Source organism: Streptomyces fulvoviolaceus (genome assembly GCF_000718165.1).
Lineage (GTDB): Bacteria > Actinomycetota > Actinomycetes > Streptomycetales > Streptomycetaceae > Streptomyces > Streptomyces fulvoviolaceus.
In genome coordinates, this window is sequence record NZ_JOEY01000004.1 from 57672 (window position 1) to 114676 (window position 57005).

Genomic DNA, 57005 nt, shown 5'->3' on the forward strand with positions numbered 1-57005 from the left:
CCGACATAATGTCGGTCGTGGCGACAGCAACGACAGTAGAAACCGGGCACGCGCACCCGTCGGTCAACCGGCCGAACCTCACCAGCGTCGGAACCATCATCTGGCTGAGTTCCGAGCTGATGTTCTTCGCGGCCCTCTTCGCGATGTACTTCACCCTGCGATCGGTGACAGGTCCCGACCACTGGAAGGAAATGGCCTCGAGCCTGAACTTCCCGTTCTCGGCGACGAACACCACGATCCTGGTGCTCTCCTCCCTCACCTGCCAGCTCGGCGTGTTCGCCGCCGAGCGCGGTGACGTGAAGAAGCTCCGGGGGTGGTTCATCATCACCTTCATCATGGGCGCGGTCTTCATCGGCGGTCAGATCTTCGAGTACACGGAGCTGGTGAAGAAGGACGGGCTCTCGCTCTCCTCCGACCCGTACGGCTCGGTGTTCTACCTGACCACCGGCTTCCACGGCATGCACGTGACGGGCGGCCTCATCGCCTTCCTGTTCGTCCTCGGCCGTACCTACGCGGCCAAGAGGTTCACGCATGAGCAGGCGACCGCGGCCATCGTCGTGTCCTACTACTGGCACTTCGTCGATGTCGTCTGGATCGGCCTCTTCGCCACGATCTACATGATCAAGTAGCCGGGCCCGCTCCCGACATTTCCAGCATCGACGCAGAAGATCCTGACACCGGGGTAATCCGTGAAAAAGCTCTCCGCACGACGACGCCACCCGCTGGCGGCGCTCGTCGTCCTACTCCTCGCGCTGGCATGCACAGGGGGGCTGTACGCCGCGTTCGCACCCGCGGGCAAGGCGCAGGCCGATGAAACCGCCCAGTCCCTTGCCATCGACGAGGGCAAGAAGCTCTACGCCGTAGGCTGCGCCAGCTGCCACGGCACCGGCGGTCAGGGCACCTCCGACGGTCCGAGCCTCGTGGGCGTGGGCGCTGCGGCGGTCGACTTCCAGGTCGGCACCGGCCGTATGCCGGCCCAGCAGCCGGGCGCGCAGGTCCCGAAGAAGAAGGTCATCTACACGCAGGCCGAGATCGACCAGCTGGCCGCGTACATCTCCTCGCTGGGCGCCGGTCCGACCGTCCCGACCGAGGCGGACTACGGCCCCGACGGCGCCGACATCGCCAAGGGCGGCGAGCTGTTCCGCACCAACTGCGCGCAGTGCCACAACTTCACCGGCAAGGGCGGCGCCCTGACGCACGGGAAGTTCGCACCCGACCTCGAGGGTGTCGACCCGAAGCACCTCTACGAGGCCATGCAGACCGGCCCGCAGAACATGCCGTCGTTCCCCGACACCACGCTGTCGGTGCAGAACAAGAAGGACATCATCGCGTACCTGAACGCGGTCAACGGTGACGACACCGAGAGCCCCGGCGGTCTTGAGCTGGGCGGTCTCGGCCCGGTCTCCGAGGGCCTGTTCGCCTGGATCTTCGGACTCGGCGCGCTGATCGCGGTCGCCGTCTGGGTCGCCGCTCGGACCGCAAAGGCCAAGAAGTCATGAGTAGCCAAGACATTCCAGAAGAGAACCTGCCCGCAGAGCAGGACGCGCACGGCGCGGTAGGCGTCGCGGACGAGAAGGACCCGTTCGCCGACCCCGGACTGCCGCCTCACGAGCACCGGGTGCAGGACATCGACGAGCGGGCCGCCAGGCGGTCCGAGCGCACGGTGGCCATGCTGTTCACGGTGTCGATGCTGGCCACCGTCGGCTTCATCGCCTCGTATGTGGCGGTGCCGCACGACAAGGCGATCTACGTCTTCCCGATCGGCCGCATCAACGCGCTCAACTTCGCGCTGGGTCTGACCCTCGGCGTGGCGCTCTTCGCGATCGGCGCGGGGGCGGTCCACTGGGCCCGCACCCTGATGTCCGACGAGGAGATCGCCGACGAGCGCCACCCGATCGAGGCGTCCCCCGAGGTCCGTGCGAAGGTCCACGCGGACTTCAAGCAGGGTGCCAAGGAGTCGGCGCTCGGCCGCCGCAAGCTGATCCGCAACACGATGTTCGGCGCGCTGGCCCTGTTCCCGCTCTCCGGCGTCATGCTGCTGCGTGACCTCGGCCCGCTGCCCGGCACCAAGCTCCGCCACACCCTGTGGTCCAAGGGCAAGCTGCTCGTCAACATGAACACCAACGAGCCGCTGCGTGCCTCCGACGTCGCGGTCGGCTCGCTGACCTTCGCCAAGCCCGAGGGCCTGGAGGAGCACGACGAGGAGTTCCAGACCGAGATCGCCAAGGCCGCCCTGATGATCGTCCGGATCCAGCCGGACAACATCAAGGACAAGCGCGAGCTCGAGTGGTCGCACGAGGGCATCGTCGCGTACTCGAAGATCTGCACCCACGTCGGTTGCCCGATCTCCCTGTACGAGCAGCAGACGCACCACGTGCTCTGCCCCTGCCACCAGTCCACCTTCGACCTCTCCGACGGTGCCCGGGTGATCTTCGGCCCCGCCGGTCACGCCCTGCCGCAGCTGCGCATCGGCGTGAACGACGAGGGCTATCTCGAGGCGCTCGGCGACTTCGAAGAGCCCGTCGGTCCTGCCTTCTGGGAGCGCGGATGAGCACTACGAACACTCCGGACTCGCGCTCCTCGCGCGAGAAGGCACCGGCCGGCGAGCGCGTCGCCGACTGGGCCGACGGCCGGCTCGGGATCTACTCCCTGGCCAAGGCCAACATGCGCAAGATCTTCCCCGACCACTGGTCGTTCATGCTGGGTGAGATCTGCCTGTACAGCTTCATCATCATCATCCTCACGGGTGTGTATCTGACGCTGTTCTTCCACCCGTCGATGAACGAGGTGGAGTACCACGGCAGCTACGTCCCGCTGCAGGGACAGCTGATGTCCGAGGCGTTCAACTCGACCATGCACATCTCCTTCGATGTGCGCGGTGGTCTGCTGATCCGGCAGATCCACCACTGGGCGGCGCTGATCTTCCTCGCCGGCATGTTCGTGCACATGATGCGCGTGTTCTTCACGGGTGCGTTCCGCAAGCCGCGTGAGGTCAACTGGCTGTTCGGCTTCCTGCTGTTCGTCCTGGGCATGTTCACCGGCTTCACCGGTTACTCGCTCCCGGACGACCTGCTCTCCGGCACCGGTGTCCGCTTCATGGAGGGCGCGGTCCTGTCCGTGCCGATCGTCGGCACGTACCTGTCGTTCTTCCTGTTCGGCGGAGAGTTCCCGGGCGGCGACTTCGTGGCCCGCTTCTACTCGATCCACGTACTGCTGCTGCCGGGCATCATGCTCGGCCTGGTGGTGGGCCACCTGATCCTGGTCTTCTACCACAAGCACACGCAGTTCGCGGGCCCCGGCAAGACGAACAACAACGTCGTCGGCATGCCGCTGCTGCCGGTCTACATGGCCAAGGCCGGAGGCTTCTTCTTCCTGGTCTTCGGTGTCATCGCGGTCGTCTCGGCGATCGCCTCGATCAACCCGATCTGGGCCATGGGCCCCTACCGGCCGGACCAGGTGTCCACGGGCGCCCAGCCCGACTGGTACATGGGCTTCTCCGAAGGCCTGATCCGTGTGATGCCGGGCTGGGAGATCAACTTCTGGGGTCACACGCTCGTCCTGGGCGTGTTCATCCCGCTGATCATCTTCCCGCTGGTCCTGGTCGCGATCGCGGTCTACCCGTTCATCGAGTCCTGGGTCACCGGCGACAAGCGCGAGCACCACATCCTGGACCGCCCGCGCAACGCGCCGACGCGTACGGCCTTCGGTGTCGCGTGGATCACCTGGTACATGGTGCTGCTGATCGGTGGTGGAAACGACCTCTGGGCCACCCACTTCCACCTGTCGATCAACACCATCACCTGGTTCGTCCGGGTCGCGTTCTTCGTCGCCCCGGTCCTCGCGTTCATCGCCACCAAGCGGATCTGCCTCGGCCTCCAGCGCCGGGACAAGGACAAGGTGCTGCACGGCCGCGAGTCCGGCATCATCAAGCGCCTGCCGCACGGTGAGTTCATCGAGGTCCACGAGCCGCTCAGCCAGGAGCAGCTGCACACGCTCACCTCGCACGAGCAGTACGAGCCGGCCGCGATCGGCGCGACGGTCGACGAGAACGGCGTCGAGCGCAAGGTGAAGGGCTCCGAGAAGCTGCGCGCCAAGCTCAGCGAGTCGTACTACGGCGAGGAGAGCCAGATCGCCAAGCCGACCATCGAGGAGTACAAGGAGATCACGAGCGGCCACGGCCACCACTGATCACCGCGTCGCCACACCACGGTAGAAGGGCCCCGTCCGTAGACCGGACGGGGCCCTTCTCCGTGCCTCCCGGCTGGATAGGGTGGGGCTCACACTTTGTTCTACGACGATCAGGAGCGGCTGATGAGCGCTGTGACCCCCGCTGGAGGCGACACCGCGGCGGGCCGTTCCTGGCCCGACATCCTGAGCGCCCTGCTCGGCGGCCGTGACCTGAGCGCCGGTGACACGGCGTGGGCCATGGACCGCATCATGAGCGGCGAGGCCGCGGACGCCCAGATCGCGGGCTTCCTCGTGGCGCTGCGGGCCAAGGGCGAGACGGTCGAGGAGATCACCGGCCTCGTGGAGACGATGTACGCCCACGCGAAGCCGCTGGACATCCCTGGGCCGGCCGTCGACATCGTCGGTACGGGCGGCGACCGGGCCAAGACGGTCAACATCTCGACGATGTCCGCCATCGTGATCGCGGGGACCGGGGCGAAGGTCGTCAAGCACGGCAACCGGGCGTCGTCCTCGGCGAGCGGGTCGTCCGACGTGCTGGAGAAGCTCGGCATCAACCTGGACCTCCCGACCGAGCAGGTGGCGCGGGTGGTGGACGAGGCCGGGATCACCTTCTGCTTCGCGGCCAAGTTCCACCCGTCGATGCGGTTCGTCGGCGCGGTCCGGCGGGACCTGGGGATTCCGACCTCGTTCAACCTCCTCGGCCCGCTGACCAACCCCGCCCGGGTCACCGCCTCGGCGGTCGGCTGCTTCGACACGCGGATGTCGGGGCTCATCGCCGGCGTACTGGCCGAGCGCGGCTCGTCCGCGCTGGTGTTCCGCGGCGACGACGGCCTCGACGAGCTGACCACCACGGCCACCTCCCGGGTCTGGATCGTCCGCGACGGCAAGGTCACCGAGGAGGCCTTCGACCCACGGGACGTGGGCCTCCAGCTGGTTCCGGTCGAGGCCCTGCGGGGCGCCGACCCCGAATACAACGCGGGCGTCGCCCGCCGTCTGCTGGACGGCGAGACGGGCCCGGTGCGGGACGCCGTACTCCTGAACTCGGCGGCCGCGCTGGTGGCCCTGGAGCCGGGGGACGGACCGCTGGCGGACCGGATCCGGGCCGGCATGGCGAAGGCCGCGGAGTCGATCGACTCGGGGGCGGCGAAGCGGACGCTGGAGCGCTGGGTGGCGGCCAGCAACGCGTAGTACGTCGTGGACGGTTGTCCCGCGATCCGGACACGGGTTGCGGGACGACGATCACTTCACGTACGTTCCTGTATCAGGTCATGAGTGACAGTCATGAGGCCCCGGCCGACTGTCCGGCAACCCTCCGTCCGTGGCGGGGTGCCCCGGGTGAGGACCAGGCCGTAGGCAGTGAGGTCTACGGCAAGCGCGGACCCCTCATGCTTCTCGAACAGGCGTAGCCCAGGGGTCCTGGTCGTCGAGGAGTCTCTCGTGAGCAAGCGAATGCGATAGGGCCGCAGAGCCCCACTTCCGCACACCCCTTTCTCTTTTCCCGCATGCCTCTGATCTCGCATGCCTCTCACGGGAGTTCGCCATGTCTGTCTCCACCGCTGCCCTCGCCCAGACCCTTTGTGCCCCGCTGCCCGTTCTGGGCCGAGATGTCACCGTCCCGCTCGTCACGGGCGGCGAAGTCACCTACGCCGCGCTCGACTACGCGGCCAGCGCCCCGGCGCTCCAGCGGGTGTGGGACGACGTGGCGGCGTACGCGCCCTACTACGGCAGCGTGCACCGCGGCGCCGGCTACCTCTCCCAGCTGTCGACCGACCTCTTCGAGAACGCTCGCAGGACGGTCGCGGAGTTCCTGGACTGCCGGGCCGACGACCAGCTGATCTTCACCCGGTCCACGACGGACTCGCTCAACCTCCTGGCTCAGGCCCTCCCCGCCGACTGCCAGGTCTTCGTCTTCGAGACCGAGCACCACGCCTCGCTGCTGCCGTGGAAGGACGCCCGGGTCACCTACCTCAACGCCCCGCGCACCCCGCGTCAGGCCGTCGAGACCCTGGAGCGGGCCCTCGCCGACCGCGACCCGTACGGCCCGGCGCTGGTCTGCGTCACCGGCGCCTCGAACGTCACCGGCGAGCTGTGGCCCGTACGGGAGTTGGCCGCCGCCGCTCACGCCCACGGTGCCCGGATCGTCCTGGACGCCGCCCAGCTGGCCCCCCACCACCCGGTGTCCGTGCAGGACCTCGATGTCGACTGGATCGCCTTCTCCGGGCACAAGCTGTACGCCCCCTTCGGCTCCGGCGTCCTGGCCGGGCGTGCCGACTGGCTCCAGGCCGCCGACCCGTACCTCGCGGGCGGCGGCGCCAGCCGCAAGGTCACGCGGCGCGAGGACGGCGGAGTGGACGTGGAGTGGCACGAGAGCGCCGCCCGCCACGAGGCCGGGTCGCCCAATGTCATCGGCGTCTACTCCATCGCCTCCGCCTGCAAGGCCCTGACCGAGGCCGGGTTCGACACGCTGGTCGCCCGCGAGCAGTGCCTGATCTCCAAGGTCCGCGAGGGTCTCGCCGAGGTCCCCGAGGTCCGGATCCTCTCCCTCTTCGGCGACGACGCCCCCCGCGTCGGCGTCATCTCCTTCGTCGTCGAGGGCTGGAACAGCTCCCACTTCGCCGCCGCGCTCTCCGCCGAGTACGGCATCGGGGTGCGCGACGGCCTCTTCTGCGCCCACCCGCTCGTCCGCACCCTGCTGGGCAGCGACCCGCAGACCCAGGGTGAGTGCGGTGCCCCCGAGGCCGCGCCCGGCGAGAAGTCCCTGAACGCGATCCGGGTCAGCTTCGGCGCGGGGACGCCGGACGAGCACGTCGAGCGGTTCGTCAGTGCCGTGAAGGAACTGGTCCACGACGGCGCGAAGTGGACGTACCGGACCGAGGACGGCCGTTGCGTCCCGGCCGTCTGAGGGTCTGACGTCTGTCGCGCGTATACGCTCGCTCTCGGCAGCCGTACGGGGAGCAGGGGGAACACGGGGTGCAGGAGCTGCGCGAGACGGATCCTCGGACCATCGGTCCCTACGAGGTCCTGGGCAGACTCGGGTCCGGCGGCATGGGCGAGGTGTATCTCGCCGAGGCGCGGGGCGGGCCCCGGCTGGCCGTGAAGGTGGTGCGGGCCGAGCACGCGGAGGACCGCACCTTCCGGGCACGGTTCCGGCACGAGGTGCGGGCCGCGCAGACCGTCGGCGGCGCGGGCACCTACACCGCGCGGGTCGTGGACGCGGACACCGAGGCCGGGCGGCCGTGGATGGCCACCGAGTTCGTGGCCGGGCCGAACCTGCGGGACGCGGTGCTCGACGGCGGGCCCATGACGTCAGGCGCGTTACGGCTGCTCGCGGCCGCGCTCGCCGAGGCGCTCGCCGCGATCCACGCCAAGGGGCTGGTGCACCGGGACCTCAAGCCCTCCAACATCCTGCTGGCGGCGGACGGCCCCCGGGTCATCGACTTCGGGATCGTACGGGCCCTGGAAGGAACGGCGCTGACCCGGACCGGCGTGGTCGTCGGGTCGGTCGGCTATGTCTCGCCCGAGCAGATCCGCAACGGTGCCCACGTGGGGCCGGCCAGTGACGTCTTCTCGCTGGGCGCGGTCCTCGCGTACGCGGCCGGCGGAAAGGAACCGTTCGGCGAGGGGCAGGATTCGGTCGTTCTGCTGCGGATCCTGACCGGGGACGTCGATCTGTCCGCCGTGCCGAAGGAGCATCTGCCGCTGGTGGAGTCGTGCCTGCGGGACGATCCCGGCGCCCGGCCGACGCCCGCGGACGTGGTCGCGGCCGCGGGGCACACCGTGCCCTCGCTGCGCGAAGGTCTGCGCGCGGGGTGGTACGCCCCCGGTGCCCCGGAAGGGCCCGAGTCCGCAGGCGGCGGTGAACGCTGGATGCCGGACCACGATTCGGGGGAGGGGCAGAGCGGGGTCGAGTACGTGGCGCCCATGACGGTCACCGACGTACCCGCGGTCACGCATGTCCCGCAGGCCCCCGCCCCGCCCTCCCGGCGACGGCTGCTGCGGGCCCTGGCGGGCGGTGCGGGCGTCGTGGCGGCCGGGGGTGTCGGCGGGTGGCTGTGGTTGCGGGACTCGTCGGAGGACCCGTCGACGCGAGAGGGACCGGCGGCGGGCGGGCAGGCCTCCACGGGCTCCCCGTCGGGCACGCCCGGTGTCGGCTGGCAGTACAAGGTCCAGGGGCTCGGCGGACGGCGCGGCCCCTGCGCCGCGCTCTCGCCCGACGGCACCCGGGTGTACGTCGGCGGCACGGACGGCTCGCTGCACGCCCTGGACCTGAACGGGCAGACCGTCTGGCGGACCGCGCTGGGTGCCGAGGCCATGTCCCCGCTCGCCACCGCCCACGGCGTGTACTGCCTGCTCGAGGACGACCAGGAGGGCGGCTCCAAGCTGTGCGCGCTCGGCCGGGGCGGCAAGGTCCGCTGGACCAGGACGTTCGCCGCGAACAGCCAGTTCCCGGTGGCCGCGGGCGAACTGATCCTGGTGTCCTACGGCGACGGCTCGGACGCGGGCGGCGTGCGGGCGTACGCCTCCGACGGCAGTGTGCGCTGGTCCACGCCGACCGGGGCGGCGCCCACCGGCGAGCCCACGGTGGCGGACGGCGTGGTGTACGTCGGCACCTTCGGGGACCAGGTGCAGGCGCTGGACGCCAAGAGCGGGAGGCGGCTCTGGGCGACGCCGGCCGGTCTCGACACCGGGCGGCCCGCGCTGGTCGGCGACACGCTGATGGTCGGATCGGGCGGCGAGGAGATGCTGCACGGCATCAGCCGTACGGGCAAGGCCCTGTGGGACTCGAACAACGAGCAGGTGTACGGCAGCCGCTACTTCACGTGCGTGCCCTTCGGCGGCCTGGGCGTCGCCGCGACCGACTACGAACTCGTCGCCCTGGACCCCGCCGACGGATCGACGGTGTGGACCTTCCAGTTCACCGACGAGGGGAGCCAGTACAGCGATCCGACGGTCTCGGGCGACACCGTCTACGTACGCCGGGGCTCGACGCTCTACGGCCTCAACCGGAAGGGCAAGCAGACCTGGCAGAAGCGGGTCGAGGGCGGGGCGTCCATCGGGACCCAGAGGCCGGTCGTCCGGGGCGGCCGCGTCTACGTCGCGACCGCCGACGGGATCACCGTCCTCGGGCTGAAGCCCTAGCTGTCGAGCCCGATCGCGAACGCGGCCTCCATGTCGTGCTGGGAGTACGTGCGGAAGGCGACGTGCGTGTCCGTCGCCTCGACGCCCGGGATCTTGCTGATGCTGCCGGGGATGACCTCGGCGAGGTCCTCGTGCTGCTTCACCCGGACCATGGCGATCAGGTCGTACGTCCCGGTGACGGAGAAGACCTCGGTGACGGATTCCAGCGCGGCGATCCGTTCCGCGATCTCGGGGATCCGGTCCACGCTGGTCTTGATGAGGACGATCGCGGTGATCACGGCTGTTTCTCTCCCTCGGGGGCCGGAGCTTGGGCGGCCTTCACTCTAGTCGCCCGCCCGTCTCCCACCACCGCCCTTCCAAGGCCGCCCTTCGGGCCCTTCCTGTCTCCGAAACGGACCCAGGCGAAGGCGAGGCCCAGCCCGAAGCCCACCAGGTGGGCCAGGTATGCCACCCCGGGCCCTTGGCCGGCCCGGCCGGCAGCCAGCCACTGCAGGGCCGCCCAGAAGGGGAGGACCACCCAGGCCGGGAAGCGCAGGGGGAGGAAGAAGAGGAAGGGGAGGAGACTGGTGACGCGGGCTCCGGGGAACAGGTACAGGAACGCGCCGAGGACCGCGGAGATCGCCCCGGAGGCGCCGACCAGGGACTGCTCGGAGTCAGCGTTGGCGGCCGCGTAGCCCAGCAGGGCGAGGTAGCCGCAGCCGACGTAGAAGAGGATGAACTGGACACGGCCCATCCGTTCCTCGGTCATCACGCCGAAGACATAGAGGAAGAGCATGTTGCCCAGCAGGTGCACCCAGCTCCCGTGGATGAACAGAGCCGTGGCCGGGGTGAGGGCGGCCCGGGGGGAGCCCTCGAAGAGCTCCGCGGGGACCACGCCCCAGCGGTGGAAGTAGGCCCGCTGGGCGGCGAGCAGCGCGTCGCCGGAGCCGTACGCCGGATTGAAGCCCGCGGCCGGGCCGATCACGAAGATCAGGCAGCACAGCGCGATCAGTCCGTATGTCACCGGCGCCGGCCCCCGCAGGGCCCTGCTCGCCCTGCGGACCGACACGCTCCAGTTGCTGATCATGGATACAGAGCATGACGTAACCGGACGCAACGGAACAGAGCGCCTCGCCGCCGCGGACGGCCGAGCGGCGAGTACCCGCCAGGCCGTAGGGTAACGAGCCACACGCACCGGGGAGGCGCCCGGCGCGTCGCGGACAATAGAAGGCCTAGAAGGAAAGAGCTCAGTCACGATGACGGTTCCCCTGCCGACCGCTGCGACGCGGTGGCGCTGCACCCTCTGCGGCAACCTCACGCGCTTCGACGTGACCCGCTCGTCGAAGGTCGTCGAGTACGTCCACCTCGACCTGGCCGGTGAGCCGAAGGTCGAGGAGCGCGAGGTGGTCAGTGAGACCATCGAGTCGGTGCGGTGCCGCTGGTGCAACGCCGTGGACCAGGTGGAACTCGTGGACAGGCCGGGCGCCGGCTCCTGAGGGGAGCGGCCCCCGTACAGGTAATGGGGTGTGACGGATGGTGGAGACCGCAGGCGGGGGGCCGGGCGACGGCGCCGCCGAGGTGCTCGACCGTCCGCTGCCCGACGGCGTGCGCCGCAGGGTCGTACAGATCGTCTCGGACGGCTTCGGCGGGCTGACCGTCGGCGAGCTGCCCGCACAGCTCAGACAGTACGCCCGTTTCGCGCCGAACAGGCGGGCCAAGTTCGCGGGAAATGCGATGGCGGCCGCCCTGGAGACCGATCCGCTGTTCCGGCAGCGCATCGCGGAGAAGTTCAGAGAGGCGCAGCCGGAGCTGTCCGGTGCTCTCGACTCGGCTTCGCCGCCCCCGGCCGCGGACCCGCTGGACGTGGCGGCCGCGGCCTATGTGCTGCGGCCCACCGGCTGGGTGAAGCTCGTGACCGCGGCCGGCGAGGAGGCCCAGCGGGCGGACGCCGAGCGGGCCGACGAGGAGAGCCGCGTCGAGCTGGAGCGGCTGCGCGAGGAGCTCACCCAGACCCGTGAGCAGACCCGGACCGACACCGAGCGGATGCGCACCGAGCTGGACGCGGCGAAGAAGGAAGCCGAATCGCTTCACCGCAAGCTCCGCGCGGCCACCAGCGACGTCAAGCGTGGCGAGGCCGCGCTGCGCAAGCTGCAGGCCGAGATGGAGACCGTACGCGCTGAGGGACATACGCACGTGTCCGCCGCCGAGAGCGAGAGCCGGCGGCTCAAGGCGCGCCTCGGGGAGGCGGAGGCCGCCCTGGAGGCCACGCGCAAGGCGGCACGTGAGGGGCGCAGCGTCGAGGACATGCGCGTCCGGCTGCTCCTGGACACCGTGCTGGACGCGGCCCAAGGGCTGCGCAGAGAGCTGGCGTTGCCGCCGGTCTCCGTACGGCCGGCCGAGACCGTCGATGCGGTCGAACCGGGACGAATGACCCCGAAGGACATCGCCGCGCGGGCGTTGTCCGAAAACGACCCCGCGATTCTCGACCAGCTCCTCGCCCTGCCGCAGGCCCATCTGGTCGTCGACGGCTACAACGTCACCAAGACCGGCTATCCCCAGATGCCCCTGGAGAAGCAGCGGTTGAGGCTCCTCGGTCAGCTCTCGCAGCTCGCCGCGCAGACCGGCGCCGAGGTGACCTGTGTCTTCGACGGGGCCGAGCTGGCCGCGCCGGTGCTGCTCGCGCCGCCGCGCGGGGTGCGGGTGCTGTTCTCCAAGCCGGGGGTCACGGCCGACGAGTTGATCCGTCAGCTGGTGCGCGCCGAGCCGCCCGGCCGTCCGGTCATCGTCGCCTCGACCGACCGGGAGGTCGCCGACGGGGTGGCCCGGGCGGGGGCGCGTCCGGTCGCTTCTGCGGTGCTTCTCAAGCGGCTGTCCTGAAAAGGTCAACGTAGAGGTTTAATGCCCGAATTGACGGAACCGTCACGCAACGTAGCGTCAAGCGGGCGTCACTGCAGGTGAGTTGAGTGTAAAAAATGCAGGGTGTGACGAGATTTATCTCGTGAGGATTTGAACTGATCACAGGAAGGTCACTAGGGTCTGGCTTCGAACCTCCGAGCGGGTGATCACTCAAAAGAAGGAGTTCACCTCCGTGGCGTCCCATCGTCGACCCAAGCAGCCGAGCCGTACGCGCGTGACCGTGCTCACGACCGCAGCCGCTGCTGCCGTGGCCTTCAGCGCCAACGCTGCCAACGCCGCACCGTCCGAGAAGCCGAGCAAGGACGAGGTCAAGGCCAAGGTCGACAAGCTCTACGAGGAGGCCGAGCAGGCCACCGAGAAGCTCAACGGGGCCGAGGAGAAGCAGGAGAAGCTCCAGAAGGAGATCTCCACCATCCAGGACAACGTGGCCCGGGGTCAGGCGGACCTCAACGAGCTGCGCGACTCCATAGGCCTGGCGGCCGCCGCCCAGTACCGCACGGGCAGCATCGACTCCTCCCTCCAGCTCTTCCTGTCGTCGAACCCGGACGACTACCTGGACAAGGCGTCCACCGCGGACCAGCTGAGCTCCCAGCAGGTCGAGGCGCTGAAGAAGATCCAGGACAAGCAGCGCGAGCTCGCCCAGGACCGCTCCGAGGCCTCCGAGAAGCTCGAGGACCTCGCGAGCACCCGCACCGAACTGGCCAAGCAGAAGAAGGCCGTCCAGGCCAAGCTCGCCTCGGCGCAGAAGCTCCTCAACTCGCTGACGGCCGCCGAGAAGGCCGCCCTCGCCGCCGCGGACGCCCGCGCCAGCCGTTCGGCCTCCGAGCGCGTGGACCTCGGTGACGCGACCGCCGCCTCCAGCCGGGCCGCCGCCGCTTTCTCGGCCGCCCAGAGCCAGCTCGGCAAGCCGTACGTCTACGGCGCCACCGGCACCGCCTCCTACGACTGCTCGGGCCTGACCTCCTGGTCCTACGCCCAGGCCGGCGTCTCCATCCCGCGCACCTCGCAGGCCCAGGCCAGTGCCGGTACGCGCATCTACTCCCAGTCCGACCTCAAGGTCGGCGACCTGGTGATCTTCTACAGCGACCAGCACCACGTCGGCCTCTACGCCGGCAACGGCCAGGTGCTGCACGCCCCGCGCACCGGCACGGTCGTCCGCTACGAGTCGATCAACAACATGCCGTTCCAGTTCGGCGTCCGGATCTGATTCGGGCGTCGATCGGCGTCGCGAGCCCCCAAGATCGCGACGCCGCACCGCCCGAACGGGCGAATCACGACAACGTGAACTGACCCCACGCCCCGCCCATGACCTGCGTCTAGGGCGGGGCGTCACGTTGTGTGTCCACGGAGGTCTTTGGTGAGCCCCCTGTCACGGGGCTACTGTCTGCCGCGTTTCCCCAACCCGGTGTTGGGGGAGCAGTCCTGTCCGCCAGCGGAAGGAGCGCGGCTTCCCGTGGGGTCTCATCGCCGCCTTGTACCGTCCGGGTTCGACCGGGGCGCCAGTGCCGCGCTCTGCGTCATCTCAGCCGCAGCCGCGGCTCTCGGCGCCGTTCCGGCGTCCGCCGCGCCGCACGACGACACCCGGGTCGAGGTGGACCGCCTCTACGAGGAGGCCGAGAAGGCCACCGAGGCCTTCAACAAGGCCGACGAGCGGGCCGATGCGCTGCGCGAGGAGATCGGCACCGCGCAGGACCGGATCGCCCGGCAGCAGGAGCACATCAACTCCATGCGGGAGACGCTCGGTTCGCTGGCCGGCGCCCAGTACCGCTCCGGCGGCCTCGACCCGTCCCTCGCGCTGCTGTTCTCCGACGACCCGGACGACTACCTCGACAAGGCTGCCGTCCTCGACCGGATCAGCGTCCACCAGGCCGACGAGCTCAAGGACCTCCAGGCGGCCATGCGCGAACTCGCCCAGGAGCGCACCGAGGCGGCCCGGAAGCTCGGCGAGCTGGAGAAGAGCCGCAAGGCGGTCGCCTCCCACAAGAAGAGCGTCGAGAAGAAGCTCGCCAAGGCCCGGCAGCTGCTCAACTCCCTGCCGTCCGACGAGCGAGCCGCCTACGACCGGGCCTCCCGCTCCGGCCGGGAGGAGATGCCCGACCTCGGGAACGCCGCCGCGCCCTCGGGCCGCGCGGCCGCCGCCGTGGCCGCGGCCGGCTCCGCGGTCGGCAAGCCCTACGTCTGGGGCGCCAACGGGCCCAACGGCTTCGACTGTTCGGGCCTCATGCAGTGGTCCTACGCCCAGGCCGGCGTCTCCCTCCCTCGCACCTCGCAGGCCCAGCGCTACGCCGGCCAACAGGTCCCGCTCTCCCAGGCCCAGCCCGGCGACCTGGTCACCTACCGCTCCGACGCCAGCCACGTCGGCATGTACGTGGGCAACGGCCAGGTGATCCACGCCCCCTACCCCGGGGCCCCCGTGCGCTACGACCCGGTGGGCATGATGCCGGGCGCGACGGTCACGAGGGTCTGACGGAGCGCCCGCGCACCCCACGAAGGTCCGGCTCGGCGCCCGTACCCTCCGACGGGCGCCCGACCGTGCGCTCGCGCCCGACACCAGGATCCGACCGTGCGCTCGCGCCCCGCGAGGGACTGACCGGGCGGCCGTGCCCACCACAGGGTCTGACCGTGGGCTCGCGCCCCGCGAGGGATCGACCGGGCGGCCGTGCCCACCACAGGGTCTGACCGTGCGTTCGCGCCCCGCGAGGGATCGACCGGGCGGCCGTGCCCACCACAGGGTCTGACCGTGCGTTCGCACCCCGCGAGGGACTGACCGGGCGGCCGTGCCCACCACAGGGTCTGACCGTGGGCTCGCGCCCCACGAGGGATCGACCGGGCGGCCGTGCCCACCACAGGGTCTGACCGCGCGACCGCACCACCCGTACGATCGGGAACGTGGCTGGTCGTGGGCGGGGCTCGGTGAGCGGAGTTGTGGCGCTCTGTCTGCTGCTCGTCTCCCTGGTCGCGTGCGGCGGGAAGCCGGCCGCCGACAGCGCGAAGGCCGATGTGCAGCAGGTCCTCGACCGGCGGGCGGCCGCGGTCCTCGACCGCGACAAGGCGGCCGTCGGGAAGACGGGTGAGTCGGGCTGGTTCGACGAGCTCAGCGCCGTACCGCTCGCCGCCTGGTCCTACCGCGTCACCGGCTTGCACCGCAGCGGCGACATGGCCACCGCGGACGCCGAACTGCGCTACCAGATCCAGGGATACGACCAGGCCCCCGTCACCGTCGCCCGCACCCTGAGCCTGTCCCTGGACGCGGGCGGGCAGTGGTACGTGACGGACGAGAAGCCCGCCAAGAAGGCCCCGGAGCAGCTGTGGGACCAGGGCGAGGTGCTCGTCGTACGCGGGAAGCACAGCATGGTCCTCGGGGTCGGGCAGCCCGGCGAGGCGCTGCACCGTTTCGCGGACCTCGCGGACAGCGCGGTGCCGGCCGTGTCGGACGTGTGGGGCACCGAGTGGCCCGGGCACGTCGTGGTGCTCGTGCCGAAGTCGCTGGAGGGGATGGCCGGTCTGCTCGGCTCGCCCGCCTCCTCGTACCGCGGGATCGCGGCGGTCACCACCGGCGAGACGGGCGCGCCCGCGCAGGCGCCCGCGGACCGGATCATCGTCAACCCCGACGCGTACGGCCTCCTCGGCACCCTCGGCAAGCAGGTCGTGTTCACCCACGAGACCACCCATGTCGCCACCCGCTCCGACACCTCCGCCGCGACGCCCCTGTGGCTCTCCGAGGGGTTCGCCGACTGGGTCGGCTACCGCGGCACCGGGCGCACCCCGGAGGAGGCCGCGCCGGAGCTCTGGGAGGCGATCACCGAGAGCAGGGTGCCGGCGGCCCTGCCGACCGACGAGGACTTCGGCTTCGGCGGCAGCGCGACCGGCCTCGCGCTGGCCTACGAGGGCGGCTGGATGGCCTGCCGGATGATCGCGGACCGCTGGGGCGAGGAGCGGCTGGTCGAGTTCTACCGGGCCGTGGGCGCGCACAAGAAGCGGCCCGGAGCGGTCGAGGAGGCCCTGGAGAAGGTGCTCGACACCAACCTGGAGGACTTCACCGCGCAGTGGCAGGACTATCTGCGGGTTCAGCTCGACTGATCGAGCTCGGCGATGGCCTCCTTGAGCCACGCGCGTTCCGCCTGCCCGGTCGCCCGCGCCACCCGCAGCATGCCCTGCCGGAACAGGTCGTCCGCCTGCTCCGCGCGCACCGGTTTCCCGGCGTCGTAGAAGAAGCTCGTGGGCGTCTGAAGGAACTCCAGCCGTCGGCGCAGCACCGCGGCCTGCTCCCGGCGGTCCGGCAGGTGTCGTAGGAACGCGAGGACGGTGTTGAAGCGCACCTGGTCCGTGATCTCCGGCTGCTTCGGGTGGCGCAGCCGTGCCAGGAGGTCCTCGCGGCCCTGGTCGGTGAGGGACAGCGTCCGGCGCGGGGCCGCGCTCGTGCCCGGCTCGGTGTGCTGGTCGAGCTTGCCGGCGGTGACCAGGCGGGTGATCGCCGGGTACAGGGCGCCGTCGCTGACCGGTCGGACGTGGCCGCTGAGGGCCTTGATCCGTTCCTTCAACTCGTAGCCGTGCAGCGGCTCTTCGGCCAGGAAGCCCAGGATCGACAGCTCCAGCATGCGGATCGGTTCCTCCTTGCAGGGGTGGTGCCGGCCATGCTACCTCTTATCGAGCTATCTCGTTTAGAGGTAGCTCGTATCGAGGGGATGTGTCGTGAACGCTCACCGCAGGCAGCTCGTCTCGCTCGCCCACCCCGTCTACCTCGAGCTCCTGGCCTCCGTCGCCGCCGGGATCATCAACACCGTCTGGGTCTCCAGGCTCGGCGGCCCGGCCGTCGCCGCCGTCGCCGTGGCGACCAACACCGAGAACGTGCTGCTCGGTGTGGCCCTGGTCTTCGCCTCCGGTACGACCGTCCTGGTGGCGCACGCCAGGGGTGCGCGGGATCCGGGCGCGGTGCGGGCGGCCGTACGCGGAGGGCTGGCGCTGTGGGCGCTGATCACGCCCGTGGTCGTGGCGGGCGGTTTCCTGCTGCGGGAGCCGCTGGCCCGGCTGGTGCTCGGCGGCGAGGGGACCGCGGTGCCGCTCGCGGTCGCCTACTTCACGATCTCGATGCCGGGCATCACCGTCTTCTTCGCCCAGCAGCTCGTCGACGGCATCCTCAAGGGCACCGGCGACACACGGACCCCGATGCGGCTCGCCCTCCTCGCCAACGGGCTGATCCTGGTCTGCGACCCGGTTTTCATCCACTTCCACGGCGTCCAGGGCGCCGCCGCCGCGACGGCGCTGTGCCGGTGCGTGGCGCTCGGGGTGGGGCTGGTCGCCCTGCGCCGGAACAAGCTGCTCCGGGAGTGCGCGGGTGTGCGGCCCGCTGTCTCGCCGGCCGTCTCACTGCGGCGGACGTTCACCACCGGCCTGCCCATGTCCGCCGACTTCACCCTGCGGCAGACCGGCGCACTGGTCCTGGTCGCCGTCGTGGCGCGGCTCGGGGTGACGGCGGTGGCCGCGTACGCGATCGCGTACAAGGTCATGTACGTCGCCACCATGGCCTTCTACGCCGTACGCCAGGCCGCCTCCATCCACACCGCGCACACCCGGGGCACAGGCCGGGACGCGCGGCGGGCGATCGGGCGGCAGGCGGTGCTCGTGTCGGGCACGGCGGGGCTCGCGGCGGCCGTGCTGCTCTTCGTGGCTGCCCCCTGGATCATGGCCGCCTTCGGCGCCGGGCCCGGTGTCGCCCACGAGGGGGTGCTGTTCCTGCGCTGCGTCGGGCCCTATCTGCTGCTCATGGCCTGCTTCATCGCGCTCGGCGGGGTCTTCGAGGGGAGCGGACGCGCGCCGGTGCTGCTGCGCGTGACGGTGCTCGGTACGGCGGTCCAACTGCCGCTGGCGTACGGCCTCACGGGCCTCGGGCTGCCGGGTGTGTGCCTGGCGCTGGCGCTGGCCATGGCGGTGCAGTGCGGGGCGGCGCTGGTGCTGTTCCGGCGGGACCGGAATCAGGAGGAGGCCGAGGCCTTCTTGGCGCGGGCCGCCTGATCCGGGACCGGGGCCGGAACCGGCTTCGGCACCGTTGCGAGCCACAGCCGGCGGGCCGCGAGGACGGTGGCGAGGACCAGCAGGCCGTTGCGCACGAACAGCAGGGTGATGCCGAGCGGGGTGCTGCCCACGACGTCCCCGAACCAGATCGGGAACTCCAGGACCGTCACGAAGCACGCCACCAGCACCAGGACGGCCGGCAGCCCCATCCGGCTCGCCCGGAAGCACACGCAGACCGCGGCCATTCCGACCAGCCACACCATGTACTGGGGGCTGATCACCCGGCTGGTCGTGGTGAACATCAGCACCGCCACGAACGCCGCGTCGGCCATCGTGTGCGCCTCGAACCGGGTGGCCGCGATGCGCCACAGCAGCAGCCAGCCGAAGGCCATGCCGGTCAGGCCGAGCGCGGCCGTGCTGACGATGTTCACCCACGGGCCGAGGAACTCGACCGAGCCGTAGTTGAGCAGCACGGCGCCGTCCCAGCCGTACTGCCGGGCCACGTGGAAGACGAGGGAGCCCAGTGACTCGACCTCGGTGCCGCGGTCGCGCTGGAAGGTGAGGAAGGCGAAGGCGCCGGGCATGGCCACGGCGAAGAGCCCGGCCAGCGCGACGACGGTGGCCACCGCCGAGACCCAGGTGTTGCGCGCGCGGACGCCGACGAGCAGCAGAGCCGGCCACACCTTCAGCATCGCCCCGAGCCCCACCAGCGCTCCCGCCACCCGCGGATGCCGGGCGGCCGCGAACACCGCGGCGACCGCCACCGCGGTCACCATCACGTCGTAGCGGGCGTAGACGGTCGGGCCGAGCAGCGGTACGCCCACCACCCACACCCAGGCGCCGCGCAGCTGCCTGCCCGGACGCAGGCCCGCGTACAGCAGCAGGCTGAGGACGACCAGGTCGGCGACGAAGGCGAGGACGAAGAAGGCCTGGGCGTAGCCGAGGAAGGGCAGCAGGGCGGGGGAGAGGATCGCGAGCGCGGCGGCGGGCGGATACTGCCAGGTCACGTCGTCGAGCGGGAAGGTGCCGGTGCGCAGGACGTCGTACCAGCCCTGGTAGATGACCGACACGTCGCTGGTGACGTCCGGGCCGGGGAAGAGGAACACCTTGAAGACGAACAGCAGCAGCAACAGCCTGGTCACGCCCCAGGTCAGCAGCAGCCCTGTCAGGGACCGCCGCACGGCCGTCGTCTCCACGTGATCCCCTGCCGTTCCGTTCCCGCCTTGAGGGGAACATGATGTCGTCCCCTCCTGTGAGCGTGCCATAAACACGGCCGTTCCCCGCTGTGAGCAGCCCGTTCGGTAGGGTCGGCGGCGATGCACAAGACCCTGATCGTGACGAACGACTTCCCGCCCCGGCCCGGCGGCATCCAGGCCTTCCTGCACAACATGGCGCTACGGCTCGACCCCGAGCGGCTCGTCGTCTACGCCTCCACCTGGAAGCGGAGCCGGGAGGGCGTCGAGGCGACCGCCGCCTTCGACGCCGAGCAGCCGTTCACCGTCGTACGGGACTCCACGACCATGCTGCTGCCGACGCCCGCCGCGACCCGGCGGGCCGTCGGGCTGCTGCGTGAGCACGGGTGCACGTCGGTGTGGTTCGGGGCGGCGGCGCCGCTCGGGCTGATGGCGCCGGCTCTGCGGAGGGCGGGCGCCGAGCGGCTGGTGGCCACGACCCACGGGCACGAGGCGGGGTGGGCCCAACTTCCCGCGGCTCGGGGGCTGTTGCGCCGGATCGGGGAGTCGACGGACACGATCACCTACCTCGGGGAGTACACGCGGTCCCGGATCGCGGGTGCGCTGACGCCGGCGGCGGCCTCGCGGATGGCGCAGCTGCCGCCGGGGGTCGACGAGAAGACCTTCCACCCGGGGTCGGGTGGTGACGAGGTCCGGGCGCGGCTCGGGCTGACCGACCGGCCCGTGGTCGTGTGCGTCTCGCGGCTCGTGCCGCGCAAGGGACAGGACACGCTGATCCTCGCGATGCCCCGGATCCTGGTGGCGGAACCCGACGCCGTACTGCTGATCGTCGGCGGCGGGCCGTACGAGAAGGAACTGCGCAGGCTCGCGCACGAGACCGGCGTAGCCGACTCCGTCCGCTTCACCGGCACGGTCCCCTGGTCCGAGCTGCCCGCCCACTACGGCGCCGGGGACGTCTTCGCGATGCCGTGCCGGACGCGACGGGGCGGGCTCGACGTCGAGGGGCTCGGCATCGTCTACCTGGAGGCCTCGGCGACGGGGCTGCCGGTCGTCGCGGGGGATTCCGGCGGCGCCCCCGACGCGGTCCTCGACGGCGAGACCGGCTGGGTCGTGCGGGGAGGCTCCGTGGAGGAGTCGGCCGAGCGGATCCTCGTCCTCCTCGGGGACGCCGAACTCCGGCACCGAATGGGCGAGCGGGGCCGGGCATGGGTCGAGGAAAAATGGCGGTGGGATCTACTCGCAGAGCGGCTGGAGAAGCTCCTCTTTTAGGGGCGCGGGGCTGTATCGATTTGCGGCTCCGCCGCGTGGGCGCGACCAGCCACATACAACCCGCACCCGCCCGACTGGCGCACCCGGCACCCCAGATGGCGCCCCAAAACCGGCGGAGCCCCTAGGCGGAACCGGAAAATCCGCACATGCTGCGCACATGACAGCAAAACTGATGCAGCGTCAGCTGACGAGACGTCAAATCTTGGGCATGGTGGCCCTCCAGACCGCCGCCGCCTCCGGTCTCACCCGCATCGGTCTCCAGTCGGCACAGGCCGTAGAACCGGCCGCCGTCGACAACGCCCCAGCCATCGTGGTCGGTTCGGGCTACGGCGCCGCCGTAGCCGCCCTCCGCCTCGGCCAGGCAGGCATCCGCACGATCATGATCGAGATGGGCCGGCTCTGGAACACCCCCGGCTCCGACGGCAAGATCTTCTGCTCCACCGCAGCCCCGGACCAGCGCTCCATGTGGTTCCGCACCCGCACCGAGGCGCCGCTGGCCACCTTCCTGTGGCTGGACGTCGTGAACAAGGACATCAGCGCGTACCCCGGGGTCCTGGACCGTGTGCGCTTCGCCAACATGTCCGTGTTCGTGGGGCGCGGAGTGGGTGGCGGCTCGCTGGTCAACGGGTCGATGGCGGTCACGCCCCTGAAGTCGTACTTCGCGGAGCAGTTCCCCACGGTCGACGCCGACGAGATGTACAACACGTACTTCCCGCGCGCCAACTCCATGCTCGGCGTCAACACGATCGACTCCACGTGGTTCGAGTCGACCGAGTGGTACCAGTTCACGCGGGTCTCGCGTAAACACGCCCAGAACACCGGCCTCAAGACCACCTTCGTGCCCAGCGTCTACGACTTCGGCTACATGCAGCGCGAGGCTGCCGGCACGGCGACCAAGTCCGCGCTCGCCCAGGAGGTCATCTACGGCAACAACTACGGGAAGAAGAGCCTCGACAAGACGTACCTCGCCGCCGCGCTCGGTACCGGGAACGTCACCATCAACACGATGGAGCGGGTCAGGGCCATCAGCCGCGCGAGCGACGGGACTTACGTGCTGACCGCCGACCGCATCGACAACACCGGCGCGGTCGTCGAGACCAAGCAGTACAGCTGCACCTACCTCTTCCTCGGCGGCGGCAGCGTCGGCACCACCGAACTCCTCGTCCGGGCACGGGCGACGGGCACGCTCCCGGCGCTGGACGCGAGCGTCGGCGGGGGATGGGGGACCAACGGGAACGTGATGCTGGGCCGCGCCAACCACCTGTGGGACACGGTCGGCGAGAACCAGTCCACGATGCCGGTCATGGGCATCGACGACTGGGCCAACACCGCCAACCCCGTCTTCGCGGAGATCGCCCCGCTGCCCACGGGACTCGAGCACTGGGTGAGCCTCTATCTGGCGATCACGAAGAACCCACAGCGGGCGTCGTTCTCGTACGACAGCGCCACGGACGGCGTGAGGCTCGGCTGGTCGGCCGCGCAGAGCGCGGTGTCGGTGAGCATGGCGAAGAAGCTGTTCGACCGGATCAACTCGGCGAACTCCACCATCTACCGGTACGACCTGTTCGGCTCGTCCAACAAGGTCTTCGCCGATGACTTCACCTACCACCCCCTGGGCGGCTGCGTGTTGGGCAAGGCGACCGACAACTACGGCCGGGTGAAGGGGTATTCGAAGCTGTACGTCACCGACGGCTCGCTCGTGCCCGGCTCGATCGGCGTGAACCCGTTCGTGACGATCACCGCGCTGGCCGAACGGACGATGGCGCGGGTCCTCGTGGAGGACACCGCGCCATGAGCCGTCGTGGGAAAGGGGCTTGCTACTTCTGGTAGATCGCCTCGATCTCGCCCGCGTAGTCCTTCGCCACCACGTTGCGCTTGAGCTTCAGGGACGGCGTCAGGTGGCCCGACTCCTCCGTGAACTGGGAGGACAGAATGCGGAACTTCCGCACCGATTCCGCCTTCGACACCGCGGCGTTGCCGTCGTCGATCGCGGCCTGGATGGCCGCGTTCAGGTCGGCGTCCGCGCTCAGCGACGCCGCGGTGGAGCCCGCGGGCTTGCCGTGCTCGGCGGCCCAACGGCCCAGGAACTCCTCGTCGATGGTGATCAGCGCGCCCACGAACGGCCGCCCGTCACCGACCACCATGCACTCCGCGACCAGCGCGTGCGCGCGGATGCGGTCCTCGATCACGGCCGGGGCGACGTTCTTGCCGCCCGCGGTGACGATGATCTCCTTCTTGCGGCCGGTGATCCGGAGGTAGCCGTCCTCGTCGAGGGTGCCGATGTCACCGGTGTGGAACCAGCCGTCGGTCAGCGCCTCGGCCGTAGCGGCCTCGTTGTTCCAGTAGCCCTTGAACAGGTGCTCGCCGTGCAGCAGTACCTCGCCGTCGTCGGCGATGCGGATCACGGAGCCCGGCAGCGGCTGGCCGACCGTGCCGATCTTCGTCCGGTCCCAGGGGTTGAAGGCGGTGGCGGCGCAGGACTCGGTCAGGCCGTAGCCCTCCAGGACCGTGAAGCCGATGCCGCGGAAGAAGTGGCCCAGGCGCTCGCCCAGCGGGGCGCCGCCGGAGATGGCGTACTCGCCCTTGCCGCCGAGGACCGCGCGCAGCTTGCTGTAGACGAGTTTGTCGAAGGTCCTGTGTTTGATCTTCAGGCCGAGGGACGGGCCCGACGGGGTGTCCAGGGCCTTGCTGTAGGCGATCGCCGTGTCGGCGGCCTTGTCGAAGATCTTGCCCTTGCCGTCCGCCTGCGCCTTGGCGCGCGCCGAGTTGTAGACCTTCTCGAAGACGCGCGGGACGCCGAGGATCAGCGTCGGGCGGAAGGAGGCCAGCTCGTCGGTGAGGTGCTTGATGTCCGGGACCATGCCCAGCTTGATCGGCGCCATCATCGGCGCGATCTGCACGAGCCGCCCGAATACGTGCGCGAGCGGCAGGAAGAGCAGGACCGAGCAGTCGCCCGTGCGGAACAGCGGTCGCAGGCGCTCCACGATGTTCCCGCACTCGGCGAAGAAGCTGCGGTGGGTGAGCACGCAGCCCTTGGGGCGGCCGGTGGTGCCGGACGTGTAGACGATGGTCGCCGGGTCGTCGGCCTTGGCCAGCGAGCTGCGCTCCTCGACCGTCGCGTCGCTGATGTCCTTGCCCGTGCGGCCCAGCTCCTCCAGACCGCCGCCCTCGATCTGCCAGACGTGCTTGAGGGCGGGCAGCCGGTCGCGCACCGACTCGACGGCGGCCGTGTGGCCGTCCAGCTCCACGATGCAGGCGGTGGCGCCCGAGTCGGAGAGGATCCACTGGACCTGCTCCGGCGAGCTGGTCTCGTACACCGGCACGGTGACCGCGCCCGCGCTCCAGATCGCGAAGTCGAGCAGGGTCCACTCGTAGCGGGTGCGCGACATCAGACCCACCCGGTCGCCGGGCTGCACGCCCGAGGCGATGAGCCCCTTGGCCGCGGTGTGCACCTCGGAGAGGAAGACGGTGGCCGTCACGTCCTGCCAGGCGCCGTTCACCTTGCGGGCGATGACGGCGACATCAGGATGCTGCGCGGCGTTTCTCCGGACGATGTCGGTGAGATTGCCGTCCGCAGGGACCTCGTACAAAGCCGGAAGGCTGAACTCGCGCAAGACTGCTGCTCCTCATAGGGCGCCGGCGCCACGACGTTGTGTGATGCGACGGTCCGGTCCAAGACTCGGGCAGGTGCCCGGGATCTCCAGCGGTTTCAGCCACTGGTTGAAATCCTGAGCACGACTGGACTGCCCGGACGTTACCCGCCGGTATGGCGTCTTCGACAGGGGGGTCCGGCGAGATGTTCGCTGCGTCACACAGATTGGTGTTCTTTCGCGCACAGTAGTCCACCCGTTAATTGACTGGCCAGTAACCGCAGGTCCCACCGCCACTGTTCACGTATGCCGCACACGCCTACCCTTGATCGTCATGGCACCCACACCACCCGGAAACCGACGGACACGTGTCCACGTGGTCAGCGACGTACACGGCAACGCCCGTGACCTGGCCGGAGCCGGCGAGGGTGCCGACGCCCTGATCTGTCTGGGCGACCTCGTCCTCTTCCTCGACTACGCCGACCACTCGCGCGGCATCTTCCCCGACCTGTTCGGTGTCGAGAACGCCGACCGCATCGTGGAACTGCGCACCGCCCGCCGCTTCGAGGAGGCCCGGGAGCTCGGTGCCCGGCTGTGGGGCGGCATCGGCGGCGACCGGGCCGCCGCGATCGAGAAGGCGGTGCGCAAGCAGTACGCCGAGATGTTCGCCGCGTTCCCGACACCGACGTACGCGACCTACGGCAATGTCGACATGCCGCCCCTGTGGCCCGAGTACGCCGGACCCGGCACGACCGTGCTGGACGGGGAGCGGGTCGAGATCGGCGGGTGGGTCTTCGGATTCGTCGGCGGGGGCCTCAGGACCCCCATGCGCACCCCCTACGAGATCAGCGACGAGGAGTACGCCGCGAAGATCGAGGCGGTGGGCGAGGTGGACGTGCTCTGCACCCACATCCCGCCGGAGGTCCCGGAACTCGTCTACGACACCGTCGCGCGCCGCTTCGAGCGCGGCAGCCGTGCCCTGCTGGACGCGATCCGCCGCACCCGGCCCCGGTACTCGCTCTTCGGCCACGTCCACCAGCCTCTGGTGAGACGGATGCGGATCGGGGCGACCGAATGCGTGAACGTGGGGCACTTCGCGGGGAGCGGGAAGCCCTGGGCGCTCGAGTGGTGAGCCGGGACGGGCCCTGACGCAGGTGGGGGTGAAGTCGGGCGCCCACGTGCGCGGTAGCCTTCACGCTGCACACACGTGCGCATCCTTGCGCACCGCGCACCCCGAATTACCGGCCCGCATCTGGAGGAGCCACGGCGATGGCGGAACACACCAGCTCGAGCATCACGATCGAGGCGGCACCGGCCGACGTCATGGCGGTGATCGCCGACTTCGCCCGCTACCCGGACTGGACGGGTGAGGTGAAGGAGGCAGAGGTCCTCGCGACCGACGGCCAGGGGCGCGCCGAACAGGTCCGCCTCGTCATGGACGCCGGCGCCATCAAGGACGACCAGGTCCTCGCCTACACCTGGACCGGCGCGAACGAGGTCTCCTGGACCCTGGTCAAGTCCCAGATGCTGCGCTCCCTGGACGGCTCGTACGTCCTGAAGCCGTCGGGTGCGGGGGCGACCGAGGTCACCTACCTGCTGACCGTCGACGTCAAGATCCCCATGCTCGGCATGATCAAGCGCAAGGCCGAGAAGGTCATCATCGACCGGGCGCTGGCGGGGCTGAAGAAGCGGGTGGAGTCGGGGGAGAAGTAGGAGCACGTTTCGGCGCCGGCCGGTGCATTTCAGCCCGTCCGGCGTTTGAGGACGAGGCCCCTTCAGGGCCGAAAGCGGGGGTCTGGGGGCGCAGCCCCCAGGGACGGGACGGGAAGGGGCGGCGGGGGCGAAAAACTCGGTGGCCCGCACCACCCCCGGATCAGAACCCCGCCGGCTCCGTGTACACCCCCCACTCGTCCCGCAACACCCCGCAGATCTCACCCAGCGTCGCCTCGGCCCGCACCGCATCCAGCATCGGCCCGATCATGTTGCCCCCGGACCGCGCAGCCGCAAGCATCGCGTCGAGCGCGGCCCGCACGGCCACGTCGTCCCGCGCAGCCTTACGCGCCCCCAGCACCCGAACCTGCTCCCGCTCCACCTCATGACTGACCCGCAGAATCTCCAAGTCACCCGTCACGGACCCGTGGTGGACGTTCACCCCCACGACCCTCTTGTCGCCCTTCTCCAGGGATTGCTGGTACTGGAAGGCGGCCTCGGCGATCTCACCGGTGAACCAGCCGTCCTCGATCCCGCGCAGGATCCCGGAGGTGATGGGCCCGATGGGGTGCCGCCCGTCCGGGTGGGCCCTGAGCCCCCGCTCCCTGATCTGCTCGAAGATCTTCTCCGCGTCCGCCTCGATCCGGTCCGTCAGCTGCTCGACGAACCACGAACCACCCAACGGATCGGCCACGTTGGCGACCCCGGTCTCCTCCATCAGCACCTGCTGCGTCCGCAGCGCGATCTCCGCGGCCTGCTCGCTCGGAAGGGCCAGCGTCTCGTCCAGCGCGTTGGTGTGCAGCGAGTTGGTCCCGCCGAGCACCGCCGCGAGCGCCTCGACCGCCGTACGCACGACGTTGTTGTACGGCTGCTGGGCCGTCAGCGAGACCCCGGCGGTCTGGGTGTGGAAGCGCAGCCACTGCGCCTTGTCGGACTCGGCGCCGTAGACATCCCGCATCCACCGCGCCCAGATCCGGCGCGCCGCCCGGAACTTGGCGATCTCCTCGAAGAAGTCGACGTGCGCGTCGAAGAAGAAGGACAGTCCGGGCGCGAAGACGTCGACGTCGAGCCCGCGGGACAGGCCCAGTTCGACGTACCCGAAGCCGTCCGCCAGCGTGTACGCCAGTTCCTGCGCGGCCGTCGAGCCGGCCTCGCGGATGTGGTACCCGGAGACGGACAAGGGCTTGTAGGCGGGGATGCCGGCGGCGCAGTACTCCATCAGGTCGCCGATGAGGCGTAGGTGCGGCTCCGGCTGGAAGAGCCACTCCTTCTGCGCGATGTACTCCTTGAAGATGTCGGTCTGGAGCGTGCCGTTGAGCACCCCCGGATCCACACCCTGCCGCTCGGCGGCGACGAGATACATGCAGAAGACGGGAACGGCCGGCCCGCTGATGGTCATGGAGGTGGTGACGTCCCCCAGCGGAATGTCCTTGAACAGGACCTCCATGTCGGCGGCCGAGTCGATGGCGACACCACAGTGCCCGACCTCGCCCAGCGAGTGCGGCTCGTCGGAGTCGCGCCCCATGAGCGTCGGCATGTCGAACGCGACGGACAGACCCCCGCCACCGTTGGCGAGGATCTTCTTGTAGCGCTCGTTGGTCTGCTCGGCGTTCCCGAACCCGGCGAACTGCCGGATGGTCCACGTCCGCCCCCGGTAGCCGGTCGGGTACAGCCCGCGCGTGTAGGGGTACTCCCCCGGCCACCCGATCCGCTCGAAGCCCTCGTACTCGTCCCCGGGACGAGGCCCGTACACCGGCTCCACGGGATCCCCGGAGAGCGTGGTGAAGTCGGCCTCACGCTTGCGCGAGGCGTCGTACCGGGCCTGCCAGCGACGGCGGCCCTCTTCGATGGCGTCAGCGTCCATACCACCGAATTTACTTGGACGTCCTAGTAAAGTCGAGGTACTAGGACGTCCAACTAAATATTCACGAGCAACCGCCGCACGCAGACCGTACGGCGGTAGGGGCCTGGCGGGTCAGGCCTTGGCGACCACGGGCGAGCCGTCCGTGAGCTTGCCCTCCAGCTCGTGGCTGATCTTCCGCTCCACGAAGAAGGCGGCCGTCGGGATCGTCCCCGCGAGCAGGACCCACAGCTGCTTGGCGACCGGCCACTTCGCCTTGGAGCCCAGGTCGAAGGCGAAGACCAGGTAGACGACGTACAGCCAGCCGTGTGCGATGGCGATGACGCGGGTGAAGTCCGCGGCACCGTCGATGTCCAGGCCGTACTTGGCGATCATGCTCAGGCACAGCAGGACCAGCAGCACACCGGTGACGTAGGCCAGGACGCGGTAGCGGGTCAGCACGCTCTTCTTCATGGCATCGAGCGTAACCACCCGTTCCGGGGGATCTTGCCCCGGGTCAGCCCTCGCCTCAGCCCCGCCTCAGTCCTCGTCGAAATCGTGCGCGGCCACCCGAAGCGGACGCAGCATCGCGAAGATCTCCGCGCATTCCTCGGCGTCGTAGACCCCGAGACCGAAGTCCATCGCCATCAGGTCGCGGGTGGCGGCCTCGACGGCCTCGCGGCCCTTGTCGGTGATGGAGGCGAGCGTGCCGCGCCCGTCGTTGGGGTTGGGGCGCTTGTCGACCAGGCCGGACTTCACCAGACGGTCGATCGTGTTCGTGACGGACGTCGGGTGCACCATGAGCCGCTCGCCGATCTTCGACATCGGGAGCTCGCCCGCCTTGGAGAAGTTGAGCAGCACCAGCGCCTCGTACCGCGCGAAGGTCAGTCCGTACGGCTTGACCACCGCGTCGACCTCGCCGAGCAGGATCTGGTGGGCGCGCATGATCGAGGTGATCGCGGCCATGGACGGCACGTTTCCCCAGCGCTGCTTCCAGAGCTCGTCGGCGCGGGCGATGGGATCGAAGGGAAGACTGAGCGGCTTCGGCACGGCATCGACCTTACCGGCCGGTCACATCGTGGTCAGCCCCGTCTCGCCTTTCGGCCCCGAGGTCCGCGCGAGGTCCGCCGCACCTCTCCCATGTCCATTCCGGGACGAATAGAACTGCTATGTCACGATTGGTGACCGAACGTCACCTTCGCCAAGGAGCAGCATGTCCCGGCTGATCCACACCCTCGCGGCACTCGCGGTGCTCGGGCTCGCGGCGGGCTGTTCGTCCGCGCCCGGTGTCGACGAGGCCTCCGTCGCCGGCGCCGCCTCGAAGAGCCCCGACCCCGCCTCCCCCTTCTGGGTCGACCCGGCGAGCCCCGCCGCCCAGCAGATCCAGCTGTGGCAGCGGGAGGGCCGTACGCAGGACGCCGAACTGCTGAAGAAGATCGCCGACGAGCCGGCCGCGCTGTGGCCGGCCGGTGAGATCGATCCGGCCCCGGTGATCAAGGCGGCGACCGCCTCGGCGAACGCGGAGGGGCGTACGGCGCTGTTCGTGGCGTACAACATCCCGCACCGGGACTGCGGTCAGCACTCGGCGGGCGGGGCGGCCGACGGGGACGCCTACCGGGCCTGGATCGGGAAGTTCGCGGACGCGCTCGCGGATGCCAAGGCCCTGGTGATCCTGGAGCCGGACGCCGTCGCGCACATCGTGGACGGCTGCACGCCCGCCGAGTCCGCGCCCGAGCGCGAGCAGCTGCTGGGCGAGGCGATCGCCCGGCTCAAGCAGCAGCCGAACACCAAGGTGTACCTGGATGCGGGGAACCCGGCCTGGATCCGGGATCCCCGGAAGCTGGTCGACCCCCTGAAGCGGTCCGGCATCGCCGGCGCCGACGGCTTCTCCCTCAACGTCTCCAACTTCCAGACGGACGCGGCCACCAAGAAGTACGGCCTCCAGCTCTCCGGCGACCTCGACGGCAAGCACTTCGTCATCGACAGCAGCCGCAACGGGAACGGCCCGCTGCCGGGCGTGTGGTGCAACCCGCCCGGGCGGGCGCTGGGCACCCACCCGACGACCGACACCGGCGTGCCCGCCCTGGACGCCTATCTGTGGATCAAGCGGCCCGGGGAGTCGGACGGCACCTGCGAGGGCGGGCCGAACGCCGGGCAGTGGTGGCCGGAGTACGCCCTGGGACTGGCGAGCAACGCCCAGGGCTGATCCGTCACTTGACCTGGATCCACTTGGCCTCCGACGGCGTGCCGTCCGCGTCCGTTACGAACAGCATGTACCAGCCGGGCGGCACCAGGGCCGGGTCCTTCGGCACCTCGACGGTGACCGAGCGCGCGTCCTTGGTCAGGCCGAGTTCGATGGAGCGCTGCTCGACGTCGGTCGTGTGCGTCACCGCGCTGGGCCGCATGAGGCGGGCCTTGGAGATGCGCCCGGGGTGGTCGGTGCGGTAGGTCGCGCGGCGGTCCGCGCCGAGGACCTCCGAACCGTCCCGCAGTACGGGCCTGTTGGCGCCGTTCTTGTGCAGGGCGGGCGGGGTGAAGATCTCCATGCGCTGCTCGAAGTGGCCGAGCTTGGTGTTCTGCTGGTCGTCGAAGAGCGGGTCGGAGCCGAAGGTGGCGACCCGGCCGTCGGGCAGCAGCAGCGCCTCGGAGTGGTAGTTGCGGCCGACCGTCGGGGACGCGGCCTCGTGGAAGGCGTTGCCCTTCGGGTCGTAGAACTGCGCCTTGAGGATGTTGCTGGCGCTGCGGCCGCGGTAGTCCTCGGAGCCGTTCGCGGTGAACACGGTGTCGTCCGGCATGATCACGCTGTTCAGGTACCGCGTGCCTTGCGGGAGGTTGGGGCCGTCCTCGAAGACGGGGTTGTCCTTCTTCAGGTCGACGACGGCCGTGCGCGGGGTCGACTTCTTGGACTCGCCGACGCCTCCGCCGCCCATGATCATGACCTTCTGGTCCTGGGCCGGCGGCAGGAGGAGGGAGGCCGAGGTCTCCGTCTCGGCGGGGTCGCGCAGGCCCGGGACCTTCTCGAAGGTGTTGTTCTTCAGGTCCCACAGGCCCGGTTCGCGGCCCATCTCGGCAGGTCCGTAACCGGCGTTGGAGGCCGGGTAGAAGAGCTTGCCGCCCTTGGTGAGGAAGAGGGCGGGGTAGGTGGGGAAGTAGCGCTTGGGTCCGCGTGACCACTTCTTGGTCTTCGGGTCGTAGATCTCGTTGTCTCCGGGGTCGATCACACCGACGTCGTCGAGGCCGGAGACGGCGAGGACACGGCCGTCCTCGAGGCCGACGAGGGTCGGGTACCAGCGGGCCTTGTCCATCGGGTCGACGGGGATGTACCGCTCGGCGACCGGGTCGAACTCGTAGGCGGCTCGGATCCCCTGGAAGTCCTGCTTGTCCATGGTGATCTTCTCGGAGAGGCCGTACGTGTTGTCCGCGTCCTTGCCGGTCAGGCCCACGACCTCGTACTGGGCCTGCTTCTCGGTGACGGACATCGGGCCCTTCTCGGTGGCCTCCACGAAGACGCGGGCCTCGCTCGCGGTGACCTTGGTCTGCCAGGGCTGCATCACACCGCGCCTGTTGTACGTCACCTTGTGGGTGCGCTTGGCCTTCGGGACGGTGACGTCGAACTTGGTGACGTACTCGACGCCGGCGGGCGAGCGGAAGCGGGTGCCCTTCTTCAGGAACATGGCCTTGTCGGGGCTCTCGTTCTTGACCCGCATACCGCCGCCGGCCCGGTCGACCTCGCCGTCGAGCAGCTCATAGCGGGCGGTGCCGCCGGCCACGAGGAGGCGGCCGTCGGGGAGTTGGGCGTGTCCCGAGCAGAAGAAGTCGTCGGGGGTGGGGATCTTCTTGAAGGTATTCGCCGTGGGGTCCCAGAGGACGGTGTCGAAGGAGCCCTCGTCGAACTTCTTCTTCTCGTTCCCGGAGCCTGCAACGATCAGCACCTTGCCGGTGTGCAGGAGCGCCGCGTGGATGGCGTTGGTGCGGTACTCCTCCGGGATGTCGATGTGGTTCCAACTGCCGTATTTCGCCTGGTACTCGGGCCGCGAGATCTCGTACGCGTGGTACTTCTCGCCGGCGAAGTCGAGCGCGGCCGGGGCGTTGAGGCCGGCCAGGATCGCGATGCCGCCGATGCCGAGGAGGGTCTTCTTGGTTTTCTGGGACGGCTGATAGGCCATGGCCTAGTTGCCCCCTGTCGTGGAGCCGGAGACGGGAGAGGTGGTGGCGGCGGCGAGGGCGGGTTCGGTGCTGTCGACTCGTGGGGCCGCGTGCGGCTGTCGTTCCCGGCGCTCCCTCAGGAGCGTGGAGGCCCACACGCCGACCGGGGCGAGGGAGATCACCATCGCCAGGACCGCCCAGGTGCGCATGGCCACATGGGTGTGGTCGAGGGCGACCGAGGCGGCGAGCGAGGTCGCCAGGAGGACCGCCCAGAAGAGGTGGATGCGGAAGGTGAGCAGCCGGTCGGGGCTGGCGTCACGGCCCTTGGGGGTCACGACGAACCGGCTGGGGCGGCGGATCAGTGCCTCGCCGAAGGACTTGAGGTAGATGGGCGCGGAGAGCGCGGACATCGCCATGCCCGCGAGGCCGCCTGAGCCCTCGGGCTCGTGGGGGGAGACGTTGTGGCGGCGGTTCCAGAGGTACAGGCCGATCTGGAGGGCTGCCGCGTCGCTGTAGAGCATCAGCCAGACGGAGGCGGCGACCTGGGTGCCGGAGGCTCCGAACCAGAGGAAGAGGACGCAGCTCAGGATGCCGAGGAACCAGTTGACGGCCGTCATCGGGTAGTAGACGAGCATCATGGTGTACGAGAACAGGCGCCCGGGCGGCATCGTGAAGGTTGCCTTCCAGTACTGCTTGAAGAGCGTCTCGTAGGTCCCTCGCGACCAGCGCATCTGCTGGGTGAAGAAGTCGGTCCAGGAGGCGGGGCCCTCGCCGACCGCGAGGACGTCGGGGGTGTAGACGGACCGCCAGTGGTGCTTCGTCTTCGGGTTGCGGCTCCGGTGGAGCTCGAAGCCGGTGGCCATGTCCTCGGTGATGGAGTCGTAGAGGCCGCCGATCTGTTTGACGGCTGAGATCCGTACGACGTTGTTCGTGCCGACGAACATGGGGGCGCGGTAGCGGTTGCCGGCGCGCTGGATCAGCGCGTGGAAGAGGAACTGCTGGGACTCGGCGGCCTTGGTGACGGGGTTGTGGTAGTTGCCGTAGACCTGCGGTCCTACGACGAAGGCGACGTCCGGGTCGCGGAAGTAACCCATCATCCGCTCAAGGAAGTTGGGGAGCGGGACGTGGTCGGTGTCGACCGAGGCGAAGAAGTCGTACTCGTCGCCGTGCATGGCGATCCAGGCGTTGTAGTTCCCGTGCTTGGTGCGGGCCTTGTGGACGCCCTTGGTCCTGTTCCACTCGGGGACGCCGTGGCGGGTGAAGTGGCGGACGCCGAGCTCGGTGCAGAGCGCCTTGACCTGTTCGTCGTCTCCTTCGTCGAGGAGCCAGACGTCCAGGTGCCCGGTGTGGGTGATCCTCGTGGCGCCTTCGAGGGTGGCGCGGACCATCGCGAAGGGTTCCTTGCCCGGGACGTACGTCGTGAGGAAGGCGACGCGGGTGCCGGGTTCGGGGGTGACGGGGACGGGGTCGCGGGCGACGAGGGTGGCGTGTGCCACGGAGGCGACGTTGACCACCATGAACAGCTCGATCAGGCCGATGGATATCAGCATGACGACGTCGAGGTGGACCATCCACGCGGCGCCGCCCTCGCGCTCCACCCAGTGGGTGGGCCAGACGAGGTAGACGAGCAGGGCGCCGGTGAGCAGGGGCGCGAGGGTCATGAGGAGGACGGCGCGTATTCGGTGGGGCTCTTTGGCGAGGAGCGAGGTGTACTGCACCGTGTACGCCGAGCCGGCCGGCTCCGTGAGCGGTCCGGCCAGTCGGCTGTAGGTGTCGTAGTCGTAGCCCTCCGGCCGCACAGCGCCCTCCAGTTGAGTGAGGAGTGATCGGCGTTCACGGAACGCCGATAACCTCACAAAAGTGGAGATTTACGGGCGTGTCGAACTGGGGGCGTCCAGGTGGGTGTGCCTGCGGCGGCCTGTGCGGGTGTGGTGGGGGTGCGTGTAGCGCGTTCGGTTGTGTGGTGGGTCGGGGCCGTGCCGGGGGTGTCCGTCCTCGGTCGGGCGGTGCTGTCGGCTGGGGCTGTACTCGGTGATGGACGCCCGCCGCTGCGGGCGGACACCCCCCGGCACGTCCCCTTCCCGCCGTACGCGGCTGACGCCCACGCCCACGCCGGGTTGCTCACCGTCGGCGGCTGACGCTCAAGCCCGTGCCGAGTTGCTCACCGTCCGCGGCTGACGCTCAAGCCCGTGCCGAGTTGCTCACCGTCCGCGGCTGACGCTCAAGCCCGTGCCGGGTTGCTCACCGTCCGCGGCTGACGCCCACGCCCACGCCAAGTCCTCGCCTTGCGCGGCTGACGCCCGGCTCCGCACCGGGTCACTCACCATCGGCGGCTACCGCAGCTTGCCTAGGGGCGCGGGGAACTGCGCGACCAGCCCCCACCGACCCGCACCCGCCCCACAACCTGACCCGGCACCACCAGCGGCGCGCCCCCGCGCGACCAGCCACGACGGCCTCACACGCGCGGCGCCCCCGTCACCGACATCACCAGCGAGTACAGAGAGGTGGTGGCGGTGATGAACAGGCGGTTGTTCTTCGGGCCGCCGAAGGCGATGTTGGAGACGGGCTCGGGCACCCGGAGCCGACCGATGAGCGTGCCGTCGGGGTCGTAGCAGTGCACACCGTCGGCCAGGGCGGCAGCCCACAGACGGCCCTCGTCGTCGAAGCGGATGTTGTCGAAGTGGACGTCGCCGTGGGCCTCGGCGAAGACCTTCCCGTCGGAAAGCGTGCCGTCCTCGCGGACGTCGAAGACGTGGATGCGGGCGGCCCGCGAGTCGGAGACGTACAGCCGCTGCTCGTCGGGGGACAGGATGACGCCGTTGGGCCCGTCGAACCCGTCGGCCGCGAGGTGGACCTCGCCTGTTGCCGGATCGATCCGGTACACGTTGCACGCGCCGATCTCGGACTCGGCCCGGTGGCCCTCGTAGTCGCTGGTGATGCCGAAGTCGGGGTCGGAGAACCAGATCGTGCCGTCGGAACGTACGACGGAGTCGTTCGGGCTGTTGAGACGCTTGCCGTCGTGGTGGGTGGCGAGGACGGTGAGCGTGCCGTCGGGCTCGGTGCGGGTGACTCGGCGGTTGCCCTGTTCGCAGGTGATCAGGCGGCCCTGGCGGTCGACGGTGTTGCCGTTGCTGTGGCCGGCCGGGGTGCGGAAGACGCCGACCGCGCCGGTGGCTTCGTCCCAGCGCAGCATGCGGTCGTTCGGGATGTCGCTCCAGATCAGCTGACGCCAGGCGGGGAGATACAGCGGACCCTCGGCCCAGCGGCAGCCGTCGTACAGGACCTCCAGCCTGCTGTCGCCGTTCGCACAGCGCCCGGTGCGGAAGCGGTCGTCCAGGATCTCGTACAGGCCGTCGGCGGTGTTACCGGACATGGCGTCCCCTCTGAGGCGTCGATCAGGATGTGGTTCGACGTTATGCGGGCACCACCCGGTCGTACGCCGTACCGGGCAAGGCGGTCGATCTGTCGGCCGGTGCCGCGCACGAGCGGGAGCGCAAGCTGCGCGAACGGGGCATCCGGGCCACGGCAGTCGACGTCGACCTCGGCGACGGACTTCGCCGGCGTCCCGGAGATCCAGGAGGCGCATGTCATCGCGGGGAGCGCGGCCGTGCTGGTGAAGGGGCGCCCCGCGACGCCCCGACAGCTCCAGGACGTGTTGCGCCGGCTGTACGCGAGCGACGGCGTGAGCGGGAATCAGGCGACCGTGGTGCTGGAGACGTTCTTCGAGCGGCCGTTGGACGCGGGCTGAGACGCCACGGGAAAACCCCGGCCCACACGGGCCGGGGTCTGTGTCTCCTGAGAACTGGTGCGGCCTAATCCGCGAGATACCGCTCCACCGTCTCCACCTTCGAGGTGAGACCGCCCGTCACTCCGGGGCGGATGTCCGCCTTGAGGACCAGGGACACACGCGGTGCTCGTGCCTCCACGGCGGCCACGGCGCGCTTGACGACGTCCATGACCTCGTCCCACTCGCCCTCGATCGACGTGAACATCGCGTCGGTGCGGTTCGGCAGACCCGACTCGCGCACGATCCGGACGGCGTCGGCGACGTACTCCCCCACCTCTTCGCCGACCCCCAACGGCGTCACGGAGAAGGCGACGATCACGACGCCTTCACCACGCCCTCGCTGCGGGCGCGGGAGGCGATGACCGCGTCCTCGGCCTCGCGCTTGAGCTTGCGCTCGGCGAAGAAGCCGCCGGTGGGCAGCACGGAGAGGATGAAGTAGAGGAGCCCGGTCTTCAGGGACCACTTCGTGCGGTTCCAGGCGTCCGCCCAGAAGATCACGTACAGGATGAAGAGGACGCCGTGGACCATGCCCATCACGGGGACCGCGTTGAAGTCCGTGGTCCGCTTCAGCACCGAGCAGACGAGCAGGAGCAGGAAGGAAACCGCCTCGGGGGCGGAGACCAGGCGGAGTCGGCGGAGGGCGCTGGCGGTCTTGATGTCCACGGGTCACCTTCGGTGGGAGGGACGGTGAGGGTCTGCCGGTTTGTGAACGCAAGCACAAACGTCCGTCCATTGTGACAAACGGTGGGGCGGGGAAGGATCGGGGGGTCAGTCGTCGGCAGCCGGGGAGGGCACGTGCAGTTCGTCTTCTTCATGACGCTGCCGGGGCTGGTCGTGCTCCTCACCGTGCTGGCCTTCGTCGACCAGCTGCTGCTGCGGACCGGGCGGACCGGCGCACTGCCCTGGCGGAACTCTGCCCGGCAGGGGCAGGTCTCCGCGACCGGATTCGAGCAGCTGCACGCCGCCCTCTCGCCGGGCAAGCAGAGCGAGCTCAAGGAGCGGCAGAGTGCGCTGGTGATGCGGGACGACGAGGAGGACGGGGCACCGCCGAGGTCCACGGTCGACCTGACCTCGGGGAAGGCCGTCATACGGCTGCCCAGGGCACGCGGCTGATCCCCTAGGGGCACGATCAGGGTCCCGCTCCACCCACAGGACCTGTTGGCAAGGGCTTGCGACGGCTACCTTCACCACGTGGCGATGTTCCGACTTCAAGGCAGCAAGGTGCTGGCCGTCGACATGACCGGGGACGCCGTAAAGGCGAAGAACGGCTCGATGGTGGCGTACGACGGGCAGATGGCGTTCAAGAAACTGAGCGGCGGCGGTGAGGGGCTCCGGGGGATGGTGACCCGGCGGATCACCGGTGAGCAGATGACCGTGATGGAGGTGTCGGGGCACGGGACGTGCTGGTTCGCGGACCGGGCCTCGGAGATCAACCTCGTGAGTCTCCAGGGGGACAAACTGTTCGTGGAGTCGAGCAATCTGCTCGCGACCGACGCGGGGCTGCGTACGGGGACCAGCTTCACCGGACTGCGTGGGGCCTCGCAGGGCAACGGGCTCTTCACGACGACGGTGGAGGGACACGGGCAGGCGGCGATCATGTCGGACGGGCCCGCGGTCCTGCTGCGGGTGAGACGGCAGTATCCGCTGACCGTCGACCCGGGCGCGTACATCGCGCACCAGGGGAACCTGAGCCAGTCCTTCCAGTCCGGTGTGACGTTCCGCACGTTCATGGGCGAGGGCGGCGGCGAGGCCTTCCAGATCCGCTTCGAGGGCGACGGGCTCGTGTACGTCCAGCCCAGCGAGCGGAACACCGTCGCGGGGGACGTGTGACATGACCTTCCGTGAGATCAACTCGAAGATGGTCGAGGCGACCGTCATGCCCGGGCAGCGGCTGTTCAGCCAGCGCGGCGCGATGCTCGCCTACAAGGGCGAGGTGTCCTTCACACCCAACATCGGGGGCGGCCAGGGCGGCGTCATGTCGATGATCGGGCGCCGGGTGGCCAACGAGGACACTCCGCTGATGACCGTCGAGGGCAGCGGCACCGTCCTCTTCGGCCACGGCGGCCACCACGTCCAGGTCATCAACCTCACCGGTGACACCCTCTGCGTCGAGGCGGACCGTCTGCTCGCCTTCGAGGGCACCCTCCAGCAGGGCACGATGTTCATGGGCTCGCAGGGCGGCGTCATGGGCATGGTGCGGGGCCAGATCAGCGGCCAGGGGCTGTTCACCACCACCCTCAAGGGCCATGGCGCGGTGGCCGTGATGGCCCACGGCGGCGTCTTCGAGATCCCCATCACCCCGCAGCGCCCGGTCCATGTCGACCCGCAGGCCTACGTCGCCCACCACGGCGACGTCCGCAACAAGCTGTCCACCGCGCTGGGCTGGCGCGACATGGTGGGCCGCGGCTCCGGCGAGGCCTTCCAGCTGGAGCTCAGCGGCCACGGCGCGGTCTACGTCCAGGCTTCGGAGGAGAAGCTGTGAGCACCTACCCCGGCGCGGGTCCGACGGTCTTCGACCCCATGACGCTGCCCTCCGACGACAACGTCAACAACTACACCTTCTGCGTGGAGCTCAAGGGGAGCCAGTGGTTCCTGCAGAAGGGGAAGATGATCGCCTACTACGGCCAGATGGACTTCAACGGCATCGGGCACGGCCGACTCGACCGACTTGTCCGTACGTCCTTCCATTCGCCTCTGCACGCCAGTGACTGGGTGGTGGCGGAGGGCTCGGGCAAGATGCTGCTCGCCGACCGGGCCTTCGACGTGAACTCCTACGACCTGGAGAACGGCAACCTGACCATTCGCTCGGGCAATCTGCTCGCTTTTCAGCCAACTCTCGCGCTGAAGCAATCGATCGTGCCGGGATTTCTGACTCTGATCGGAACCGGAAAGTTCGTGGCGGCATCTAACGGCCCGGTGGTGTTCATGGAACCCCCGATCCGGGTGGATCCGCAGGCGCTCGTCGGCTGGGCCGACTGCCCCTCGCCGTGCCATCACTACGACCACGGCTACATGACCGGCCTGATGGGCGGTCTACGTGCGATGACAGGCCTCGGCGGGGCCTCGGGAGAGGAGCACCAGTTCGAGTTCGTGGGGGCCGGCACCGTACTGCTCCAGTCGACCGAGCTCCTCATGGCCGAGCAGGCCACGGGGGCGGTTCCGCAGCAGGCCGGGGTACCCGGCGGCCATGGGGCTCCCACAGGCCATCCACAGCAACCCGGAGCACCGCGCCTTCCCGGACAGCTGGGAGACCTCCAGCGTCGCTTCGGGCTGTGAGCGGTAGTCTGCGGAGTGTGACGTCGAACGTGTGCGCGCCGCCGTCACGCCACCCTCACTAGTTCGCCTTTCAACCTTTTAGGTAGACTTCATTCATGGAGACCGAGACGGCCACGCGCTGGCTGACCGATGCGGAGCAGTGCGCCTGGCGCACCCACCTGGAGGTCAACAGGCTGTTGACGTACCAACTCGAGAAGGACCTGCAGCCGTTCGGCCTGACGATGAACGACTACGAGATCCTGGTCAATCTCTCCGAATCGGAGGGCGTACGGCTGCGGATGAGCGACCTCGCAGCCGCCACCCTCCAGTCCAAGAGCCGGCTCTCGCACCAGATCACCCGCATGGAGAACGCGGACCTGGTCCGGCGCGAGAACTGCGAGTCCGACCGCCGCGGCCTGTTCGCGGTCCTGACCGAGCACGGCATGGAGACGATGAAGAAGGTCGCGCCCCATCATGTGGCGTCTGTGCGGAGGCACTTCATCGATCTGCTGTCCCCCGAGGCCCTGACGGACCTCGACAAGTCCCTGCGGCCCATCGCGGACCACCTCCGCGGGCAGCGCGGGCGTCCGTAGACCCGGACATCATCTAAGCGAGCGGCAGGCGGAGTTCGAACAGGGCTCCGCCTGTCGGCGCGTCCCGGACCGTGAGCGTCCCGCCATGGCGTACGGCCACGTCCCGGGCGATGGCGAGTCCGAGCCCGGCGCCGCCGTCGTCGCGGCTGCGGGCGGCGTCGAGCCGTACGAACCGCTCGAAGATCCGCTCCCGGTCCCCCGCGGGCACGCCGTCCCCGTCGTCGGCGACCTCGACCACGGCCCGGTCGCCCTCCCGCCGTACGGTCACGGTGACCGCCGACCGGGTGTGCCGCTGCGCGTTGTCCAGCAGGTTGGCGAAGACGCGCCCCAACTGCCCCCGGGATCCCGCCACGTCCACGGCCTCGGCTTCAACCGTCACGCCCGCCCTGCCGTCCGCCTGCTCCCCGACCAGCGCGGCGAGGTCGAACCGCACGTCGTTCGGCCGCTCCCCCGCGTCCAGCCGGGCGAGCAGCAGCAGGTCGGCGGCGAGGTGCTGCAGTCGTACGGTGTCCTCCACGGCCCCGTCGAGATCGAGCAACTCGGGGTGTGCGGCGGCCACTTCGAGCTGGGTGCGCAGCGAGGCGATGGGGCTGCGCAGTTCGTGCGAGGCGTCGGCGACGAACCGGCGCTGGCGTTCCACGGAGGTCTCCAGGGCGGCCAGCGTCTCGTTGGTGGTGCGGGCGAGGCGGGCGATCTCGTCGTGCGTGTCCGGCACCGGGACGCGGCGCGCCAGGTCCTCGGAGGCGGTGATCGCGGCCATCTCGCCGCGGATGCCCTCGACCGGGCGCAGGGCGCGGCGGGTGACCAGCCAGGTCACGGCGGCCACGACGCCGAGGAGGAGCGGGAAGCCGATCAGCATGACGGTCGTCGCGGTGCTCACGGCGCCCTGTTCGGCGTCCAGGGAGGCGCCCGCGTAGACGGTGAGCGTGCCCTTGTCCGGGACCTCCACCGTCAGCTCGGCGAATCGGTAGTCGGCGCTGGCGCCGTCGATCGTGGCGGAGCCGTTCGTGAGGGTGCTCTGGTCGCCGATCTCACCGGGTTCGAGGGCGGAGTCGTCGTCGCCCTCGTCGTCATCGGTGTCCTCGCCGCCCGTGCCACCCGTGGGCGCCTGCGGCTGCACCTCGGTGGTGCCCGTGCCGCTGATGGCCTGCATGTCCTCGGTGGCGGCGACCAGTGTGCCGTTCTCGTCGACGACCTGGACGGGCTGCTCGTCATCGTCCAGTTTCAGGTCGCCGTAGGCCGTCCCGGCGGCGAGGTCGGCGGCCACGTTCCGCGCGATGCGCTCCGCCTGGGTCCCCGCCTGGTCGATCAGATTGGACCGAAGCGACAGCAGGACCGCCGTCCCGGCCGCGACCAGCGCCACCGCGACGACCAGGGTCGCGCCGAGCGTCGCCCGGGACCGGACGGAGCCGAACAGGCGCCTCATCTCGCGGCCTCCAGCCGGTAGCCGGCGCCGCGGACCGTCCGGATCAGCTCGGCGCGCAGCTTGCGCCGCAGGGTGCTGACGTACACCTCGACGATGTTCGGGTCGCCGTCGTACGCGAAGTCCCAGACGTGCTCCAGGATCTGGGCCTTGGACACCACCTCGCCGGCCCGCACCACGAGCTGCTCCAGGACGGCGAACTCCTTGGCGGTCAGGGTGACTTCGTCCTCGCCGAGGAAGACCCGGCGGGCGGCGGTGTCGACCCTGAGGTCGCCGGCCTCGAGCACCGGCGACGCCCCGGCCCCCTGTCCGCGCCGCCGCAGCAGGGCCTTGATGCGGGCGACCAGGACGACGTACGAGAAGGGCTTGGTCAGGTAGTCGTCGGCGCCGGTGTCCAGACCCTCGGCCTCGTCGTACTCACCATCCTTGGCGGTGAGCATCAGGATCGGCACGTCGTGGCCGGCGGCGCGCAGGGCCGCACAGACGCGGTAGCCGTTGAGGCCCGGCAGCATGATGTCCAGGATCACCAGGTCGTACGACCCCTCGGTGGCCCGGTGCAGCCCCTCCCGGCCGTCGTGGACGACGTCCACGGCATACCCCTCGGCCGTGAGGCCCTTGGCCAGGGACACAGCGAGGCGTTTCTCGTCTTCCACGATCAGGAGGCGCATGCGTACAGCCTCGCAAAGCGAACCTGAAGACGCCTTCAGGAGGCTTCAGGTCCGCTTCAGCCGGGTTCGGGCAGCGTAGGTCCCGTCGAAAGCGAACGAAGCAGAACGGTTCTGGAGGAACCCTCATGAAGCGGAACATCGTCATCGCCACCCTCACCGCCGCCGCCCTGGCCACCGGTGGCACCGTCGCGGCCTTCGCGGCGGGGGACGACGACGCGACGGCGACGCAGCGTCAGACGAGCACCGGTGCGCAGGTGGTCTCCGACGACGACTCGGTGGACGACTCGGTGGACGACTCGGTGGACGACCGGAGCGACGACGCCACCGAGGACCGTACGGCCGTCCGCAACAGCGACATCACCGCCGCCGACGCCATCGCGGCCGCCCTGAGGCACACGCCGGGCACCGCCGTCTCCGCCGATCTGGACGACGAAGGCGACGACATCGGCACCTGGGACGTGGACGTCGTGAAGAGCGACGGCACCGAGTACAGCGTCGATGTCTCCTCGGACACCGGGAAGGTCCTCAAGGCCCACCGCGAGAACGATGACGACAACGACGGCCGCGAGGACCTGACCGCCCTCAAGGGCGCCAAGGTCGACGTCCGTGAGGCCGCCCTCGCGGCCGCGGCGAAGGGCACGGTCACCGAGGTCGGCCTCGACGACGACAACGGCGCCGTGGCCTGGGGCGTGGAGACCGTGAAGGACACCACGCACGGCGAGTGGAAGGTCGACCTGCAGACCGGCAAGGTCGCCCAGGACCGCGACGACCACGACAACGACGGCGACGACGACTGAGGCAGCCGTCATACGGCGGGCACGGTCTCCCGTTCCGGAGCCGTGCCCCTCGCCATGCCCAGCGCCGCCAGGACGACCGCCGTGCCGGTCACCGCGAAGCACACCCCCACCGGCAGCTGCCCGGCCAGCGCTCCCGCCAGCGCCGTTCCCCCCGTACTTCCGGCGTTGACCGCCGTGTTGACCCAGGCTCCGGCCTGGGTGCGCACCTCGGGGGCCACGGACTCGTCGGCGATGAGATACGCGGTGGTGATGGCGGGCGACACGAAGAACCCGGCCACCGCCATGACCAGCGCCAGGGTGCCCAGGCCCGTGGCGAGTCCCGCACCGATGAGTGCCAGACCCAGACACACCGTCAGCAGGGCCAGCCGGATCCGGGCGGGCACCCGCCAGTTCACCGCACCGTTGAGCATCCCGCCGACCGCGCTTCCGGCGGACAGCGCGGCGAGCACCCATGCCACACTCGCGCCGCCGTGGTGATGCCGCTCGGCGAAGACCACGACCAGCAGGTCGAGCACGCCGAGTCCGAGCCCCACACCCGCGGCGGCGACGACCGGCCGGCCGATCCGGCGCAGCACCCGCTTCGCGCCGCTCCCCCGGCGTGCGGAGGGCCCGGCGGGAGGCACCGCCCGGACCGCCGGCGACACCACGAACCCGGCGGTCCCCGCCACCATCAGGACCGCCCCGGCGACGATGCCGACGGCCGGCGCGGCGAACCCGACGAGCACGCCCACCAGCAACGGCCCCGAGACGAAGAGCAGTTCCTCGGCGACACCGTCGAGGCTGTAGGCCCGCTGCAGCAGGGCCCGGTCCGGGGCGAGCCTTCCCCACACCGCCCGCATGGTCGGGCCGAGCGGCGGCACGCAGGCCCCCGCGAGGGCGGTGAGGGCACCCAGGACGAAGGCCGGTGTGCCCGGACGCCACACGGCCACGGTCAGCAGGCCGAGCAGCAGGGTGTAGGCCAGCAGCAGGGGCATGAGCGCCCGGCGAGGCCCGTAACGGTCGATCAGAGCGGCCCGCGCGGGCGCCAGGAAGACGACGGTGGCGCCGAAGAGCGCCATCACCGTGCCCGCCACCGCGTACGAGCCCGAGGCGCGGGTCACGGCGAGCATCACGGACAGCGGGACGACGCCGTACGACAGCCTGCCGAGCAGCGCGGTGGCGAAGGTACGGCGGGCGTGCGGGATTTGCAGAACGGCGGCATACGAAGGCCGCCTCGAGGTCGCAGACATTGCGAAGTTCCTCTGGGAAGCGGCGCCTTGACGAAGGCGCCGTGGCAGAAAGGACGCCGGATCACCGCTGCCGAAAGGGGCGCGGTGCGGGCATACCTATGCCAAGGAGAGGAACATACGGATCAACGTACCAGCGGGCTCGAGGAGTTGACCAGAGCAGGTCAGCCCTGCGTCAGCCCCGCCACCAGCTCGTCCGCCGCCCGGTACGGGTCCAGCTCACCGGCGACGATCTTCTCCGCGAGGGTGCTCAGCCGGCGGTCGCCGTGCAGGTCGCCGATCCGCTCACGCAGGGCCGTGACGGCGATCGTCTCCACCTCGCGGGCGGCGCGGGAGCGGCGGCGCTCGGCCAGAACGCCGTGCTCCTCCATCCACGCCCGGTGCTTCTCCAGCGCCTCGACGACCTCGTCGATGCCCTCGCTGCGCGCGGCGACCGTCTTGACGATGGGCGGGCGCCAGTCGCCGGGGCCGCGCGATTCGCCGAGGCCCAGCATGTGGTTGAGCTCGCGGGCGGTCGCGTCGGCGCCGTCCCGGTCCGCCTTGTTGACGACGTAGACGTCGCCGATCTCCAGGATTCCGGCCTTGGCCGCCTGGATGCCGTCGCCCATGCCGGGGGCGAGCAGGACGACGGAGGTGTCCGCCTGCGAGGCGATCTCCACCTCCGACTGTCCGACGCCGACCGTCTCGACGAGGATCACGTCGCAGCCGGCCGCGTCCAGGACGCGGATGGCCTGCGGGGCGGACCAGGCGAGGCCGCCCAGGTGGCCTCGGGTCGCCATCGAGCGGATGTAGACGCCCGGGTCGGAGGCGTGCTCCGACATCCGGACGCGGTCGCCGAGAAGAGCGCCGCCCGAGAAGGGTGACGACGGGTCGACGGCCAGAACGCCGACCCGCCTGCCCTGCTTGCGGTACGCGGTCACCAGGGCGGAGGTCGACGTGGACTTGCCGACACCCGGTGATCCGGTGAGGCCGACGACGTACGCATTGCCCGTCAGCGGGGCGAGCGCCGCCATGACCTCCCTGAGCTGCGGGGACGCCCCCTCCACCAGGGAGATCAGCCGAGCCACGGCCCGCGGCCGGCCTTCCCTGGCCTGGGCCACCAGGGTGGAGACGTCCTGCATCACAGCTCCGTTCACCTAGAAGACGTACGAGTGGAAACGTACGAGACCTCAGGCCTTGGGTACCCGCACGATCAGCGCGTCACCCTGACCGCCGCCGCCGCACAGCGCGGCCGCACCCACGCCGCCGCCCCGGCGCTTCAGCTCCAGCGCCAGGTGCAGGACGAGCCTGGCACCGGACATGCCGATCGGGTGGCCCAGGGCGATGGCACCGCCGTTGACGTTCACCCTTTCCGTGGACACCCCGAGGTCCTTGATTGACTGCACCGCCACGGCGGCGAAGGCCTCGTTGATCTCGACCAGGTCGAGGTCGGAGACGTCCAGGCCCTCCTTCTTGAGGGCGTGCAGGATCGCGTTGGACGGCTGGGACTGCAGGGAGTTGTCCGGACCCGCCACGTTGCCGTGGGCGCCGATCTCCGCGATCCACTCGAGGCCGAGCTCCTGCGCCTTGGCCTTGCTCATCACGACCACGGCCGCCGCACCGTCCGAGATCTGCGAGGAGGTGCCGGCGGTGATCGTGCCGTCCCGGGTGAACGCCGGGCGCAGCTTGCCCAGCGACTCGGCCGTGGTCTCGGCGCGGATGCCCTCGTCCTTGCTGAAGACGACGGGCTCGCCCTTGCGCTGCGGGATCTCGACCGGGGTGATCTCGGCCTCGAAGATGCCGTTCTTCTGGGCGGCGGCGGCGCGCTGGTGGGAGAGCGCGGCAATCTCGTCCTGCTCGGGGCGGGCGATGCCGAGGCGCGTGTTGTGCTTCTCCGTGGACTCGCCCATGGCGATGTTCTCGAAGGCGTCGGTCAGACCGTCGTACGCCATCGCGTCGAGCATCTCGATCGCGCCGTACTTGAAGCCCTCGCGGGACTTCGGGAGCAGGTGCGGGGCATTGGTCATGGACTCCTGGCCGCCCGCGACGATCACGTCGAACTCGCCGGCGCGGATCAGCTGGTCGGCCAGCGCGATGGCGTCGAGGCCCGAGAGACAGACCTTGTTGATGGTGAGCGCCGGGACGCTCATCGGGATGCCGGCCTTGACCGCGGCCTGGCGGGCCGGGATCTGCCCCGCCCCGGCCTGCAGCACCTGGCCCATGATGACGTACTGCACCTGGTCGCCGCCGATGCCCGCGCGGTCGAGGGCGGCCTTGATCGCGAAGCCGCCGAGGTCGGCTCCGGAGAACGACTTCAGCGAACCCAGCAGTCGTCCCATGGGCGTCCGAGCGCCCGCGACGATCACTGAGGTACTGCTGTTGGAACCAGACATGAGGTGCGATCCCCTTCCAGCTTGCACAGCCGAGGAGTGAACGAGGGTTTACTTCGAATGTACTGACTGGCACTCCGTGCCGTCATCGGGCTGTCGGTGTGATCGCTGGCACGTTGCGTAACCATCTCCGGAGCGCTGCACTAACAGCATGCTGACGCGAATCGACCACATCGGGATCGCCTGCCACGACCTCGACAAGACCGTGGAGTTCTACCGGGCCACGTATGGCTTCGAGGTGTTCCACTCCGAGGTCAACGAGGAGCAGGGCGTACGCGAGGCCATGCTCAAGATCAACGATACGTCCGACGGAGGCGCTTCCTACCTGCAGCTTCTCGAGCCGACGCGGCCGGATTCGACGGTCGCGAAGTGGCTCGACAAGAACGGCGAGGGCGTCCACCACATCGCTTTCGGTACGGCGGATGTGGACGGCGACGCCGCCGACATCAAGGACAAGGGCGTACGCGTTCTGTACGAGGAGCCGCGACGCGGCTCCATGGGGTCACGGATCACCTTCCTGCACCCAAAGGATTGCCATGGCGTACTGACAGAACTGGTCACTTCGGCGCCTGTTGAGTCACCTGAGCACTGACCCTCGTACATATGGGCCGGTAGGGTTGGGGGCGGTCGCCGCTCGAGCCAGGGTGACCGCTTGCCGGGGTCCGGGTTTCGGGGGACGAGCGTCGGGGCTGCAGCCCATGCTCCGTCGTTGATCTGACACCATTCCCCGGGGGCCCCGTTCGGCGGATGGACGGAGCTCGTATGGAGAGACTTGCGACCAGGGGACGGATGGGACCGCGCAGTGCGGGGCTACGAACGCCAGGAGCGAGAGCCGGCGGCTGACGTCGACCACCTCTCTCGGTTCGAGGCCGAGATGGATCGGCTGAAGACCGAGCGGGAAAAGGCGATTCAGCACGCCGAGGACCTCGGCTACCAGGTCGAGGTGCTGCGCGCCAAGTTGCACGAGGCGCGGCGCACCCTCATGTCCCGACCGGCCTATGACGGCGGGGACATCGGCTATCAGGCCGAACAGCTGCTCCGTAATGCCCAGATCCAGGCCGACCAGCTGCGCCAGGACGCCGAGCGGGAGCTGAGCCAGGCGCGGGCGCAGACCCAGCGCATCCTCCAGGAGCACGCCGAGAACGCGGCCCGGCTCCAGGCGGAGCTGCACCAGGAGGCGGTCACCCGCCGCCAGCAGCTGGACCAGGAGCTGTCCGAGCGCCGGCAGACCGTCGAGTCGCACGTCAACGAGAACGTGGCGTGGGCCGAGCAGCTGCGTGCCCGGTCCGAGTCCCAGGCCCGTCGCCTCCTCGATGAGTCCCGCGCCGAGGCCGAGCAGGCCATGGCCGCCGCCCGCGCGGAGGCCGAGCGGGTCACCACCGAGGCACGGCAGCGGCTGACGACCGACGCCGAGACGGCCCGCTCGGAGGCCGAACAGCTGCTGCGCCGCGCCCGCACGGACGCCGAGCGCCTGCTGAACGCCGCGTCGACGCAGGCCCAGGAGGCCACCGACCACGCCGAGCAGCTGCGCACCTCCACCACCTCCGAGTCGGAGAGCACCCGCCGTCAGGCCACCGAGCTCAGCCGGGCCGCCGAGCAGCGCATGACGGAGGCCGAGGAGGCGCTGCGCAAGGCGCAGTCCGAGGCCGAGAAGCTGCTCACCGAGGCCAAGACGGCCGCCGAGAAGGCGCTCTCCAGCGCCGAGTCGACCAACGAACAGCGCACGCGTACGGCGAAGGAGCAGGTCGCCCGCCTGGTCAGCGAGGCCACCAAGGAGGCCGAGGCCACCAAGGAGACCGCCGAGCAGGTCGTCTCGGACGCCCGCGCGGAGGCCGAGAAGATCGTCGCCGAGGCCGCCGAGAAGGCCCGCACGATCACCGCCGAGGAGAGCGCGACCCAGCTGTCCAAGGCGGCCAAGACCGCCGAGGACGTCCTCAACCGGGCGCAGGAAGACGCGAAGAACACCACCAAGGCGGCCGCCGAGGAGGCCGAGCGGATCCGTCGCGAGGCGGAGACCGAGGCGGACCGGCTGCGGGCCGAGGCGCACGACATCGCCGAGCAGCTCAAGGGCTCGGCGAAGGACGACACCAAGGAGTACCGCGCCAAGACGGTCGAGCTGCAGGAGGAGGCCCGCCGGCTGCGCGGCGAGGCCGAGCAGCTGCGCGCCGACGCGGTCGCCGAGGGCGAGAAGATCCGCGCGGAGGCCCGCAAGGAGGCCGTCCAGCAGATCGAGGAGGCGGCCAAGACCGCCGAGGAGCTGCTGGCCAAGGCCAAGCAGGACGCGGACGAGCTGCGCCAGAAGGCCACGACGGACAGCGAGAAGGTCCGCACCGAGGCCATCGAGCGCGCCACCACGCTGCGCCGGCAGGCCGAGGAGACCCTGGAGCGCACCCGCCAGGAGGCCGAGCGGCACCGCGCGGAGGTCGTCGAGCAGTCCGAGGGCATCAAGGCGGACGCCGAGCAGGCCGCGCGCGAGCTGCACGAGGAGACCGAGCGGGCCATAGAGGCCCGCCGAGCGGAGGCCGCCGGGGAGCTGACCCGGCTGCACACCGAGGCCGAGGAGCGCCTCACCGCTGCCGAGCAGGCACTCACCGACGCCCGCGAGGAGGCCGCGCGGATCCGTCGCGAGGCCGCCGAGGAGACCGAGCGGCTGCGCGCCGAGGCCGCCGAGCGGATCCGCACACTGCAGCAGCAGGCCGAGACGGAGGCCGAACGGCTGCGCAACGAGGCCGCGTCGGACGCGTCCGCCTCCCGCGCGGAGGGCGAGGCCATCGCCGTACGCCTGCGTTCGGAGGCCTCGGCCGAGGCCGAGCAGCTGAAGGCGGAGGCCCAGGACACCGCCGACCGGGTCCGTGCGGAGGCGCAGGCCGCCGCCGAGCGGCTCGCCACGGAGGCGTCCGAGACGCTGGCCGCAGCTCAGGAGGAGGCCAACCGGCGCCGCCGCGAGGCCGAGGACTATCTCGGTACGGCCCGCCACGAGGCCGACCAGGAGCGCGAGCGGGCCCGCGAGCAGAGCGAGGAGCTGCTGGCCTCGGCGCGCAAGCGCGTGGAAGAGGCACAGGTCGAGGCCGTACGGCTGGTCGAGGAGGCCGACCGGCGTGCCAACGAGATGGTGTCGGCCGCCGAGCAGCACGCCCAGCAGGTACGGGACTCGGTCAACGGGCTGCACGAGCAGGCCCAGGAGGAGATCACCGGGCTGCGCTCGGCCGCCGAGCACGCGGCGGACCGCACCCGGCGCGAGGCCCAGGAGGAGTCGGACCGGGTCCGGACCGACGCCTACTCCGAGCGCGAGCGGGCCACCGAGGACGCCAACCGCATCCGGCGCGAGGCGAACGTGGAGACGGACGCCGCCAAGTCGCTTGCCGAGCGCACGGTTTCGGAGGCGATCGAGGAGGCGGAGCGGCTCCGGTCGGAGTCGGTCGAGCACGCCCAGCGGATCCGTACCGAGGCCTCGGACACCATCGCCCAGGCCGACCAGGACGCGTCGCGCACCCGGGCGGACGCCCGTGAGGACGCCAACCGGATCCGGTCGGACGCGGCGACGCAGGCGGACACCCTCATCACCGAGGCGCGTTCGGAGGCGGAGCGGCTCACCACGGAGACGATCACGGACACCGACCGGCTGCGGTCGGAGACGGTCGCCGAGGCCGAGCGGGTGCGTGCCGAGTCGGTCGCCAAGGCGGAGAAGCTGATCGGGGACGCGAGGGGCGACGCGGAGCGGCTGCGGGCCGAGGCCGCCGAGACGGTCGGGTCGGCCCAGCAGCACGCCGAGCGGATCCGCAACGAGTCGGAGCGGGCCAAGGCGGCCGCGGCCACGGAGGCGGAGCGGCTGGTGACCTCCGCGCGCGGGGAGGCCGAGCGCACCCTCGACGAGGCCCGCAAGGAGGCCAACAAGCGGCGCTCCGAGGCGGCCGAGCAGGTCGACACGCTCATCACGGAGACCACGGCCGAGGCGGACAAGCTGCTCACCGAGGCGCAGCAGCAGGCTCTCAAGGCCACCACGGACGCGGAGTCCCAGGCGGACACCATGGTCGGCGCGGCCCGCCACGAAGCCGATCGGCTGGTGTCCGAGGCGACGGTCGAGGGCAACTCGATGGTGGAGAAGGCCCGTACGGACGCGGACGAGCTGCTCGTCGGCGCCCGCCGGGACGCCACCGCGATAAGGGAGCGCGCGGAGGAGCTGCGCGACCGCATCACGTCCGAGATCGAGAACCTGCACGACCGGGCCCGCCGCGAGGCCGCCGAGACGATGAAGTCGACCGGTGACCGCTGCGACGCGCTCATCAAGGCCGCCGAGGAACAGCTGGCGAAAGCGCAGGCCAAGGCCAAGGAACTGGTCTCGGAGGCCAATTCGGAGGCCGGCAAGGTCCGTATCGCCGCCGTCAAGAAGGCCGAGGGTCTCCTCAAAGAGGCCGAGCAGAAGAAGACTTCCCTGGTCAGGGAGGCCGAGGAGCTCAAGGCCGAGGCGATCCGCGAGGCGAAGCGCACGGTCGAGGAGGGCAAGCGCGAGCTGGAGATCCTCGTCCGCCGCCGCGAGGACATCAACGCGGAGATCTCCCGTGTCCAGGACGTCCTGGAGGCGTTGGAATCCTTCGAGGCCCCAGGCGCGGCCAAGGACGGCGGCGTCAAGGCGGGCGCAGCGGTCGGTGCCCCTCGTTCGAGTGGCAAGTCAACAGACAGCTAGTTGACAGGGTGAATTCCGGTGCCATCTGGGGCCTTTGACCAAGTTTTTGGCAAGCCGTCCAAGGGTTAGCCACTCAAAAGGGGTGTCATTCTCCAGATCAAACACGTATCCGCTCGATGACACACCGCTTCGGCCCCTAGGATTCCCCCTATCACCTCACCGGTCTCATTTGACAGGAACCCCATGAGCGACACTTCCCCCTACGGCTTCGAGCTTGTGCGGCGTGGGTACGACCGCGCTCAGGTGGACGAACGGATCTCCAAGCTCGTCTCCGACCGTGACAGCGCTCTCTCCCGCATCACCGCTCTGGAGAAGCGGATCGAGGAACTCCACCTCGAAACGCAGAACGCCCAGGCTCAGGTCACCGACGCCGAACCGTCGTACGCGGGTCTCGGCGCGCGTGTCGAGAAGATCCTCCGCCTCGCCGAGGAGGAGGCCAAGGATCTGCGCGAGGAGGCCCGCCGCGCGGCCGAGCAGCACCGCGAGCTCGCCGAGTCCGCGGCCCAGCAGGTTCGCAACGACGCAGAATCGTTCGCGTCGGAGCGCAAGGCCAAGGCCGAGGACGAAGGCGTCCGGATCGTCGAGAAGGCCAAGAGCGACGCATCCCAGCTGCGCTCCGAAGCCCAGAAGGACGCGCAGTCGAAGCGCGAGGAGGCCGACGCCCTCTTCGAGGAGACCCGTGCGAAGGCCGCGCAGGCCGCCGCCGACTTCGAGACGAACCTCGCCAAGCGCCGCGAGCAGTCCGAGCGGGACCTGGCCTCGCGTCAGCAGAAGGCCGAGAAGCGCCTCGCGGAGATCGAGCACCGCGCGGAGCAGCTGCGTCTCGAGGCCGAGAAGCTGCGCACCGACGCCGAGCGTCGTGCCCGTCAGACCGTCGAGACGGCACAGCGTCAGGCCGAGGACATCGTGGCGGACGCCAACGCCAAGGCCGACCGCATCCGTTCGGAATCCGAGCGCGAGCTCGCGGCGCTGACCAACCGCCGCGACTCGATCAACGCGCAGCTGACGAACGTGCGCGAGATGCTGGCGACGCTCACCGGTGCGGCCGTGGCCGCCGCCGGTTCGCCGGTCGAGGACGAGCCGATCTCCCGTGGGGTTCCGGCTCAGCAGACCCGCTGATCAGTACGGCCGAGGCCCGCATCCCCTGCACAGGGGGGTGCGGGCCTTCGCCATGTCACGAAGGACGTGCCACGAGGGGCAGGAACACGTCGTCCACGATCTCCACCAGCGTCTCCTCCGTCACCAGCTCCCGCCTCAGCAGGATCTCGTGGCGCAGCAGGTCCGCGGGGAGGGTGAGGACCCGTCGGGGAAGGTCGGCCGTGGGGATCTCGCCGCGTTCGGCGGCCCGTTCGACGACGGTCCGCAGCACGCCCCGCATGATGCCGAAGAAGGACGGGCCCACGTCCCTGGCCTCCGCCAGCAGGCCGTGGAGCGTGTCGGGGCCGATCTGCCGCTGCCGGGTCGCGCCCGCCCGCAGCACCTCCAGTACGTCGCCCCGCAGCGTCCCCGTGTCCGGCACCCGGTCGGCGATCGACCCCGTGCGGTGGCGCATGGCGGCGATGATCAGTTCCGCGCGGTTGCTCCAGCGGCGGTAGAGGACCTGCTTGCCGGTCTTCGCCCGGGCCGCGACGCCCTCCATGGTGAGCTTCGCGTAGCCGACCGCTTCCAGCTCCGCCCAGGCCGCGTCCATCAGGTCGGCCTCCAGGACGGCACCACGCCGCCGTGTGGTCTCGCCGGGCATCCGCACACCTCCCTTTAAGAGACCTTGCGTCTCTTACGGCCGTAAGCCTATCGTGCCATTAAGAGACGTAGCGTCTCCAAAGGGAGTCCCATGACCACCACCGCCCGCTCCACCACCAACCGCCTCGACCCCGCCGTCCTCAAGCTCGCCGGCATCCTCGTCCTCGGTGCCCTCGCCCCGCTCCTCGACAGCACGATCGTCTCCATAGCGATCCACACCCTCGGCCATGACCTCAACGCCTCGACGGCGGCCGTGCAGTGGGTGAGTACGGCGTATCTGCTCGCCCTCGCGATGGTCGTGCCGGTCTCGGGGTGGGCGGTGGAGCGGTTCGGCGCCCGCCCGGTCTGGCTGGCCTCGCTGACGCTGTTCCTCGCCGGGTCCATGCTGTGCGGGCTCGCCTGGAACATCGGCTCGCTGGTCGTCTTCCGGGTCGTGCAGGGCATCGGCGGCGGGGTGCTCCTGCCGGTCCTGCAGACGCTCGTCATGCGGGCCGCGGGCGGGCGCAACCTCGGCCGCCTGATGGCCGTGATCACCCTGCCCGCCCTGATCGGGCCGATCCTCGGACCGGTACTCGGCGGTCTGATCGTCGGCCACCTCAGCTGGCGCTGGATCTTCTACGTCAACCTGCCCCTGTGCCTGCTCGCCCTCGCCCTGGCCTGGCGGGGCGTCCCGAAGGACGGCCCCCGCACCGCCCGCCGCCTCGACACGACCGGGCTGCTGCTCCTCTCCCCCGGCCTCGCCGCGCTCGTCTACGGCCTCTCACAGGACGGCCTCGCCCGGGCGACGGCGATCCCCGTGGGCGCCGTACTGGTCGGGGTGTTCGCCGTGCACGCCCTGCGCTCCCCCGCACCCCTCGTCGACCTCCGCGTGTTCCGCGACCACGCCTTCGCCGTCTCCGCGACGCTGATGTTCCTCAACGGCCTCGCCCTGTACGGCGGGATGTTCCTGCTGCCCCTCTACTACCAGCAGGCGCGCGGCGAGAGCGTGATCGCCGCCGGGCTGCTGCTGGCGCCGCAGGGCCTCGGCAGTCTGCTGTCCCGGGCGACGGGACCGCTCACCGACCGCGTCGGCCCCCGCCCGGTCGTCCTCGCGGGCATGCTGCTGTCGGCTCTTGGCACCCTCCCCTTCGCCTTCCGGCACCCCGCGGCCGTGCTCCTCCCCGTCGCCCTCGTCGTCCGGGGCCTCGGGATGAGCGCCGCCAACCTGGCCGTGAACGTCGGCGCCTACCAGGGCCTGAGCCCCGACCGCATCCCGCACGGCAGCACCACGGTCCGGATCGTGCAGCAGCTCGGCGGCTCCTTCGGCACCGCGGTCCTGGCCGCCGTACTGGCACAGGGCCACGGCACCTCGGCCTTCCCGCACGCGTTCCTCTGGTCGACGGCGTTCACGGTTGTTGCCGCTGCCGTCGGTCTCTGTTTGCCCATACGAGTGGCATCCGCCGAAGCCCGCACCTAGCGTGGTCCGCATGATCGAGCTCGAGGGCCTGACGAAGCGGTACGGCGAGAAAGTGGCGGTCAACAACCTGACCTTCACCGTCAGACCGGGCATCGTCACGGGCTTCCTCGGTCCCAACGGCGCCGGCAAGTCGACCACCATGCGCATGCTGCTCGGCCTCGACCGGCCCACCGCCGGCGACGTCCGCATCGACGGCAAGCACTACGACCAGCTCAAGGACCCGCTGACGTACATCGGCGCCCTGCTGGACGCCAAGGCCATGCACGGCGGACGCAGCGCCTTCAACCACCTGCTGTGCCTGGCCCAGAGCAACGGCATCCCGAGGAAGCGGGTGTACCAGGTGCTCGACACGGTCGGCCTCACGGCCGTGGCGAAGAAGAAGGCCAAGGGCTTCTCGCTCGGCATGGGCCAGCGGCTCGGCATCGCGGGCGCGTTGCTCGGCGACCCGCGGATCCTGATGTTCGACGAGCCCGTCAACGGCCTCGACCCCGAGGGCATCCACTGGATCCGCAACCTGATGAAGTCCCTCGCCGCCCAGGGCCGTACGGTCTTCGTCTCGTCGCACCTCATGAGCGAGATGGCCCTCACCGCCGACCACCTCGTCGTCATCGGACAGGGCCGGCTCCTCGCCGACACCTCCATGGCCGACTTCATCACGCAGAACTCGCGGTCCTACGTCCGGATCCGCACCCCCCAGCGCGAGCGGCTGCTCGACGTGCTGCACGGGGCCGGGGTCACCGTCGTGGAGACCGGCAACGGCAGCCTGGAGGTCGACGGCAGCAAGTCCGAGCACATCGGTGAGCTCGCCGCCCAGCACCAGATCGTGCTGCACGAGCTGAGCCCGCAACAGGCCTCCCTGGAGGATGCGTTCATGCAGCTGACCGCGGAGTCGGTCGAGTACCACGCGCACTCCGACACACCTGCCGCACCGCCACCGCAGCCGTGGGGCGACGGCTGGAAGGGGAACTGACCATGGCGGCGATCCAGGTCGTCCGGTCCGAGTGGACCAAGATCCGGTCGGTGGCGTCCACGGTGTGGACGCTCTCCCTCGCCGTGGTCGTCACCATCGCGCTCGGCATGCTGATCTCGGCCCTGTCGAAGAACGAGTTCGACAAGATGAGCCGGAGCGACCAGCTCTCCTTCGACCCGACGTTCATCAGCTTCGCGGGCATGAGCCTCGGTCAGCTCGCGATGATCGTGTTCGGCGTGCTCGTCGTGTCGAACGAGTACAGCACCGGCATGATCCGCACCTCGCTGGCCGCCGTACCGCAGCGCGCCACCTTCCTGGTCAGCAAGATCGCGGTCGCCACCGGCCTCTCGCTCGTCGTCGGCCTCGCCACCAGCTTCGTCGCGTTCTTCCTGGGCCAGGCGATGCTCGGCTCGCACAAGGCGTCGATCGGCGACACGGGCGTGCTGCGCGCGGTGATCGGCGGCGGCCTCTACATGACCCTCATCGCGATGTTCTCGATGGGCGTCGCCGCGATGCTGCGCTCGCCGATGCTGTCGCTCGGCATCCTGATGCCGTTCTTCTTCCTGGTCTCCAACATCCTGGGCAACGTCTCGGCCACCAAGAAGATCGGCCGCTACCTGCCCGACCAGGCCGGCAGCAAGATCATGCAGGTGGTCACCCCGGTCGACGACAGCACTCCGTACGGCCCCTGGGGCGGCCTCGGCATCATGACGCTGTGGGTGGTCGCGGCGCTCGCCGGGGGTTATGTCCTGTTGAAGAAGAGGGACGCGTAGGGCCTGGCGATGTCAGGTGCGGTTCGGCAGCGCCCTATAGGGGCGCGGGGAACTGCGCGACCAGCCCCCACCGGCCCGCAGATGAAACACCGGGCTGCCAGCGGAGCGTCTGCGCTTTGCTTTCATTTGAGCGGAACCGTCAGCGCACCGATAGGCTCCTAACCCTTACGGGGGCGTGTGCCCCGCTGTCCTGAACCTTGCGATGGGTGCGGAGCATGATCGAGGCAGTCGGCCTGACCAAGCGCTACGGCGACAAGACCGCTGTGTACAACCTTTCCTTCCAGGTGCGGCCCGGTGCCGTCACCGGCTTCCTGGGGCCCAACGGCTCCGGCAAGTCGACGACGATGCGGATGATCCTCGGCCTGGACAACCCCACGACGGGGCAGGTGACGATCGGCGGCTACCCGTACCGCAAGCTGCCCAACGCCCCCCGCCAGGTGGGCGCCCTGCTCGACGCCAAGGCCGTGCACGGCGGACGGCACGCGCGCAACCACCTGCTGTGCCTGGCTCAGCTGTCGGGCATCCCGGCCCGCCGGGTGGACGAGGTGCTCGGCGTGGTCGGCCTCCAGGACGTGGCGAAGAAGCGCTCCAAGGGCTTCTCCCTCGGCATGGGCCAGCGGCTCGGCATCGCCGCCGCACTGCTCGGCGACCCTCAGGTTCTGCTGTTCGACGAGCCGGTCAACGGCCTCGACCCCGAGGGCATCCTCTGGGTCCGCAACCTGATGAAGGCGCTCGCCGCGGAGGGACGTACGGTCTTCGTCTCCTCCCACCTCATGAGCGAGATGGCGCTGACCGCCGACCACCTGATCGTCATCGGACGTGGGCAGCTGCTCGCCGACATGAGCATCAAGGACTTCATCTCGGCGAACTCCGCCGACTTCGCGCGCGTGCGGACGCCCGACACCGAGCCCCAGCTGCGCGAGAAGCTGTCGTCCGCGCTCACCGAGGCGGGCGGACACGTACTGCCCGAGCAGGACGGCGGGCTGCGGGTGACGGGACTGCCGCTGCCGCGCATCAGCGACATCGCGCACGACACGGACGTACGCCTGTGGGAGCTGTCGCCGCACCAGGCCTCGCTGGAGGAGGCGTACATGCGGATGACGCAGGGCGCCGTCGACTACCGCTCGACCATCGACCAGAAGGCCGGCCTCCAGCAGCCCATGCCGCCCGGCGCGCAGCCGCCGATGCCGGTGCCCGGGCAGGGCCAGCCCGGCTGGTACGCCCCGCCGCCGCCCCAGCAGGGCGGGCAGCCGTTCGCACCGCCGGTCCCGCAGGGACAGCC

At 70.1% G+C, this 57005-nt stretch carries 50 protein-coding genes, 1 pseudogene and 1 riboswitch (1 of these 52 only partly in view); of the genes and pseudogenes, 32 read left to right on the forward strand and 19 right to left on the reverse strand.

Annotated elements, in window-relative coordinates:
* Positions 1-8: 8 nt before the first annotated feature.
* The 7 genes from ctaE (at position 9) to IG08_RS0105305 (ending at position 9327) form a co-directional block, all read left to right on the forward strand.
* Entirely contained in the window at positions 9-629 is a 621-nt protein-coding gene (ctaE, locus tag IG08_RS0105275) for an aa3-type cytochrome oxidase subunit III (protein ID WP_030596827.1), read from the forward strand.
* A 60-nt stretch (positions 630-689) separates the two neighbouring features.
* Entirely contained in the window at positions 690-1499 is an 810-nt protein-coding gene (gene qcrC / locus IG08_RS0105280) for a cytochrome bc1 complex diheme cytochrome c subunit (protein WP_030596828.1), read from the forward strand.
* Positions 1496-2551 carry a cytochrome bc1 complex Rieske iron-sulfur subunit gene (qcrA, locus tag IG08_RS0105285; RefSeq protein WP_030596829.1) on the forward strand — a complete coding sequence of 352 codons (1056 nt, stop codon included), beginning with the start codon at positions 1496-1498 and terminating at the stop codon, positions 2549-2551. Before qcrC ends, qcrA begins: the two co-directional genes overlap by 4 nt.
* Positions 2548-4188 (forward strand): cytochrome bc1 complex cytochrome b subunit, encoded by a 1641-nt coding sequence (qcrB, locus tag IG08_RS0105290; protein ID WP_030596830.1) that lies wholly within the window; start codon positions 2548-2550, stop codon positions 4186-4188. The genes qcrA and qcrB overlap by 4 nt, the downstream gene beginning before the upstream one ends.
* A gap of 123 nt (positions 4189-4311) precedes the next feature.
* Positions 4312-5376: an anthranilate phosphoribosyltransferase gene (gene trpD, locus IG08_RS0105295; protein ID WP_030596831.1), complete on the forward strand. Its 1065-nt coding sequence runs from the start codon at positions 4312-4314 to the stop codon at positions 5374-5376.
* A gap of 76 nt (positions 5377-5452) precedes the next feature.
* A riboswitch (SAM riboswitch) is annotated at positions 5453-5569 on the forward strand.
* A 159-nt stretch (positions 5570-5728) separates the two neighbouring features.
* Entirely contained in the window at positions 5729-7090 is a 1362-nt protein-coding gene (locus tag IG08_RS0105300) for an aminotransferase class V-fold PLP-dependent enzyme (protein ID WP_030596832.1), read from the forward strand.
* 68 nt (positions 7091-7158) lie between these two features.
* Complete coding sequence (locus IG08_RS0105305) at positions 7159-9327, forward strand: protein kinase domain-containing protein (protein ID WP_030596833.1); 2169 nt, start codon at positions 7159-7161, stop codon at positions 9325-9327.
* Here the strand turns inward: IG08_RS0105305 and IG08_RS0105310 are convergent.
* Both IG08_RS0105310 and IG08_RS0105315 read right to left on the reverse strand, forming a co-directional pair.
* Positions 9324-9605: an Lrp/AsnC family transcriptional regulator gene (locus IG08_RS0105310; protein ID WP_030596835.1), complete on the reverse strand. Its 282-nt coding sequence runs from the start codon at positions 9603-9605 to the stop codon at positions 9324-9326. The genes IG08_RS0105305 and IG08_RS0105310 overlap by 4 nt on opposite strands.
* Positions 9602-10393, reverse strand: a complete 792-nt coding sequence (locus IG08_RS0105315; protein ID WP_030596836.1) for a rhomboid family intramembrane serine protease — start codon at positions 10391-10393, stop codon at positions 9602-9604. Before IG08_RS0105315 ends, IG08_RS0105310 begins: the two co-directional genes overlap by 4 nt.
* 169 nt (positions 10394-10562) lie before the next feature.
* Between IG08_RS0105315 and IG08_RS0105320 the strand changes: the two genes are divergently transcribed.
* The 5 genes from IG08_RS0105320 (at position 10563) to IG08_RS0105340 (ending at position 16302) form a co-directional block, all read left to right on the forward strand.
* Entirely contained in the window at positions 10563-10802 is a 240-nt protein-coding gene (locus tag IG08_RS0105320; RefSeq protein ID WP_020129990.1) for a hypothetical protein, read from the forward strand.
* Between the two features lie 37 nt (positions 10803-10839).
* Positions 10840-12183 carry an NYN domain-containing protein gene (locus IG08_RS0105325; protein ID WP_030596840.1) on the forward strand — a complete coding sequence of 448 codons (1344 nt, stop codon included), beginning with the start codon at positions 10840-10842 and terminating at the stop codon, positions 12181-12183.
* A 211-nt stretch (positions 12184-12394) separates the two neighbouring features.
* On the forward strand, positions 12395-13429 hold the full coding sequence (locus IG08_RS0105330; RefSeq protein WP_030596841.1) for a C40 family peptidase: 1035 nt from the start codon (positions 12395-12397) through the stop codon (positions 13427-13429).
* Positions 13430-13675: 246 nt separating this feature from the next.
* Positions 13676-14689: a C40 family peptidase gene (locus tag IG08_RS0105335; protein ID WP_030596842.1), complete on the forward strand. Its 1014-nt coding sequence runs from the start codon at positions 13676-13678 to the stop codon at positions 14687-14689.
* A 422-nt stretch (positions 14690-15111) separates the two neighbouring features.
* The gene (locus IG08_RS0105340) at positions 15112-16302 is read left to right on the forward strand and encodes a hypothetical protein (protein ID WP_030596844.1); all 1191 of its coding nucleotides are present in this window, start codon (positions 15112-15114) and stop codon (positions 16300-16302) included.
* On the opposite strand, the gene IG08_RS0105345 is transcribed toward IG08_RS0105340, so the two are convergent.
* Positions 16290-16820, reverse strand: a complete 531-nt coding sequence (locus IG08_RS0105345; protein ID WP_030596846.1) for a PadR family transcriptional regulator — start codon at positions 16818-16820, stop codon at positions 16290-16292. The genes IG08_RS0105340 and IG08_RS0105345 overlap by 13 nt on opposite strands.
* Positions 16821-16914: 94 nt before the next feature.
* Between IG08_RS0105345 and IG08_RS0105350 the strand changes: the two genes are divergently transcribed.
* Entirely contained in the window at positions 16915-18234 is a 1320-nt protein-coding gene (locus IG08_RS0105350; RefSeq protein WP_030596847.1) for an MATE family efflux transporter, read from the forward strand.
* Here IG08_RS0105350 and IG08_RS0105355 read toward each other — a convergent pair.
* Positions 18195-19430 (reverse strand): glycosyltransferase family 87 protein, encoded by a 1236-nt coding sequence (locus tag IG08_RS0105355; RefSeq protein WP_030596848.1) that lies wholly within the window; start codon positions 19428-19430, stop codon positions 18195-18197. The genes IG08_RS0105350 and IG08_RS0105355 overlap by 40 nt on opposite strands.
* 120 nt (positions 19431-19550) lie before the next feature.
* Between IG08_RS0105355 and IG08_RS0105360 the strand changes: the two genes are divergently transcribed.
* Both IG08_RS0105360 and IG08_RS0105365 read left to right on the forward strand, forming a co-directional pair.
* On the forward strand, positions 19551-20696 hold the full coding sequence (locus tag IG08_RS0105360) for a glycosyltransferase family 4 protein (protein WP_030596850.1): 1146 nt from the start codon (positions 19551-19553) through the stop codon (positions 20694-20696).
* Between the two features lie 172 nt (positions 20697-20868).
* Entirely contained in the window at positions 20869-22491 is a 1623-nt protein-coding gene (locus IG08_RS0105365) for a GMC oxidoreductase (protein ID WP_452736648.1), read from the forward strand.
* A 22-nt stretch (positions 22492-22513) separates the two neighbouring features.
* Here IG08_RS0105365 and IG08_RS0105370 read toward each other — a convergent pair whose 3' ends face one another.
* Complete coding sequence (locus IG08_RS0105370; protein WP_030596856.1) at positions 22514-24310, reverse strand: AMP-dependent synthetase/ligase; 1797 nt, start codon at positions 24308-24310, stop codon at positions 22514-22516.
* Positions 24311-24662: 352 nt separating this feature from the next.
* On the opposite strand from IG08_RS0105370, the gene IG08_RS0105375 reads away from it, so the two are divergent.
* Both IG08_RS0105375 and IG08_RS0105380 read left to right on the forward strand, forming a co-directional pair.
* Positions 24663-25418, forward strand: a complete 756-nt coding sequence (locus IG08_RS0105375) for a metallophosphoesterase family protein (RefSeq protein WP_030596858.1) — start codon at positions 24663-24665, stop codon at positions 25416-25418.
* Between the two features lie 137 nt (positions 25419-25555).
* Positions 25556-25999, forward strand: a complete 444-nt coding sequence (locus IG08_RS0105380) for an SRPBCC family protein (RefSeq protein ID WP_030596860.1) — start codon at positions 25556-25558, stop codon at positions 25997-25999.
* 160 nt (positions 26000-26159) lie between these two features.
* On the opposite strand, the gene IG08_RS0105385 is transcribed toward IG08_RS0105380, so the two are convergent.
* The 3 genes from IG08_RS0105385 to IG08_RS0105395 form a co-directional block, all read right to left on the reverse strand.
* Complete coding sequence (locus tag IG08_RS0105385) at positions 26160-27860, reverse strand: coenzyme B12-dependent isobutyryl-CoA mutase large subunit (RefSeq protein ID WP_030596862.1); 1701 nt, start codon at positions 27858-27860, stop codon at positions 26160-26162.
* A gap of 111 nt (positions 27861-27971) precedes the next feature.
* Positions 27972-28310 (reverse strand): DUF3817 domain-containing protein, encoded by a 339-nt coding sequence (locus tag IG08_RS0105390; protein WP_030596863.1) that lies wholly within the window; start codon positions 28308-28310, stop codon positions 27972-27974.
* 66 nt (positions 28311-28376) lie between these two features.
* Positions 28377-28886: a MarR family winged helix-turn-helix transcriptional regulator gene (locus tag IG08_RS0105395; protein ID WP_030596864.1), complete on the reverse strand. Its 510-nt coding sequence runs from the start codon at positions 28884-28886 to the stop codon at positions 28377-28379.
* Between the two features lie 163 nt (positions 28887-29049).
* Here IG08_RS0105395 and IG08_RS0105400 point away from each other — a divergent pair, with 163 nt between their 5' ends.
* A complete protein-coding gene (locus IG08_RS0105400; RefSeq protein WP_030596866.1) occupies positions 29050-30042 on the forward strand; it encodes a glycoside hydrolase family 6 protein in 993 nt (330 codons plus the stop codon).
* A gap of 4 nt (positions 30043-30046) precedes the next feature.
* Here the strand turns inward: IG08_RS0105400 and glxA are convergent, their stop codons facing one another.
* From glxA to IG08_RS0105415, 3 genes are all read right to left on the reverse strand, one after another.
* A complete protein-coding gene (gene glxA, locus IG08_RS0105405) occupies positions 30047-32002 on the reverse strand; it encodes a radical copper oxidase GlxA (RefSeq protein ID WP_030596867.1) in 1956 nt (651 codons plus the stop codon).
* A gap of 3 nt (positions 32003-32005) precedes the next feature.
* Complete coding sequence (locus tag IG08_RS0105410; RefSeq protein ID WP_030596868.1) at positions 32006-33781, reverse strand: glycosyltransferase family 2 protein; 1776 nt, start codon at positions 33779-33781, stop codon at positions 32006-32008.
* A gap of 656 nt (positions 33782-34437) precedes the next feature.
* Positions 34438-35355 carry an SMP-30/gluconolactonase/LRE family protein gene (locus IG08_RS0105415; RefSeq protein WP_030596871.1) on the reverse strand — a complete coding sequence of 306 codons (918 nt, stop codon included), beginning with the start codon at positions 35353-35355 and terminating at the stop codon, positions 34438-34440.
* 29 nt (positions 35356-35384) lie between these two features.
* On the opposite strand from IG08_RS0105415, the pseudogene IG08_RS53915 reads away from it, so the two are divergent.
* Positions 35385-35730, forward strand: a pseudogene (locus IG08_RS53915) (Lrp/AsnC ligand binding domain-containing protein).
* Between the two features lie 64 nt (positions 35731-35794).
* On the opposite strand, the gene IG08_RS0105425 reads toward IG08_RS53915, so the two are convergent.
* Together IG08_RS0105425 and IG08_RS0105430 are read right to left on the reverse strand one after the other, a co-directional pair.
* Positions 35795-36088: an MTH1187 family thiamine-binding protein gene (locus IG08_RS0105425; protein ID WP_030596872.1), complete on the reverse strand. Its 294-nt coding sequence runs from the start codon at positions 36086-36088 to the stop codon at positions 35795-35797.
* Positions 36085-36432: a DUF3817 domain-containing protein gene (locus IG08_RS0105430; RefSeq protein ID WP_030596874.1), complete on the reverse strand. Its 348-nt coding sequence runs from the start codon at positions 36430-36432 to the stop codon at positions 36085-36087. Before IG08_RS0105430 ends, IG08_RS0105425 begins: the two co-directional genes overlap by 4 nt.
* A 132-nt stretch (positions 36433-36564) precedes the next feature.
* On the opposite strand from IG08_RS0105430, the gene IG08_RS0105435 reads away from it, so the two are divergent.
* The 5 genes from IG08_RS0105435 (at position 36565) to IG08_RS0105455 (ending at position 39617) form a co-directional block, all read left to right on the forward strand.
* Complete coding sequence (locus IG08_RS0105435) at positions 36565-36882, forward strand: DUF6191 domain-containing protein (protein ID WP_030596876.1); 318 nt, start codon at positions 36565-36567, stop codon at positions 36880-36882.
* An 84-nt stretch (positions 36883-36966) separates the two neighbouring features.
* Complete coding sequence (locus IG08_RS0105440; RefSeq protein WP_030596878.1) at positions 36967-37599, forward strand: AIM24 family protein; 633 nt, start codon at positions 36967-36969, stop codon at positions 37597-37599.
* Position 37600: 1 nt separating this feature from the next.
* On the forward strand, positions 37601-38251 hold the full coding sequence (locus IG08_RS0105445; protein WP_030596880.1) for an AIM24 family protein: 651 nt from the start codon (positions 37601-37603) through the stop codon (positions 38249-38251).
* Complete coding sequence (locus IG08_RS0105450) at positions 38248-39045, forward strand: AIM24 family protein (RefSeq protein ID WP_030596886.1); 798 nt, start codon at positions 38248-38250, stop codon at positions 39043-39045. The genes IG08_RS0105445 and IG08_RS0105450 overlap by 4 nt, the downstream gene beginning before the upstream one ends.
* A gap of 95 nt (positions 39046-39140) precedes the next feature.
* Complete coding sequence (locus IG08_RS0105455; RefSeq protein WP_030596895.1) at positions 39141-39617, forward strand: MarR family winged helix-turn-helix transcriptional regulator; 477 nt, start codon at positions 39141-39143, stop codon at positions 39615-39617.
* Between the two features lie 13 nt (positions 39618-39630).
* Here IG08_RS0105455 and IG08_RS0105460 read toward each other — a convergent pair whose 3' ends face one another.
* Positions 39631-41043 (reverse strand): sensor histidine kinase, encoded by a 1413-nt coding sequence (locus tag IG08_RS0105460; RefSeq protein ID WP_030596897.1) that lies wholly within the window; start codon positions 41041-41043, stop codon positions 39631-39633.
* The gene (locus IG08_RS0105465; RefSeq protein WP_030596899.1) at positions 41040-41708 is read right to left on the reverse strand and encodes a response regulator transcription factor; all 669 of its coding nucleotides are present in this window, start codon (positions 41706-41708) and stop codon (positions 41040-41042) included. Before IG08_RS0105465 ends, IG08_RS0105460 begins: the two co-directional genes overlap by 4 nt.
* Before the next feature lie 125 nt (positions 41709-41833).
* Here IG08_RS0105465 and IG08_RS0105470 point away from each other — a divergent pair, with 125 nt between their 5' ends.
* Complete coding sequence (locus IG08_RS0105470; protein ID WP_030596901.1) at positions 41834-42505, forward strand: PepSY domain-containing protein; 672 nt, start codon at positions 41834-41836, stop codon at positions 42503-42505.
* An 8-nt stretch (positions 42506-42513) separates the two neighbouring features.
* Here the strand turns inward: IG08_RS0105470 and IG08_RS0105475 are convergent, their stop codons facing one another.
* From IG08_RS0105475 to IG08_RS0105485, 3 genes are all read right to left on the reverse strand, one after another.
* Positions 42514-43734: an MFS transporter gene (locus tag IG08_RS0105475; protein ID WP_030596903.1), complete on the reverse strand. Its 1221-nt coding sequence runs from the start codon at positions 43732-43734 to the stop codon at positions 42514-42516.
* A 161-nt stretch (positions 43735-43895) separates the two neighbouring features.
* On the reverse strand, positions 43896-44852 hold the full coding sequence (gene meaB, locus IG08_RS0105480; RefSeq protein WP_030596905.1) for a methylmalonyl Co-A mutase-associated GTPase MeaB: 957 nt from the start codon (positions 44850-44852) through the stop codon (positions 43896-43898).
* Between the two features lie 48 nt (positions 44853-44900).
* Positions 44901-46103: an acetyl-CoA C-acetyltransferase gene (locus IG08_RS0105485; protein ID WP_030596906.1), complete on the reverse strand. Its 1203-nt coding sequence runs from the start codon at positions 46101-46103 to the stop codon at positions 44901-44903.
* Between the two features lie 148 nt (positions 46104-46251).
* Here IG08_RS0105485 and mce point away from each other — a divergent pair, with 148 nt between their 5' ends.
* The 3 genes from mce to IG08_RS0105500 all read left to right on the forward strand — a co-directional run bounded on the left by mce (position 46252) and on the right by IG08_RS0105500 (position 51903).
* Positions 46252-46692 (forward strand): methylmalonyl-CoA epimerase, encoded by a 441-nt coding sequence (gene mce, locus IG08_RS0105490; RefSeq protein ID WP_030596908.1) that lies wholly within the window; start codon positions 46252-46254, stop codon positions 46690-46692.
* 210 nt (positions 46693-46902) lie between these two features.
* Positions 46903-50784 carry a polarized growth protein Scy gene (gene scy / locus IG08_RS0105495; RefSeq protein WP_030596909.1) on the forward strand — a complete coding sequence of 1294 codons (3882 nt, stop codon included), beginning with the start codon at positions 46903-46905 and terminating at the stop codon, positions 50782-50784.
* 183 nt (positions 50785-50967) lie between these two features.
* Positions 50968-51903, forward strand: a complete 936-nt coding sequence (locus IG08_RS0105500; protein ID WP_030596911.1) for a coiled-coil domain-containing protein — start codon at positions 50968-50970, stop codon at positions 51901-51903.
* A 55-nt stretch (positions 51904-51958) separates the two neighbouring features.
* On the opposite strand, the gene IG08_RS0105505 is transcribed toward IG08_RS0105500, so the two are convergent.
* Complete coding sequence (locus IG08_RS0105505) at positions 51959-52525, reverse strand: TetR/AcrR family transcriptional regulator (RefSeq protein ID WP_030596913.1); 567 nt, start codon at positions 52523-52525, stop codon at positions 51959-51961.
* Positions 52526-52615: 90 nt separating this feature from the next.
* Here IG08_RS0105505 and IG08_RS0105510 point away from each other — a divergent pair, with 90 nt between their 5' ends.
* The 4 genes from IG08_RS0105510 to IG08_RS0105525 all read left to right on the forward strand — a co-directional run.
* Positions 52616-53980: an MDR family MFS transporter gene (locus IG08_RS0105510; protein WP_043453313.1), complete on the forward strand. Its 1365-nt coding sequence runs from the start codon at positions 52616-52618 to the stop codon at positions 53978-53980.
* A gap of 10 nt (positions 53981-53990) precedes the next feature.
* A complete protein-coding gene (locus tag IG08_RS0105515) occupies positions 53991-54950 on the forward strand; it encodes an ABC transporter ATP-binding protein (protein WP_030596917.1) in 960 nt (319 codons plus the stop codon).
* A gap of 2 nt (positions 54951-54952) precedes the next feature.
* Positions 54953-55723, forward strand: a complete 771-nt coding sequence (locus IG08_RS0105520) for an ABC transporter permease (protein ID WP_030596919.1) — start codon at positions 54953-54955, stop codon at positions 55721-55723.
* A 215-nt stretch (positions 55724-55938) separates the two neighbouring features.
* Positions 55939-57005, forward strand: partial view of an ABC transporter ATP-binding protein gene (locus IG08_RS0105525; protein ID WP_030596921.1) — the 5' portion only. The gene runs 157 nt beyond the window's last position; the window shows 1067 of its 1224 coding nt (coding positions 1-1067); it begins with the start codon at positions 55939-55941; its stop codon lies off the right edge, out of view.

Coding starts and splice junctions, on each gene's coding strand:
- ctaE (WP_030596827.1), top strand. CDS start 9: ATGTCGGTCGTGGCGACAGCAACGACAGTAGAAACCGGGCACGCGCAC.
- qcrA (WP_030596829.1), top strand. CDS start 1,496: ATGAGTAGCCAAGACATTCCAGAAGAGAACCTGCCCGCAGAGCAGGAC.
- qcrB (WP_030596830.1), top strand. CDS start 2,548: ATGAGCACTACGAACACTCCGGACTCGCGCTCCTCGCGCGAGAAGGCA.
- trpD (WP_030596831.1), top strand. CDS start 4,312: ATGAGCGCTGTGACCCCCGCTGGAGGCGACACCGCGGCGGGCCGTTCC.
- IG08_RS0105300 (WP_030596832.1), top strand. CDS start 5,729: ATGTCTGTCTCCACCGCTGCCCTCGCCCAGACCCTTTGTGCCCCGCTG.
- IG08_RS0105315 (WP_030596836.1), bottom strand. CDS start 10,393: ATGATCAGCAACTGGAGCGTGTCGGTCCGCAGGGCGAGCAGGGCCCTG.
- IG08_RS0105320 (WP_020129990.1), top strand. CDS start 10,563: ATGACGGTTCCCCTGCCGACCGCTGCGACGCGGTGGCGCTGCACCCTC.
- IG08_RS0105325 (WP_030596840.1), top strand. CDS start 10,840: ATGGTGGAGACCGCAGGCGGGGGGCCGGGCGACGGCGCCGCCGAGGTG.
- IG08_RS0105345 (WP_030596846.1), bottom strand. CDS start 16,820: ATGCTGGAGCTGTCGATCCTGGGCTTCCTGGCCGAAGAGCCGCTGCAC.
- IG08_RS0105360 (WP_030596850.1), top strand. CDS start 19,551: ATGCACAAGACCCTGATCGTGACGAACGACTTCCCGCCCCGGCCCGGC.
- IG08_RS0105365 (WP_452736648.1), top strand. CDS start 20,869: ATGCAGCGTCAGCTGACGAGACGTCAAATCTTGGGCATGGTGGCCCTC.
- IG08_RS0105380 (WP_030596860.1), top strand. CDS start 25,556: ATGGCGGAACACACCAGCTCGAGCATCACGATCGAGGCGGCACCGGCC.
- IG08_RS0105385 (WP_030596862.1), bottom strand. CDS start 27,860: ATGGACGCTGACGCCATCGAAGAGGGCCGCCGTCGCTGGCAGGCCCGG.
- IG08_RS0105390 (WP_030596863.1), bottom strand. CDS start 28,310: ATGAAGAAGAGCGTGCTGACCCGCTACCGCGTCCTGGCCTACGTCACC.
- IG08_RS0105400 (WP_030596866.1), top strand. CDS start 29,050: ATGTCCCGGCTGATCCACACCCTCGCGGCACTCGCGGTGCTCGGGCTC.
- glxA (WP_030596867.1), bottom strand. CDS start 32,002: ATGGCCTATCAGCCGTCCCAGAAAACCAAGAAGACCCTCCTCGGCATC.
- IG08_RS0105415 (WP_030596871.1), bottom strand. CDS start 35,355: ATGTCCGGTAACACCGCCGACGGCCTGTACGAGATCCTGGACGACCGC.
- IG08_RS0105440 (WP_030596878.1), top strand. CDS start 36,967: ATGTTCCGACTTCAAGGCAGCAAGGTGCTGGCCGTCGACATGACCGGG.
- IG08_RS0105445 (WP_030596880.1), top strand. CDS start 37,601: ATGACCTTCCGTGAGATCAACTCGAAGATGGTCGAGGCGACCGTCATG.
- IG08_RS0105455 (WP_030596895.1), top strand. CDS start 39,141: ATGGAGACCGAGACGGCCACGCGCTGGCTGACCGATGCGGAGCAGTGC.
- IG08_RS0105460 (WP_030596897.1), bottom strand. CDS start 41,043: ATGAGGCGCCTGTTCGGCTCCGTCCGGTCCCGGGCGACGCTCGGCGCG.
- IG08_RS0105465 (WP_030596899.1), bottom strand. CDS start 41,708: ATGCGCCTCCTGATCGTGGAAGACGAGAAACGCCTCGCTGTGTCCCTG.
- IG08_RS0105470 (WP_030596901.1), top strand. CDS start 41,834: ATGAAGCGGAACATCGTCATCGCCACCCTCACCGCCGCCGCCCTGGCC.
- IG08_RS0105475 (WP_030596903.1), bottom strand. CDS start 43,734: ATGTCTGCGACCTCGAGGCGGCCTTCGTATGCCGCCGTTCTGCAAATC.
- meaB (WP_030596905.1), bottom strand. CDS start 44,852: ATGCAGGACGTCTCCACCCTGGTGGCCCAGGCCAGGGAAGGCCGGCCG.
- IG08_RS0105485 (WP_030596906.1), bottom strand. CDS start 46,103: ATGTCTGGTTCCAACAGCAGTACCTCAGTGATCGTCGCGGGCGCTCGG.
- mce (WP_030596908.1), top strand. CDS start 46,252: ATGCTGACGCGAATCGACCACATCGGGATCGCCTGCCACGACCTCGAC.
- IG08_RS0105500 (WP_030596911.1), top strand. CDS start 50,968: ATGAGCGACACTTCCCCCTACGGCTTCGAGCTTGTGCGGCGTGGGTAC.
- IG08_RS0105505 (WP_030596913.1), bottom strand. CDS start 52,525: ATGCCCGGCGAGACCACACGGCGGCGTGGTGCCGTCCTGGAGGCCGAC.
- IG08_RS0105510 (WP_043453313.1), top strand. CDS start 52,616: ATGACCACCACCGCCCGCTCCACCACCAACCGCCTCGACCCCGCCGTC.
- IG08_RS0105515 (WP_030596917.1), top strand. CDS start 53,991: ATGATCGAGCTCGAGGGCCTGACGAAGCGGTACGGCGAGAAAGTGGCG.
- IG08_RS0105520 (WP_030596919.1), top strand. CDS start 54,953: ATGGCGGCGATCCAGGTCGTCCGGTCCGAGTGGACCAAGATCCGGTCG.